Source organism: Sapientia aquatica, assembly GCF_004358105.1.
In the GTDB taxonomy this organism is placed as follows: Bacteria; Pseudomonadota; Gammaproteobacteria; order Burkholderiales; family Burkholderiaceae_D; genus Solimicrobium; species Solimicrobium aquaticum.
Genome location: NZ_SMYL01000002.1, coordinates 115344 through 173014 on the forward strand (window position 1 = coordinate 115344; position 57671 = coordinate 173014).

The 57671-nt window shown below is 48.1% G+C and carries 50 protein-coding genes (2 of these 50 cut by a window edge); 31 read left to right on the forward strand and 19 right to left on the reverse strand.

Going from position 1 to position 57671, the window contains the following annotated elements:
• The 3 genes from E2I14_RS04690 to E2I14_RS04700 all read right to left on the reverse strand — a co-directional run.
• Positions 1 to 613 carry the 5' portion of a cytochrome-c peroxidase gene (locus E2I14_RS04690; RefSeq protein WP_133325955.1) on the reverse strand. It extends 656 nt beyond the left edge of the window, so only the first 613 of its 1269 coding nucleotides appear in the window; its start codon is at positions 611 to 613; the stop codon falls past the left edge of the window.
• A gap of 118 nt (positions 614 to 731) precedes the next feature.
• Positions 732 to 2207, reverse strand: a complete 1476-nt coding sequence (locus tag E2I14_RS04695; RefSeq protein WP_133325957.1) for an alkaline phosphatase family protein — start codon at positions 2205 to 2207, stop codon at positions 732 to 734.
• Between the two features lie 316 nt (positions 2208 to 2523).
• Positions 2524 to 3144, reverse strand: coding sequence for a TetR/AcrR family transcriptional regulator (locus E2I14_RS04700; protein ID WP_133325959.1), 621 nt, complete (start codon positions 3142 to 3144; stop codon positions 2524 to 2526).
• Positions 3145 to 3222: 78 nt separating this feature from the next.
• On the opposite strand from E2I14_RS04700, the gene E2I14_RS04705 reads away from it, so the two are divergent.
• Positions 3223 to 3423, forward strand: coding sequence for a hypothetical protein (locus tag E2I14_RS04705; protein ID WP_133325961.1), 201 nt, complete (start codon positions 3223 to 3225; stop codon positions 3421 to 3423).
• A gap of 192 nt (positions 3424 to 3615) precedes the next feature.
• On the opposite strand, the gene E2I14_RS04710 is transcribed toward E2I14_RS04705, so the two are convergent.
• The 3 genes from E2I14_RS04710 to E2I14_RS04720 form a co-directional block, all read right to left on the reverse strand.
• On the reverse strand, positions 3616 to 5415 hold the full coding sequence (locus E2I14_RS04710; RefSeq protein ID WP_133325963.1) for an amidase: 1800 nt from the start codon (positions 5413 to 5415) through the stop codon (positions 3616 to 3618).
• Between the two features lie 847 nt (positions 5416 to 6262).
• A complete protein-coding gene (dnaK, locus tag E2I14_RS04715; RefSeq protein ID WP_133325965.1) occupies positions 6263 to 8188 on the reverse strand; it encodes a molecular chaperone DnaK in 1926 nt (641 codons plus the stop codon).
• A gap of 48 nt (positions 8189 to 8236) precedes the next feature.
• Complete coding sequence (locus E2I14_RS04720) at positions 8237 to 8890, reverse strand: BON domain-containing protein (protein ID WP_133325967.1); 654 nt, start codon at positions 8888 to 8890, stop codon at positions 8237 to 8239.
• Between the two features lie 200 nt (positions 8891 to 9090).
• On the opposite strand from E2I14_RS04720, the gene E2I14_RS04725 reads away from it, so the two are divergent.
• A complete protein-coding gene (locus tag E2I14_RS04725) occupies positions 9091 to 9717 on the forward strand; it encodes a nitroreductase family protein (RefSeq protein ID WP_206105581.1) in 627 nt (208 codons plus the stop codon).
• Between the two features lie 53 nt (positions 9718 to 9770).
• Here E2I14_RS04725 and E2I14_RS04730 read toward each other — a convergent pair whose 3' ends face one another.
• Positions 9771 to 10328, reverse strand: a complete 558-nt coding sequence (locus tag E2I14_RS04730) for a DsbA family protein (RefSeq protein ID WP_165967751.1) — start codon at positions 10326 to 10328, stop codon at positions 9771 to 9773.
• A gap of 243 nt (positions 10329 to 10571) precedes the next feature.
• Here E2I14_RS04730 and E2I14_RS04735 point away from each other — a divergent pair, with 243 nt between their 5' ends.
• The 12 genes from E2I14_RS04735 (at position 10572) to E2I14_RS04790 (ending at position 21463) form a co-directional block, all read left to right on the forward strand.
• Positions 10572 to 10775: a hypothetical protein gene (locus tag E2I14_RS04735; RefSeq protein WP_133325971.1), complete on the forward strand. Its 204-nt coding sequence runs from the start codon at positions 10572 to 10574 to the stop codon at positions 10773 to 10775.
• Between the two features lie 96 nt (positions 10776 to 10871).
• Positions 10872 to 12110: an SAM-dependent methyltransferase gene (locus E2I14_RS04740; RefSeq protein ID WP_133325973.1), complete on the forward strand. Its 1239-nt coding sequence runs from the start codon at positions 10872 to 10874 to the stop codon at positions 12108 to 12110.
• Between the two features lie 37 nt (positions 12111 to 12147).
• Positions 12148 to 12801 carry a BON domain-containing protein gene (locus tag E2I14_RS04745; protein ID WP_133325975.1) on the forward strand — a complete coding sequence of 218 codons (654 nt, stop codon included), beginning with the start codon at positions 12148 to 12150 and terminating at the stop codon, positions 12799 to 12801.
• Between the two features lie 41 nt (positions 12802 to 12842).
• The gene (locus E2I14_RS04750) at positions 12843 to 13352 is read left to right on the forward strand and encodes a DUF1269 domain-containing protein (RefSeq protein ID WP_165967752.1); all 510 of its coding nucleotides are present in this window, start codon (positions 12843 to 12845) and stop codon (positions 13350 to 13352) included.
• A 104-nt stretch (positions 13353 to 13456) separates the two neighbouring features.
• On the forward strand, positions 13457 to 14839 hold the full coding sequence (locus E2I14_RS04755) for an NAD-dependent succinate-semialdehyde dehydrogenase (RefSeq protein WP_133325979.1): 1383 nt from the start codon (positions 13457 to 13459) through the stop codon (positions 14837 to 14839).
• A complete protein-coding gene (locus tag E2I14_RS04760; protein ID WP_227544594.1) occupies positions 14836 to 15849 on the forward strand; it encodes an oxidoreductase in 1014 nt (337 codons plus the stop codon). Before E2I14_RS04755 ends, E2I14_RS04760 begins: the two co-directional genes overlap by 4 nt.
• 64 nt (positions 15850 to 15913) lie before the next feature.
• On the forward strand, positions 15914 to 17392 hold the full coding sequence (locus E2I14_RS04765) for an NAD(P)H-hydrate dehydratase (protein WP_133325981.1): 1479 nt from the start codon (positions 15914 to 15916) through the stop codon (positions 17390 to 17392).
• A gap of 58 nt (positions 17393 to 17450) precedes the next feature.
• Positions 17451 to 18434: a zinc-dependent alcohol dehydrogenase family protein gene (locus E2I14_RS04770; protein WP_133325983.1), complete on the forward strand. Its 984-nt coding sequence runs from the start codon at positions 17451 to 17453 to the stop codon at positions 18432 to 18434.
• 24 nt (positions 18435 to 18458) lie between these two features.
• On the forward strand, positions 18459 to 19460 hold the full coding sequence (locus tag E2I14_RS04775; RefSeq protein WP_133325985.1) for a DnaJ C-terminal domain-containing protein: 1002 nt from the start codon (positions 18459 to 18461) through the stop codon (positions 19458 to 19460).
• Positions 19457 to 19822: a chaperone modulator CbpM gene (locus E2I14_RS04780; RefSeq protein WP_133325987.1), complete on the forward strand. Its 366-nt coding sequence runs from the start codon at positions 19457 to 19459 to the stop codon at positions 19820 to 19822. The genes E2I14_RS04775 and E2I14_RS04780 overlap by 4 nt, the downstream gene beginning before the upstream one ends.
• Positions 19816 to 20733 (forward strand): ADP-polyphosphate phosphotransferase, encoded by a 918-nt coding sequence (locus E2I14_RS04785; protein ID WP_165967753.1) that lies wholly within the window; start codon positions 19816 to 19818, stop codon positions 20731 to 20733. Before E2I14_RS04780 ends, E2I14_RS04785 begins: the two co-directional genes overlap by 7 nt.
• A gap of 34 nt (positions 20734 to 20767) precedes the next feature.
• Positions 20768 to 21463 carry a hypothetical protein gene (locus E2I14_RS04790; protein ID WP_133325989.1) on the forward strand — a complete coding sequence of 232 codons (696 nt, stop codon included), beginning with the start codon at positions 20768 to 20770 and terminating at the stop codon, positions 21461 to 21463.
• Here the strand turns inward: E2I14_RS04790 and E2I14_RS04795 are convergent.
• From E2I14_RS04795 to E2I14_RS04815, 5 genes are all read right to left on the reverse strand, one after another.
• Positions 21447 to 22055: a superoxide dismutase gene (locus tag E2I14_RS04795; protein WP_133325991.1), complete on the reverse strand. Its 609-nt coding sequence runs from the start codon at positions 22053 to 22055 to the stop codon at positions 21447 to 21449. The genes E2I14_RS04790 and E2I14_RS04795 overlap by 17 nt on opposite strands.
• Positions 22056 to 22103: 48 nt before the next feature.
• Positions 22104 to 22439: a hypothetical protein gene (locus tag E2I14_RS04800; protein ID WP_133325993.1), complete on the reverse strand. Its 336-nt coding sequence runs from the start codon at positions 22437 to 22439 to the stop codon at positions 22104 to 22106.
• A 31-nt stretch (positions 22440 to 22470) separates the two neighbouring features.
• Positions 22471 to 22623 (reverse strand): DUF3309 domain-containing protein, encoded by a 153-nt coding sequence (locus E2I14_RS04805; protein WP_133325995.1) that lies wholly within the window; start codon positions 22621 to 22623, stop codon positions 22471 to 22473.
• A 141-nt stretch (positions 22624 to 22764) separates the two neighbouring features.
• Positions 22765 to 22914 carry a lmo0937 family membrane protein gene (locus E2I14_RS04810; RefSeq protein WP_133325997.1) on the reverse strand — a complete coding sequence of 50 codons (150 nt, stop codon included), beginning with the start codon at positions 22912 to 22914 and terminating at the stop codon, positions 22765 to 22767.
• Between the two features lie 76 nt (positions 22915 to 22990).
• On the reverse strand, positions 22991 to 23182 hold the full coding sequence (locus E2I14_RS04815) for a CsbD family protein (protein WP_133325999.1): 192 nt from the start codon (positions 23180 to 23182) through the stop codon (positions 22991 to 22993).
• Between the two features lie 271 nt (positions 23183 to 23453).
• Between E2I14_RS04815 and E2I14_RS04820 the strand changes: the two genes are divergently transcribed.
• Together E2I14_RS04820 and E2I14_RS04825 are read left to right on the forward strand one after the other, a co-directional pair.
• Complete coding sequence (locus E2I14_RS04820; RefSeq protein ID WP_133326001.1) at positions 23454 to 24059, forward strand: BON domain-containing protein; 606 nt, start codon at positions 23454 to 23456, stop codon at positions 24057 to 24059.
• 100 nt (positions 24060 to 24159) lie between these two features.
• The gene (locus E2I14_RS04825; RefSeq protein WP_133326003.1) at positions 24160 to 24516 is read left to right on the forward strand and encodes a hypothetical protein; all 357 of its coding nucleotides are present in this window, start codon (positions 24160 to 24162) and stop codon (positions 24514 to 24516) included.
• A gap of 97 nt (positions 24517 to 24613) precedes the next feature.
• Here the strand turns inward: E2I14_RS04825 and E2I14_RS04830 are convergent, their stop codons facing one another.
• The 3 genes from E2I14_RS04830 to E2I14_RS19255 form a co-directional block, all read right to left on the reverse strand.
• Entirely contained in the window at positions 24614 to 25420 is an 807-nt protein-coding gene (locus E2I14_RS04830) for a Crp/Fnr family transcriptional regulator (RefSeq protein ID WP_133326005.1), read from the reverse strand.
• 343 nt (positions 25421 to 25763) lie between these two features.
• Positions 25764 to 28649, reverse strand: coding sequence for an ImpA family metalloprotease (locus tag E2I14_RS04835; protein WP_133326007.1), 2886 nt, complete (start codon positions 28647 to 28649; stop codon positions 25764 to 25766).
• Positions 28650 to 28941: 292 nt separating this feature from the next.
• Positions 28942 to 29100, reverse strand: coding sequence for a hypothetical protein (locus tag E2I14_RS19255; RefSeq protein WP_165967754.1), 159 nt, complete (start codon positions 29098 to 29100; stop codon positions 28942 to 28944).
• A gap of 360 nt (positions 29101 to 29460) precedes the next feature.
• On the opposite strand from E2I14_RS19255, the gene E2I14_RS04840 reads away from it, so the two are divergent.
• The 11 genes from E2I14_RS04840 to E2I14_RS04890 all read left to right on the forward strand — a co-directional run bounded on the left by E2I14_RS04840 (position 29461) and on the right by E2I14_RS04890 (position 43921).
• The gene (locus E2I14_RS04840; RefSeq protein ID WP_133326009.1) at positions 29461 to 29643 is read left to right on the forward strand and encodes a hypothetical protein; all 183 of its coding nucleotides are present in this window, start codon (positions 29461 to 29463) and stop codon (positions 29641 to 29643) included.
• A gap of 76 nt (positions 29644 to 29719) precedes the next feature.
• A complete protein-coding gene (locus E2I14_RS04845; RefSeq protein WP_133326011.1) occupies positions 29720 to 29986 on the forward strand; it encodes a hypothetical protein in 267 nt (88 codons plus the stop codon).
• Between the two features lie 192 nt (positions 29987 to 30178).
• Positions 30179 to 31225 (forward strand): OmpA family protein, encoded by a 1047-nt coding sequence (locus tag E2I14_RS04850; protein ID WP_133326013.1) that lies wholly within the window; start codon positions 30179 to 30181, stop codon positions 31223 to 31225.
• A gap of 599 nt (positions 31226 to 31824) precedes the next feature.
• Entirely contained in the window at positions 31825 to 33162 is a 1338-nt protein-coding gene (locus E2I14_RS04855; RefSeq protein WP_227544595.1) for a hybrid sensor histidine kinase/response regulator, read from the forward strand.
• 41 nt (positions 33163 to 33203) lie between these two features.
• Positions 33204 to 33623, forward strand: a complete 420-nt coding sequence (locus E2I14_RS04860; protein WP_133326015.1) for a hypothetical protein — start codon at positions 33204 to 33206, stop codon at positions 33621 to 33623.
• A complete protein-coding gene (locus tag E2I14_RS04865) occupies positions 33620 to 35065 on the forward strand; it encodes an ATPase domain-containing protein (RefSeq protein WP_133326017.1) in 1446 nt (481 codons plus the stop codon). Before E2I14_RS04860 ends, E2I14_RS04865 begins: the two co-directional genes overlap by 4 nt.
• A gap of 399 nt (positions 35066 to 35464) precedes the next feature.
• Positions 35465 to 36184 carry a Crp/Fnr family transcriptional regulator gene (locus E2I14_RS04870; protein WP_133326019.1) on the forward strand — a complete coding sequence of 240 codons (720 nt, stop codon included), beginning with the start codon at positions 35465 to 35467 and terminating at the stop codon, positions 36182 to 36184.
• Between the two features lie 84 nt (positions 36185 to 36268).
• A complete protein-coding gene (locus E2I14_RS04875) occupies positions 36269 to 38137 on the forward strand; it encodes a PAS domain-containing hybrid sensor histidine kinase/response regulator (RefSeq protein WP_227544596.1) in 1869 nt (622 codons plus the stop codon).
• Between the two features lie 69 nt (positions 38138 to 38206).
• A complete protein-coding gene (locus E2I14_RS04880; protein WP_133326023.1) occupies positions 38207 to 39373 on the forward strand; it encodes a response regulator in 1167 nt (388 codons plus the stop codon).
• A 307-nt stretch (positions 39374 to 39680) separates the two neighbouring features.
• Positions 39681 to 41495 carry a DUF5666 domain-containing protein gene (locus E2I14_RS04885; RefSeq protein WP_133326025.1) on the forward strand — a complete coding sequence of 605 codons (1815 nt, stop codon included), beginning with the start codon at positions 39681 to 39683 and terminating at the stop codon, positions 41493 to 41495.
• Positions 41496 to 41698: 203 nt separating this feature from the next.
• Entirely contained in the window at positions 41699 to 43921 is a 2223-nt protein-coding gene (locus tag E2I14_RS04890; protein ID WP_133326027.1) for a molybdopterin-dependent oxidoreductase, read from the forward strand.
• 138 nt (positions 43922 to 44059) lie between these two features.
• Here E2I14_RS04890 and E2I14_RS04895 read toward each other — a convergent pair whose 3' ends face one another.
• The 4 genes from E2I14_RS04895 to E2I14_RS04910 all read right to left on the reverse strand — a co-directional run bounded on the left by E2I14_RS04895 (position 44060) and on the right by E2I14_RS04910 (position 54763).
• A complete protein-coding gene (locus tag E2I14_RS04895) occupies positions 44060 to 44599 on the reverse strand; it encodes a ferritin-like domain-containing protein (RefSeq protein WP_133326029.1) in 540 nt (179 codons plus the stop codon).
• Positions 44600 to 44657: 58 nt separating this feature from the next.
• On the reverse strand, positions 44658 to 45521 hold the full coding sequence (locus tag E2I14_RS04900; protein WP_133326031.1) for an OmpA family protein: 864 nt from the start codon (positions 45519 to 45521) through the stop codon (positions 44658 to 44660).
• A gap of 26 nt (positions 45522 to 45547) precedes the next feature.
• Complete coding sequence (locus E2I14_RS04905; RefSeq protein WP_133326033.1) at positions 45548 to 45925, reverse strand: DUF4398 domain-containing protein; 378 nt, start codon at positions 45923 to 45925, stop codon at positions 45548 to 45550.
• Between the two features lie 90 nt (positions 45926 to 46015).
• Positions 46016 to 54763, reverse strand: a complete 8748-nt coding sequence (locus E2I14_RS04910) for a GH36-type glycosyl hydrolase domain-containing protein (protein ID WP_227544597.1) — start codon at positions 54761 to 54763, stop codon at positions 46016 to 46018.
• 274 nt (positions 54764 to 55037) lie between these two features.
• On the opposite strand from E2I14_RS04910, the gene E2I14_RS04915 reads away from it, so the two are divergent.
• The 4 genes from E2I14_RS04915 to E2I14_RS04925 form a co-directional block, all read left to right on the forward strand.
• Positions 55038 to 55946, forward strand: a complete 909-nt coding sequence (locus E2I14_RS04915) for a diguanylate cyclase domain-containing protein (protein ID WP_133326035.1) — start codon at positions 55038 to 55040, stop codon at positions 55944 to 55946.
• Positions 55947 to 56091: 145 nt separating this feature from the next.
• Positions 56092 to 56253: a hypothetical protein gene (locus tag E2I14_RS19260; RefSeq protein WP_165967755.1), complete on the forward strand. Its 162-nt coding sequence runs from the start codon at positions 56092 to 56094 to the stop codon at positions 56251 to 56253.
• A gap of 66 nt (positions 56254 to 56319) precedes the next feature.
• Positions 56320 to 56592, forward strand: a complete 273-nt coding sequence (locus tag E2I14_RS04920; protein WP_133326037.1) for a hypothetical protein — start codon at positions 56320 to 56322, stop codon at positions 56590 to 56592.
• A 22-nt stretch (positions 56593 to 56614) separates the two neighbouring features.
• Positions 56615 to 57671: the 5' portion of an ABC transporter permease gene (locus E2I14_RS04925; RefSeq protein ID WP_206105582.1), read on the forward strand. The gene runs 80 nt beyond the window's last position; 1057 of the gene's 1137 nt are visible here — the first part of the coding sequence; it begins with the start codon at positions 56615 to 56617; its stop codon lies off the right edge, out of view.

The window sequence follows — 57671 nt, forward strand, 5'->3', positions numbered from 1 at the left end:
TTTGATAAGCCTGCTCGGGCGTATCGAAAATACGGTCGCCAAACAATTGACGGAATTGCTCGGCGTAATTTGCCTTTGCTAGTTTTTGGCTGATTTCCGCTATCGACTCATTTGCCATTTCGTTTGGTGCCAAGAGCGGGAATCCTGCTTGTTGGTGCAAGCTGTTAAAGCGACCATCCCAAGCAAATCCGCCCGAGGGTGATTCTATCCCTTCACGAATCCGCTCTCCCAAACTGGCGACAAAAGGCAGGTGCCAGGTCGGCGTGCGATTGAGTACATAACGCAGTGAAGGCACAGCGCGAGCACCTTGTTGGTCCATGTGTTCACCACCCAACTGCACCGCTAAATCATTGGCGGGCGCGTAGGCGTGCGCTGGGTCGTGGCAAGTCGCGCAGGATTGTTGGCCTGAGCGCGATAAATTTTTATCGAAAAAAAGTTGGCGACCGAGTTCGGCTAATTGCTGCTTAGATTGGGTTGCCAACTGGGGTGCGGCGGTGGATGTGCTGCCGGTTTTGTTTGCTTCGGTTTGGTTGCAGCCGCTGATCGTGCTGATTAACGCACTTATTAAAACGAGCGCAGGCGGAATGCAGGGTATTTGCTGGAACAATTTCATGGAATTCTGAGGACTGGTTTGGTCAACTTGACCAGAAGATAGGGTAGGCACAGACGGCAAGTTGTCTGTGCCTAGGAGCTGCTTTTCACTACTTTATACAAGAGCCTTGGAAACGGTATTAGTTAAAAATAGCCGAGTCGTCGCCAATACGCGATAAGTTGGAATCGTTGGCGTAGCCTAAATACGCTGGCAAACCAAAGATCTGTTCCAAGCTACGCAGCATCGAATAGTGATTGTATTGCGTGGTTGAGATCGAGCCCGCTTTGACGAACGGTGACAGAATCAACGCGCCGACTTTATCACCACCGTAGTTGCTAAAGCCAAAGGTCAAATTCACACCAGTTGGTGCCACCGCTGCCGTTGGCAAACCAAACGCCGATGCATAAGCCTGAGGCAAGGCAACGCTGTAGCTAGTCGGGCGCGAGGCAGTGATGTTAGGGCCAGGTTGTTGGTTGCAGCACAGCGCGCCAGGGTAAGTTACGGTCAAGCCAGTGATTAAATTCGAGGCGTTAAACGTAAAGCTGGATGTAGATTCGCCTTCGTCAAAGGTGATGACGATCATGCCGTCTTTTTGATAAGCAGGCGACGCTTGGATAATAGGAATCCAGTATTTGAGGAAAGCATCTGGGGATGCTAGGCCGCCCGGTTGACCGTTAGCGCAAGGCGATGTGCCAGTGCCGTTACCGTCGTGACCGTCATTACACAAGTTAGGTGTAATAAATACCAAATTCGGTGTAGTCGCATAGCTGCTTAAATCTTGCCCTAATTGCGAAGTTGGGCCCGGTGTTGTAGCTGCTACTGCCGGGCTGGTTGTGGCCGTTGGAATATAGGTTGGCAGACCGACGACGTTGCATTGCGCATCCAAAGAATGGAAGTATGCAAATGGATTGTGGCGTGTTGCGTAAGCGTCGCCATATGGCACGGCAGCGCTTGGTGCTGTTCCGCTGCTGGACGGATCATACACAACGGTGGTTGAACCGACTGGAGCCGAGACTGGATGACCGCAGGAACCGGCTGGTTCGCGTGTTGGGTCATTGCCCATGTCTTCCATATAACCTTTCCAAGTTAAGCCCGCTGCCGCTAATTGATCCGGCAATGTTTTAACCGTTGCTGGATAAACGCAACCGCCAGTTGCGATAACTTGACCGTCAGGTGTTGTGCCGGTTTGTTGCACATCTAAAAACTGCTGTTTGGCACCCGCAAATAATTTCCCTAGGCCGCCCGGTACGCAATCGTTAATTGTGTCTTGGGTTGCTGCCTGACCGCTAATGAGAGAAATATAGTTGTCTAAACTAACGTGACCAGTACCGAAATATTCGGATAACAAAGCACCTTTAGGAACCAAGGTTTTTTGCATGTAAGGATTTTGTGTGCTGGAACCGAACGTATCGTTGTAGCCATGATTTTCCAACATGATGACGAACACATGTTTAATTTGGCTTGCGCTCGTCGTTGGAACGCCTAATGGTGGTACTACGATAGGCGCAGGGATCGCGCCGCTTGTGGTACCGCTACCAGAACATCCTGCTAAAAACAGCGCCGCTGCACTGAGCAGACCTGCTAAGGCATAGGTGCATTTATCTTTATGTTTCATATTTTCTCCGCAATTGGTGTGCTCGAACATTTCTTCAAATGCCGTGTTGAACTTGGGTGGTGATGATTTTTGTTCAGATAACAAACTGAACCGCTTACCGTTTGGCCGTACTTTGGAAACCAGCGAAGGATTGAAACATACAAATATGTCTTTTTAATGACAGGCAGGCATTAATATCATTTAGAAATACTTAATTAGCAATTTTAAAGACGGGCGTGAGATCACCTCCGCAGAACAAACGGCGAGGCGGAGCGAATTTTAAAAGTGGTGGGTTTGCAGAAACGAACAGGGTGGAGCGGTGGGAAACCAGCCGAAGTTAAGCGACTTCCTGACGTGCGCGCACCATATGTGCGGCGCGTTCTACGATGGCGGGTGGAACCGGTAAAAAGTTAAGTATCCAACCTATCATTTGATTCAGACCTTCAGGCGAATAGTCTTTTTGGAAGCGATACATACTGGCGCCGTGCAACAAACAGCGCAAAGCCAGCATTTCTGGATTGGTTTGACCGCTGGTAATACCGAGAACGCGCGCGTTGGCGCTTTCCATGATCGGTTCGATCGCAGCCAATAATTTGGTATCACCGCGCGCCGCCATAGAAACTTCTAACATGGCAATCGTGTCGGCAGAAGGAGGGCGCACGCGCATTGACATTAAGAACAAATACATCCGTTCCACCGGCGTGAGCGCACCGAGTGACTCCACCATGCGGGTATCTTGGGCAATCACCGATTCGATAAAAGCAGGGAATAAATCGTAGCGCCCGTTAGGGAACTGATACCGAAACGCACCGCGTGAGCATTCGCACAGTTCGCATAAATGCTCTTCGTTCCACGCAGCATAGCCCTCCAGACTCAAAATTTGAGCCGTAATGGCAAACATTTTCTGCCGAGTTAGTTGCGCTCTCGGGGTGGAAATATGGTTTTTGGGACTAGTCATAAGTTGCGTTCGAGTAACCCTGAATTATGACATGAAAGTTGCCTATTCCTAATAGTTGGTGTTGTATAAGCAAAGGTTATGGCAGCCCAATTTATCGGACGTTTCTTATTCCAATTCAGAGAAAAAATTGTCGAATTAAATAGGAATTCAATTATTTTTACCCAATGTACTGAGCCCATTAGTAAGAAACTAGCTCAACAAGCTTGTGAATTTGCCCAGTTATTATGGCGCTTCGCTGCTCAGACTTTCCGTTCGCTACGCCGCTTAAAAATTGGTTAAACGTTTACTAAAAACACCGAAGTACAAATGCGCGAATTTACTTCACAATTTGAGGATCAACATCGGTCGAGCCCGCGAAACAAGACAGAGTAGGGACCAGCCCCAGCAACACGACAACACTACTCTGCCTCATTTCATTCTCTTTAAAACGAACCAATCGATTCGTTCAACCAAGCTCTGTGCTTACCCGTATTAAAATCCAGGAGGACGCTCGCGGGCTACATCGAAATGGCGCTCCAAAGCGATGCCGACTTGGGCAATTGTACCTTCATCAAATAAGCGCCCGATCAAGGTTACGCCATAAGGCACGCGCCGAGGTGTGGCAAACTTTGGCACTGGATTGGCCGGATCAGGCGCCCAATCGCTGCGCGCTTCCGACACGCTAACCCAGCCAGTGCGCAAGGTCAGCGAAGGGTGGCCAGTATTATTGGAAATTACCAGCATCTCATCGCGCAACGAAGGCACTAACAGCAAATCGACTTCAGAATAAATCCGCGCCATCTCGACAGCCACTTTGCGCCGCATTCGATCACCTTGTACAAAATCCACCGCCGACAAGAAACGCGAACTGCGGAACACATTTGGCCACGCATCCGGCACCTGTGCTTTGAGTTGATCCACTTTGTGATCTAAGGTGATTTCTTCAAACGCGGCTGCCGCTTCGGCAAATAAAATCACGTTTAAGGAATCGTACGACCAATCAGGCAACGTGACAGGAGTCGGAATCAAGCCTAATTTTTCCAACGCTTGCAAAGCAGCGCGATCGACGTCGGTGGCGGGGTCTTCTTTCATCCAACCGGGGAAATAACCGACCTTTAAACCACGTACCGAAGCATTGGCATCAAATTCTAATTTGGCTGGCTTGCTCGCTAAGTCACCTGCATCCGGCCCAGATATCGCGTGCAACACCAGCATCGCATCTTCAACGGTACGTGTCATTGGACCTAATTTATCCAGCGACCAGCACAAGGTCATCGCACCAGTGCGCGGCACCCGACCAAAAGTGGGGCGCAAGCCTGTTACACCGCAACGCATACTCGGGCTAACAATACTGCCGCCGGTCTCGCTACCAATCGAAAAGCCCACCAAGCCAGCGGCGGTAGCCGAACCCGGTCCAGCGCTGGAACCCGAAGCACCTTCTTCTAACAACCACGGATTCATGGTCTGTCCACCAAACCAAATATCGTTTAACGCCAACGCACCCAAACTCAATTTACCCACCAACACCGCGCCCGCTTCGCTCAGACGATGCACCACCGCAGAATCTTTAGTCGGTACGCGATCTTTAAACGGTTCCGCGCCATAAGTCGTGGCAATGCCAGCGGTATCGAGCAAATCTTTCACGCCATACGGAATCCCGTGCAACGGCCCACGGTATTTACCCGCCGCGATATCTTTATCTGCCTGCCGCGCCTGCGCCAGTGCATGTTCTTCGGTCACGGTAATGACACAGCGCAGCGTCGGATTAAAACGCCGAATCCGCTCTAAATAAATTTTAGTTAAGCGTTCAGAGCTGATTTGTTTAGTCTGAATCCAGTGGGATAAATGTGTGACGGGTGAAAATGCAATGTCGGCATCCGACTTAGGCAACGGCAGCGCACTCACTTTACTGCGCACAAATTGCTCCTTGTTTGGCCCAACTTTAATCCCTGGCAAAGCCGGATTCCACAGCGTAGCCGGCACATCTGCCGCAGTCAGTTCGGTTTTGCGCGGTCCAGTGCGGCGCTCCAGCAGCCCCGCCATTAAAGTGCGCCAACTCCCACTAGCCATTTGCCGATCGGCCGCGGTCATCTCAATTTGCATCAGCTTTTCAGCCTCGGCAAAGGTCGTCACCGACACTTCAGGCCCGACTGCAGGCGCATTGCCAAACACCGGCGGCGCCCCCGCAGTCGAGGCCGCCTCCTGCGTAGTCTGCCCAACAACCCGACCCGCTCCCGCGACAGCCAACAAGCCCAACGGAGCCTTAATCAAAAACTGACGGCGTTTATTCATTTTTATCTACCTCATTGATTGGTGATGACGGATGACCAGTGGTACTACCTTTGTATTAAGTTGCTGATAGTAAATGATTGGGGGAATTTTTGTAAATTGGGATTCGGGGGAATTGTGGGACAGGGGGGCTTTGATGGAAGTGACATCTGCTTCGGAATGAATAAATAGCTTTTTAGCTACAGTGAACATGCTCAACGACCTAGCAGTGCATCGTTGTTACTAGCTCTGCTGCTTGTCGGTAGTTGAATTCCAACTTAGTTTTGAGAGTGCTTCTTCTCTACGTAGTTAATGGTCATTTTTTTCCGGTTTCATCGATAGTACGTAGCCTGAGGTGTAATCCCAACATCAACGGATAGTCTTCTGGAGCGGCATCCCAGACTACGGCAACATATCCATCAACCTTTTGCGATTTAGGATGTAATGTTGCTTTTTTTGGGTCGCCATATTCCCGATAACTTGTCCTTCCCGCGCAGGCGGGAATCAAGTCGCGATAGCGCTTTGGGTTGAAATTGCAACCTGATGGATGGCATAGAGTTTGAGGCGCGTAGATCTCAGCTCAGCTCAGTTTGTTTGCTTGATTCCCGCTTGCGCGGTAATGACGAATTTGCTAGGTGGGCCAAATTAACAAATGAAGCTCAAACTTCGGCAGCTAATTTAGCTGGGTTGGGCGATTCGACTGATTTCTCGTACACGGAGGAGTTAGCTGAATCGGTTGATCTAGCTAAATTAGCTGGTGAGGAATCGCATAAAAAATCCCAAAGATAAAAACAAGCACATTCCAACAACGCAGGTCGATCGAATAAACCACCAAACCAACCCGCGTCGTCCTCAAGCCAAGATTAAAACCCTACTTCGCTTCAGGCACCTTCTCAAACTCCGCATCCACGCTATCGGCCTGCTTGGCTTCAGCTTGGCCGCCTTGCTGTTGTCCAGCATGGTCTTTTGGCGTTTGCTCTTTGGCTTCCATTTTGTGCGCAACCACTTCCATTGAACTGGTCAGATTGGTGTGAGCTTCTTCGATGTGCTCTTTGTTATCAGCGCTCATCACTTTTTCCAATTGCGTGATGCCGGACTTAATCGTTTCCATATCGCCGGTTTCTAGTTTGGCACCGGATTCGGAGATGAATTTGTTGGCGTTGTGGATTAAGGTGTCGGCGCCGTTACGCACCTCGGCTAGCTCCTTGAGTTTGGCGTCGTCCACCGCGTGCAAGGCAGCGTCATCGACCATTTTTTGGATCTCTGTTTCGCTTAAGCCCGAGCTGGCTTTGATCGTGATGGATTTCTCTTTACCTGAGGCTTTGTCTTTGGCACTGACATGCAGGATGCCGTTGGCGTCGATATTGAAGCTCACTTCGATTTGTGGCGTGCCGCGGGTGGCGGGTTGGATGCCTTCTAGGTTGAATTCGCCCAAGGTTTTGTTGCCCGCGGCGATCTCACGTTCACCTTGAAAAACTTTGATGGTGACCACCGATTGATTATCGTCGGCAGTCGAAAAGGTTTGGCTGTGTTTGGTTGGGATGGTGGTGTTTTTCGGGATCATTTTGGTCATGATGCCGCCCATGGTCTCAATTCCTAGTGACAACGGGGTAATGTCTAGTAGCAGCAAATCTTTTTGGTCGCCCGACAAGACTGCGCCTTGGATCGCTGCGCCAACGGCTACGGCTTCATCGGGGTTGACGTCTTTGCGCGCTTCTTTGCCGAAATATTTTTTAACTTCTTCCTGTACTTTTGGCATGCGGGTCATGCCGCCAACCAAAATAATATCGTCGATGTCAGTGACTTTTAATCCAGCATCTTTCATCGCGGTGCGACATGGTTCAATTGTAGCGATGATTAAATCTTCCACTAACGATTCCAATTTAGCGCGCGTGATTTTTTGGGTTAAATGGACTGGCGCGCCATTGCTCATTGCGATGTACGGTTCATTAATTTCGGTTTGCTGCGCGGACGATAATTCGATCTTGGCGCGTTCTGCGGCGGCTTTAATGCGTTGCAATGCGATGGGGTCTTTCTTCAAATCGATACCGTGCAGTTTGTTAAATTCTGCGATGATGAAATCAATAATGCGTTGATCAAAATCTTCGCCGCCTAAAAAGGTGTCGCCATTGGTGGCTAAGACTTCAAACTGTTTTTCTGATTCGATGTGTGCGATTTCGATGATGGAAATATCAAACGTGCCGCCGCCCAAATCATAGACCGCAATTTTTCGGTCGCCTTTTTGATTTTTTTCCATCCCGAACGCGAGCGCCGCGGCAGTTGGTTCATTAATGATGCGCTTCACATCTAAGCCAGCAATCCGACCGGCATCTTTGGTTGCCTGGCGTTGCGAATCGTTGAAGTAGGCTGGCACGGTAATGACTGCTTCGGTCACTTCTTCGCCTAAATAATCCTCGGCGGTTTTTTTCATCTTACGGAGAATTTCAGCCGAGATTTGTTGCGCTGCCAATTTTTTGTCGCGCACTTCTATCCATGCGTCACCGTTCGGTGCGGCGATGATTTTGAAGGGCATGAGTTGGATATCTTTTTGGACTTCTTTCTCGCTAAATTTGCGCCCGATCAGGCGCTTAACGGCATACAGAGTATTTTTAGGATTGGTCACAGCTTGGCGTTTGGCGGTGGCGCCGACCAAGATTTCACCGTTTTCTTGATAGGCCACGATGGATGGCGTAGTACGAGCGCCTTCGGCGTTTTCAATGACTTTGGGCTTGCCGTTTTCCATCACTGCGACGCAAGAATTGGTGGTACCTAGATCAATGCCGATGATTTTACCCATGATGATTCCTTAGTTGATTATTGTGTGTTTAGTGCCTTGCAGATGTGCTTAATACGCCATCACCATGTTGTCGATCACTTTGCTCACTCCCGGCGCGGCCCAGGCTGATTTGCGAATGGCGGAGCGTTCATCCCAGTTATTAACTTTGCCGGACAGCGTTACATCGGTGCCATCAACTTGGACGGTAATATTTTTAACGTCGTTGGAAGTGTTACGTTGCAGGGCCTGTTCGATATCAGCCTTGAGCGATTTGGGAGTGAGTTTTGGGATAATTTGAATTTGGTCAAATACGCCCTTGACGCCCATCAAATAACGCACCGCGACCACGGCGGCGACTTGTTGGTATTTCCATTCCACGTCACCGGTTAAGGTGATCCAACCGTTTTCAACCATGACCTTGACAGCATCGCTTGGGATAATGGATAGCCATTGAATGACATTTTTTGCAGTCAAGGCAATGTCGGCATCCGTTCGCTCGCTGGAGTTGGCGAGCTTGACGTCCAATTGCACCGCCAACGCTTTAACGCCGCTAACGCGCTGGGTGACATGTTCAGCTTCTAGTTTTTCCGAATAGCTGGCGACACTGCCTGCCAAGGTCACGATGCCATTTTTAACTTCAACACCGATTTGCGATGCGTTGATCGAGGGCGACCAGCGTAATTCAGCAGCAACATCGTCTTTTAATTGTTCGTCGGTTTTCATAATCATTTCTTTGGTAATGAATCGGAACTTTAGCTTGCGCGGGTCGGCTGACTTGCTCTGTACGCTAGCCAGCATTATTTAGTCGTAGCGAATAAATAAGGTTTGCAAATTGACTCAGCCATAAGCGGTACAGCGCACTGAGGAACGCGGCGGGCAAGCTAACAATCGTTTGTTCGATACACTTTTTAATGGAATTGGATATGAACGATATTGCACAAGCAGAACGACTGAATCGAAAAACTCCAATAGCGCCCAGCGATATGAAAGCGATTGATGCGATCTACGAGCGCCAGTCGGTGCGCGACTACACCGCCGAAAAGCTTGATGAATCAACCGTGTTTGATTTAGTAAACGCGGCGATCCACGCGCCCACGGCGATGGATGAGGAACCTTGGGCGTTTGTCATTATTCAGGACAAAACACTGCTAAATCGGATGTCGGACAACGCCAAAAAATTGATGCAAAGCGGCTTTGAAGCCAATCTGACCCAAGGCAATAAATTGCAGCAGGAGCATTTCCTCGTGCCAGAATTTAACGTGTTTTATAACGCCACCACCTTGATTGTTATTTGCGCTAAACCGGTGAGCGATTTTGTCAGCGCCGATTGTTGGCTAGCCACGCAAAATATTCTGTTGGCCGCAACCGCCAGAAAAATCGGTAGCTGCGTGATAGGTTTGGCGGTGCAAATTTTAAACACCCCAAAATGGAAGCAAGAGCTAGGCATTGCGGAAGATATGTCGGTCTTTGTGCCGATTATCTTGGGCTTTCCTAGTAAAGAAACATCCATCAAACCGCGCAAACCAGCCAATATCTTGACGTGGAAATAAGCGCGCTATTTGGGACGAATTGGACGACTGGGGCGACTTGGACGAATGGAAGATTACCAATCGCTTTGCTGCATCAGAGCGATGACGCTGTTCTCTAAATTTTCTAATCCAAACGTGACATCAATTGGCGTGCCGTTGAGGAAGAAGCTGGGTGATGTTCTGATATTGAGTGCTTCGCCCGATTGACGCTCTTCTTTTATGCGTTGTAAATAGATGCGCTCCTTCATCTCGGCAGCGAAGCGGATCATGTCGAGTTCCAATTGCTCGGCATAATTCATCAAGGATGCCATTTTTAAATGCTCTTGATGCGTGAACAATAAATCATGCATGCCCCAAAAATGCCCTTGCGCGCCGGCTGCCTCAGCGGCTTCGGCGGCCAATTCAGCGTGCGGATGGATTTCGGTCAGCGGAAAATGCCGGTAAATCAAGCGCATCTCGTCGCCAAACACATCAATCAAATGCTTGGTCAAGAGTTCAGCCGATGCGGCGCCGGGGCATTCGTAATCGCCGTATTCCAGCAGGATAATGTCGGCAGTGGGTGAGCCTATGCTGTGATCGGTTTGGCTAAATTTATTGATTGAGCGTTTGATTTGCAGGCTGATGCTGTCCATAAGATTCCTAGGTAATGAGTGAAGGGCGGGCGGCATTAAATTGCCAAGCAGACTTTGCAGTATGGTTACTCCAGCCATCAATACAGTTCGATAGCGAACACGTCAGATTAAATTCTTTTCAGCCCAACTTTCTAACTTACGTGTGCAATCGCACAGTGCAGCCAATCATTAGCGTCTAACTTGGCATCACACCCCGTTCGAACGCTGTGTCAACCCTCTTAATCACATTAGTTAGGAATCATCATGTTAAAAGCCAGCGAAACCAGCGGTCTGCATAAAAAAGCCGCCAGTGACCACACAGAAGCCGCCAAAAACCATTTGGCTGCCGCCGATTCTCTCGATAAAAACAGCATGTTAGACGCTAAGGAAAAATCCAAAAGCGCCATGAGTTGCTGCAACGCCGCGCAAAAAAGTTCGGCCACTGCCTGTAAAAGCTCCGCGCAATAATTAAGTCATTGGCTTTGATTTGTCGTGAATTAGAGCCAATTAATCGGCGCCACAAATTCAACATTCGCTAACTGGTATGACTAAGGAGACAACAGCATGTTTTGGGAAAAAAGACTGGAAAACTGGGCGCAAGACGTTAAGGCTAAATTAGATTTACCGCTCCGCGTCGATTTGTGGAACGGGCAACAACTCAGCTTTAGCCACGCTCTACCAGAAGTGATAGTCCGAGTTCCCCATGTTTCCGCTTTGTCTTGTTTGCTCACGCCGTCACTCTCGAATCTTGGTTCGGCTTATGTCGAGGGAAAGATCGACATCGAAGGTAAACCTTCCGCGATTATTAAAATCGGCAATGCCTTAGCTTCAGGCACGTTAAAAATGGAAGGTAAGTTTGCGCGCTTGGTGCGCAAGGTTAAACGCAGTAAAGAAAAAGACAAAAAAGATATTCAGTATCACTACGATGTGTCGAATGATTTTTACAAATTGTGGTTGGACGAAAACTTAGTCTATTCCTGCGCCTACTTTGAAAATGGTAATGAAGACTTAGCGACAGCGCAGATCAAAAAAATCGATCACATTCTAAATAAAATAAATATCCAACCGGGCAACACACTGTTGGATATTGGTTGCGGTTGGGGGGCGTTGGTTATCCGCGCCGCGCAGCAATACGGTATCAAATGCGTTGGCATTACGCTCTCAGAAAACCAAGTAAAGCACGCGAAAGAACAAGTCGCCAAAGCGGGTTTGAGTCATTTGATTGAGATCCGCCTGCAAGATTACCGTGACGTGGTCGGTCCATTTGATCGAATCACCAGCGTTGGCATGTTTGAGCATGTCGGGCTTAAAAATCTACCCACTTACTTTGCCACCATTAATGACTTATTGGCCCAAGGCGGCATGGCCATGAATCACGGCATTACCTCGACTGACGCACACAGCGGTGAAACGCCGTATGGCAATGGTGAGTTTATTGAGAAATACGTATTTCCGAATGGCGAATTGCCGCATCTGAGCTTGGCCTTGAAGTCCATGCAACAGGGTGGCTTGGAAGTGGTGGATATCGAAAACCTACGCCGCCATTACGCCAAAACCTGCGAGCTGTGGGGACACAAATTTGAAGAAAATTCCGATCAGATTAAGCAATTAGTCGGTGATAGACGGCACCGTATTTGGCGGGTTTATTTGGCTGGGTGTGTGCATGCATTCAATCAGGACTGGATTTCGCTGTACCAAGTGGTGTGCGTCAAATCGGGCGCGCATCCATCGCAACTCGCTTGGGCACGCAACGCAAATACTAACTCTAACGCCAATCCCAAGGCCAACTCCACGAGACATTAAACAGTATCAATTCAATTCAACCCGCAAGGAGCAAAGAATGAAAACGGACGCAGAATTACAGCAAGATATTTTGGATGAATTACGGTGGGAACAATCCATCAACGCCACCCGACTTGGCGTTGAAGTTAAAGATGGGGTGGTGACGTTAACTGGGCATGTGGACAAATTTACCGATAAATGGAATGCCGAAGAGGTTGTGCAACGTGTGTCCGGCATTAAAGCCTTAGCAATCGAAATTGAGGTGTCCTTACCCGGAACCAGTCAGCGCACCGATGGTGATATCGCCAGCGCAGCGCAAAATATTTTGGACTGGAATACCTACCTGCCCAAAGACCGCGTGCATGTCATGGTCGAAGACGGTTGGATCACGTTAACTGGCACGGTCGATTGGGAATACCAAAAGCTAGCACTCAAAAACAGTCTTAGCCCCTTGTTAGGCGTGACTGGGGTGAGCGACCAAATCAGCATTAGCCCCACCGTGTCGTCGGTCACAGTCAAAGACGACATTGAATCCGCTCTGCGCAGACGCGCGCGATTTAACGAACACAGCATTTCTGTGCACGTCGATCATGCCGATGTCACGCTATCTGGCTCGGTCGATAGCTGGTCAGAACGTGAACTCGCTAATCATGCTGCATGGGGTACTCCCGGTGTGCATAGCGTAATTAATAACATCAAAGTCGCGCTGTAACTGGTGTGCGCTAGCCCTTAATCAAACATTTAGGAATCATCATGGAAAAACAATCACCGGTATTTGTGTACGACACGCATCAACAAGCAGAACAAGCAATTCGACTATTAAGCGCAGATGGTTTTGATGTTAAGAAGCTGTCCGTGATCGGCAAGGGCTATCACAGCGAAGAGCATCCGATTGGATTTTATACCTTAGGTGATCGGATCAAAACTTGGGGCGGCATTGGCGCATTTTGGGGCGGGATTTGGGGCTTGCTGGTCGCGCCTGCGGTGTTTTTTATTCCGGGTTTGGGTCTGATGGCGATGGCCGGGCCGTTGGTGTCGCTTTTGGTTGGTGCATTAGAAGGCGCGGTAGTCGTCGGCGGTGTATCAGCATTAGGGGCGGCTTTGATGAATATCGGCGTATCGAAAGAAGACGTCATTAAGTATCAAACCGATTTATCCGCCGATAAATATATTTTGATGGTGCATGGCAACTCGACTGATATTGAGAGCGCACGCTCAATTTTGGGTAATGTGCACTCATTAGAAGAATCGATTGCATCTTAATTTAATTCGTTTCACAACCTAGGCGCAATCCGAGTGGACGCCCCCCTTAGCCAATCAACGCCAATAGCACAGCAACACGACCTTCAAACCGGTCAGGAGAAACCATGAAATACGAAAGCATTAACCCCAACACAGAACAATCGATCGTCAAATTTGAATCCATTGGCGACGGTGAGTTAGAAAGTGTCATCGATGTAGCCCACGGTTGTTACGGAATTTGGCGCAGCAAAACATTTGCTGAACGTGCCGAAGTTGTCATGCGTGCCTCGCATTTGTTGGAGGAGCGAGCCTATGAATTAGCGCATTTAGCTAGCTTAGAAATGGGTAAGCGCATTAATGAAGCGTTAGCGGAAGTGACTTTTAGTGCGCGCATTTTGGCCTATTACGCCAAGAATGCCGAACACTTTTTGCGCGACGTTAAACTCAATCCCGAAGCCGGGCTGGCGCATATTGAGAGCAGTCCGATAGGGATTATTTTTTGTGTCGAACCGTGGAATTTCCCTTACTACCAACTAGCCCGTGTGTCTGGTCCGCAACTCATGGCAGGTAATGTGATTATGGTGAAGCACGCCAGCATTATTCCGCAATGTGCGTTGGCGTTTGAAAAAATTTGGATTGATGCAGGAGCGCCTTTGGGTACTTACACCAATTTGTTTATCTCGCATTCCCAAGCCGATCAAGTGCTCGATGATGCGCGTATCAAAGGCTTAGCCGTGACCGGCAGCGTCGAGGCAGGTCAAAAATTGGCCGCCCGAGCGGGTAAGAATATTAAAACCTCTACCATGGAGTTAGGCGGCAGCGATGCCTTTATCGTTCTCGACGATGCCGATATTGACGCGGCGGTGAAATGGGCGGTTTGGGGACGCATGTATAACGCGGGGCAAACCTGTTGCGCAGCCAAACGCTTTATTGTGCAAGAAGCGGTTGCCGAAGAATTTTTAACTAAATTTAAATTAGCTTTGTCCGCTCTACGCGCAGGCGACCCAAGTATTGCCGCAACAACGCAAGGCCCGTTATCGAGCGAGGCGGCCTTGTTGCAATTGATCGAGAGCGTAAACGCAGCGGTGCAGCATGGCGCGAAAATCGAATTAGGTGGCAAGCGGATTGATTGCCCTGGGTGGTTTATGGAGCCAACTATTTTGACCAATGTGGAACCGGATAATCCTGCTTTCCGCCATGAGTTTTTTGGACCAGTGGCCATGTTCTTTGTGGTGAATGATGACGACAGCGCGATTGCCTTAGCGAACGATTCCGACTTTGGTTTAGGTGGTTCGGTCTATAGCAAAAATGCCGAACGCGCCCAGAGCATCGCGAGTCGGGTCGACACTGGCATGATGTTTATCAATAACATCGATTGGTCGGATGCCGAATTACCATTTGGCGGCATCAAGGATTCTGGCTATGGCCGCGAGCTTGGCTACCTCGGAATTCAGCATTTTGTGAATAAAAAGCTGGTTCGCACCCACAGCATAGAGGCACCGCAATGAACGCCGATACTAAACAACCCATTGATGGAACGATCACCATGAAAACCAAAGAATCCAACGCCACCAAATTAGCCCATTCTGCCAATGCAGCCAGCGCCACCTCGGCCGCCAAGCAACCGCTTGATAACGCGGCCAAAGCAGTCAATCAAATTAGCCCTGCCAAGAACGACAAAGGCGACAAGCCGATTTGGTTTATTACCGGCTGCTCGACTGGTTTCGGTCGCTCGCTGGCTTTAACGCTGTTAGAGCGCGGCTATAAAACGGTGGTGACTTCACGCAATACCGATGATATTCAAGACATGGCCTCAAACGAAAACGCCTTGGTGCTAAAACTCGACGTCACCGATGCGGGCGAAGTGGCTGAAGCGATGAAGCAAGCATTAAAGCGTTTCGGCCATGTGGATGTATTGGTCAACAATGCAGGGATTGGTTATTTTGCGGCGATTGAGGAAAGCGAAACCGATAAGGTGCGCAAGATGTTTGACATTAACTTCTTTGGCGCGAGCAGCATGATTGATGCGGTTCTACCTAGCATGCGTGAGCGGCGTAAAGGCTTTATCGTTAATTTGTCATCGATTGGTGGCTTGTGTTCTTTCCCGTCGGTCGGCTTTTATAGCGCAACCAAGTTTGCCTTAGAAGGCATGTCCGAAGCGTTGCGCCAAGAAGTTGCCCCCTTGGGAATTAAAGTCATGGTGGTCGAACCCAGCGGTTTTAGAACCGATTGGGCGGGTCGCTCTGCCAGTGAGAGCAAGTTGCAGATCGCTGATTACGCGGGCACGGCCGGCGCTGGTCGCAAACAAGTGCGTGCTGCGTCGGGCAAACAACGCGGCGACCCAGAACGGGCAGCGCAAGCGATTATTGATGTGGTGGAATCAGTCAATCCGCCCAATCATTTATTGCTCGGCAACGATGCCGTGGATGCGGCTTTGGCTAAGCTCGATACGCTGAAAAAAGAATTCTTCCTGTGGGAGAAAGTCTCGCGTGGCGCCGATTTCCCCGTCGGTAAATAAATCGCGCCATTGGTGCAGCCCGCTTCAACTTTTTTCTCCTAACCGAAATGATGCTTAACTAAAGATGATTAATCTAACCACCGCATTACTCAGTGTGAATCAGATGCAGTGTGCTGATCGCTTAACCACAGCGTCGGATTTACCGGTAGCGGAATTAATGTCCAACGCCGGCTTAGCGGTTGCGCAAGCGATTATCGAGCGCTGGTCTATGCGTCCGGTTGTTGTGTTGTGCGGGCCGGGTAACAATGGCGGCGATGGTTTTTCGACAGCGCGGCACTTATTTGATCTGGGTTGGAGCGTCAAAATTGCTTTGCTGGGAGCAGCCGACCATTTGAACGGCGCGCCGCTATTGCATTTTCAACGCTGGCACGGCGCGGTGATTCCCTTCGCTGAAGTCGAGTTTTCGGGCGATGAATTGGTGGTTGATGCGATTTTTGGTGCGGGTCTTAATCGTCCATTGGATGCCGACGTCATTAGTATTTTAGAAGCCGCGCTATTTAAAAAGCTCCCTATGGTTGCCATCGATGTGCCGACTGGCGTCATGGGCGATACGGGGCAATCATTTGGTGCGGTGGCGGTGGTGTTAACCGTGACCTTTTTACGCAAAAAGCCGGGGCATGTGATTTTGCCAGGGCGATTGTTATGCGGTGAAGTGGTCGTTGCTGACATCGGCTACGGTCAGCAAATCGCGTCGCATTTGGGATTGAATACCTTTGAAAATGACCCGTTGGTGTGGTTGCCTGATTTCCCTGTGCCCCATCCGTTTAACAATAAATACAGTCGAGGTCATGCGCTCATAGCGGGTGGTTATCCGGTTACTGGTGCGGCGCGGCTGGCGGCGCTGAGCGCGGCGCGGGTTGGTTCTGGTTTAACGACGATCGCTATTCCCGAAATCGCATTGCCGATTTATGGCGCTTCGCTGCTGTCGATCATGTTAGAGATTATCAATAGTTCAGCCGATATTGAGCGTCTGTTGAACGATAAGCGTTACACCGCGTTCTTGATTGGCCCAGGATGTGGTGTGACACCAGACGACTTCGACCTCATTCGCATCCGTGTATTGGCCATGCTAGCTACCAAGCGTGCCACGGTGATTGATGCCGATGCGATCTCATGTTTCCGCGATGATCCGAAAATACTGTTTAAAGCGATCGAAGGCCCGTGCGTCATTACACCGCACGAAGGCGAGTTCTCGCGCATCTTTGATTTGAAGGGCGACAAACTCATGCGTACCCGTTTTGCGGCACGAATTAGCGGTGCTGTGATAGTCCTAAAAGGTAGCGACACCATCATTGCCGCGCCCGATGGTCGCGCCATCATTAATACCAACGCGCCCGCCAGTTTAGCGACTGCCGGAGCAGGCGATGTATTAAGCGGCTTAATCTTGGGTTTATTGGCGCAGGGTATGGATGCATTTTTAGCCAGTGCCGCGGCGGTCTGGCTGCATGGTGAGGCGGCTAACGATATCGGCTTGGGTTTAATAGCCGACGATTTGCCCGAAGCGATCCCTGCGATTTTAGATGAGTTACTGCACCCTCATTAACTAAACCGATTGTTGGCGCAAACCTAGCAACGATGTATTCACTCCGAACGGACTAGCTATGTATGCCATGGTGCTGCATCAATTGCACACTCCCTTGGAGTGGACATATTTCGAGGATAGAGAACCCGGCGTTGGTCAGATTCGCGTGATCGTCAAAGCCTGCGGCGTGTGTCGCACCGATTTGCATGTGGTCGATGGTGAATTACCGCATCCTACGGTACCGATTATCCCCGGTCATGAAATCGTTGGACGGGTCGATAAGATTGGTCCCGGTGTAACTGGCTTCAAATTGGGTGAACGAGTGGGAATTCCTTGGCTGGGCCACACCTGCGGCGTGTGTCCGTTCTGTATTGCCCAGCGTGAGAATCTTTGCGATCACCCAATATTTACGGGTTACACCCGCGACGGTGGCTATGCGACCGCTGTTGTGGCGGATGCCGAATTTTGCTTTCCCTTAGGCGAAATGGGCTCAGACGTTGAGATGGCACCCTTGCTTTGTGCGGGTCTAATTGGTTGGCGCTCGTTGGCCATTGCCGGTGCGGGCAACACGATAGGTTTATATGGCTTTGGCGCTTCGGCCCACATCGTGGCGCAAATCGCCGTGTGGCAGGGGCGCACCGTGTATGCCGCGACGCGATCGGGTGACAGCAAGACCCAACAATTCGCCCAAAGCTTGGGCGCAACGTGGGCGGGTGACTCGGATAGTGTGCCGGATCAGGTCTTGGATGCGGCCATTATTTTCGCTCCAGTCGGTGCGTTGGTGCCATTAGCGCTGCAAGCCGTTAAAAAAGGCGGGCGAGTTGTTTGCGCTGGAATTCACATGAGCGATATTCCGCAATTTCCGTATAGCTTGTTGTGGGAAGAACGTCAGTTGCAGTCGGTGGCGAACTTGACGCGGCAAGACGGACAGGATTTTTTTCGAGCTGTTCCAAAAATGAATTTGGTGGTCAACACGACGACTTATGCGCTGAAAGATGCCAATCAAGCTTTGGACGACTTGCGTGCTGGACGTTTTGAAGGCGCGGCTGTTCTGGTTCCATAAAAGTGATCAATTGAAAGGCATAGCATGAAGTACAAGGATTTCTACGAGACTCTGGGTGTAGAGCGTGACGCTAAGGCCGACGAGATTAAAAAATCGTACCGCAAGCTGGCGCACAAATATCATCCTGACGTGAGCAAAGATCCCAAGGGCGAAGAAAAATTTAAAGAAGTCGCAGAAGCCTACGCCACCTTAAAAGATCCCGATAAGCGTAAAGAATACGACGCACTAGGTCGGCGCACGGCGGGCGAAGATTTTCGTCCACCGCCGGAATGGCAAAATCAATATGGTGCGAGCGATTCGGATTTTGATGACGTGGATTTATCCGATTTATTTCGCTCTTTTCGAACAGGCGGTAATTTTAATGCACGCCATCAGAGCAACAATTATCCAGAGAATGGGCAAGATTATTCGGTCAATACATCCGTTCCCTTAGAAACCATTTTTAGCGGCGGTAAGGCCGATGTGACGGTTGAGTTACCCGAACTCGATGACAAAGGTTTGCCGCATCGCCAACGCCAAACCTTGCGCGTCACAATTCCGATTGGCGCTAAAGAAGGTCAACGCCTGCGCTTGGTCGGTAAGGGCGGGGCGGGGATTCATGGTGGAAGAGCGGGCGACCTTTATGTAGTGATTTCTATCCAGCCGCATCCGATTTATACGGTCAGAGGATTGGATTTGTATTTCGATTTATTGCTATCACCTTGGGAAGCGGTCTTGGGAACGTCGATACTTATCTCCACCATGAGCGGTAGTTTTAACTTAACAATCAAGCCCGGCACGTCGTCCGGCATCAAGTTGCGTTTGGCTAAGCAAGGCTTACATAACAGCGCTGGCGCAGTCGGTAGTTTGTATGCCGTGGTGCAAATCGTGGTGCCGAAACAAGTCAGTGAGCCAGAGCAAAAACTCTACCAACAATTGGCCGATATTTCGCACTTTACTGCGCGTACTGAGGACGCAACCCAAAGCGCCCACCAAAGCTCCAACCAAAGCGCCCACCAACGCACGTCTAAGGAAACCACGCCATGACGCTTTATTCTGATATTGCCCTCAACGCTGATTCGGTCTATTTAAACGAAGCTGGCACGTTAAGCATCAGCAGTCTGATTGAATTATCTGGGCTCACTCAATTAGAACTCGATGGATTGATTGATATTGGCGTCATCACACCGATCATGCCAAGCATTGCCGCCGCGCCCTATTTTCAATTGCGCTACATCGTCACAACCCAAACGGCGCGCCGTTTAATAGACGATTTTGAGTTGGATTTAAATGGCATGTTATTAGCGATGACCTTGATCGAACAAATTAAGCTCTTGGAGCAGCAACTCGGTACCGCACCGATCAAGCGCTCCGCGCCAGCGCAGTTAGAGATGGATTTAGCGTGTTAAAAATAAACCCTGCTGAGTTCTTCGTTCAACCTAATAAGGCACTCGATTTATCGACTATTCCCACTAAGGTCACGCCAGTTTTTAAATCAGCATCCCAGTATTCCAAGATACTCAGCGAGCACATTAGTCAACTCAGCGAGATTCAAGAATTATTGTATGCATCGAATAGTTTTTCGGTCTTAATTATTCTTCAAGCGATGGATGCGGCGGGTAAAGATGGCGCGATAAAACACATTATGTCGGGCGTGAATCCGCAGGGTTGTCAGGTCTTTAGCTTTAAACATCCGAGTCCGATTGAATTGCAGCATGACTTTTTATGGCGCACCACGCGAAATTTGCCGGAGCGCGGGCAGATTGGGATTTTTAATCGCTCGTATTACGAAGAAGTACTCATCGTGCGGGTGCATCCACAAATTTTAATCAGCGAAGGATTGCCTAACGTAGTCGATATTGGTAAAACTATTTGGCAAGAGCGATTTAACTCCATTTGTGATTTAGAAGATCACCTGTATTTAAATGGCGTGCGCATTATTAAGTTCTATTTACATTTATCGCAAGAAGAGCAGCGTAAGCGATTCATCGAGCGTTTGGATGCGCCGTCCAAGAATTGGAAATTTAGCCAAGCCGATATCGATGAAAGCCATTTCTGGCCGCAATACCGAGTCGCTTATGAAGAATGCATGGCCGCCACCAGCACATCGGAAGCGCCGTGGTATGTGATTCCCGCTGACGATAAGCGCAACGCTAGGTTAATTATCTCGCGCATTATTTTGGATAATCTTAGCCAATTAAAAATGGCATATCCCAAAGCGAGCCCAGCCAGAAAAAAAGAACTCAATCAAATCCGCAAACAGCTAAAAGCGCAGACCTTTCCCAAAGCATCGCCGTCAACCACGCACGCAGGTGGATAAGCAAAACGGTAAATTTATCCAGATCGGAAATCCTATGTTTGACCTTAAGCAACTTGAACCCAATGCCAATAATTCAGCGTACTACTTAATCGTGTTCGCGCTGCTGATGTTATTCGCCTCGATTTGGGTTGGCCTGAATGATCCTAGCAATGCCATCGCGTTATATATTTGTCTGACCGGCTGCCTGTTAGGTTTTTCTTTGGTACTTTGGCAGCTCTATCAGCAGAAGAAATCGCGTGTGGCGACTCAGGCGGGCGCATCAAGTGCAGCACCAGACGCACCGCTTGTTATTCACGGTGGACCAATGTCTGAAACAACCGCTAACTCAACCGCTAACTCAACCGCTAACGTAACCGCTAATTCAGAATTTAAAGAACCAGTGCCGATGAAGTCTAAGCCGTTGGGTATCGAACCAAAAGACACCTTACCATTAGTCGAACAAGAGTCGCCAAATGCTAAAACGATGGCAATCGTTGAGCCGCCTGTTGATCTCGTTGCGTTAAAAAAAGTAGTGGGCCAAACGCAGCGTCCGTCAGAACCATTGACTACGCCAACGGACGTGGCGCTTGCGGAAATAAACATGCCTTCGTCGCTAGCAGGTGAATCGAAAATGCGCTCATTAATGCAATCGAGTTTGGGCGATATTTTGGTGACTGGCTTACTAAACAATCCGGATAATGTCGCCCGGATTATTAGTAAAGCTATTGAAGACGCTAAAGTGGCGGGGTGATTAGTAGTGAGGCCGCTATAAAGTTAGTGCTGGCGAACTCCCAGTTCGCTAAATGCCAAAATCCTTCCAAATATTTGGCGCGCAGATTACGGTGATCGAGGTAATAAGCATGTTCCCAAACATCGCAAGTTAGCAGCGGTGTGCTGTGGGTGGTGAATGGCGTTTGGGCATTGGGCGTGTTGATAATTTCAAGTAGGCCAGTTTCCGTCAACACCAACCAAGTCCAGCCAGAACCAAAGTTAGCCAAGGCCAGTTGGGTGAAGTTGTCTTTGAATAGATCAAAGGTTTCCCATTTAGATAAGATCGCATCTAGCAAAATACCTTTAGGTTGTCCCTGGCCGCTGGGCGTTAAGCTGTCCCAATAAAATGAATGGTTCCACACCTGCGCCGCGTTATTGAAAATACTATCGGCAGAATTGAGGATGATGTGTTCGAGTGAACCGTTTTCAAACGGTGTGTCTTTGACTAAATTATATAAATTACTTAGGTACGCTTGATGATGTTTGCCATGATGGTATTCCAGCGTTTCTTTGGAAATATACGGTTCAAGCGCATCTAGCGGGTAGGGTAGAGCAGATAGAGTGAAATCCATTGGGATTCCTTATAAATTGCAGTGTTGGATGGGATGGTTGACGAGTACTTAGTTGTGCTGTTCCATCGCTTGCTTTTTGGCGGTGGCTAGGTCGGAAGCCAATTGTTTATCCGCGTCTTTATTGCAATCGCCGCGCTCGTTCGCGGGTAGTAAATGGCATTTGGATTTAGATTCTTGATACACCGATTGCGCCTCTTTTTTCAGTGTTTCAAGGTAATCGCGTTGGGTTGAATCAGCCTCGTACCAACGTGCTGGGTCGCCTTTCTTCTCCACAGATTTTGCCGCTTCTTGTGCAAATCCGATCGAGCAAAGTAAAAGTAACAGTAGGCCATAGCTACCCTTATTCAAAGCTGACTTCAAGACCGAACTACCGAGTGGGTTCATGATATTTCCTTGTAAATAAATATTGACTACGTTAGATGCGACCTGTGAGCAGCAGCACTAATACTAGGAATAGCAGCAATCCAGCGGCACCACTTGGGTAGTAGCCCCAACTGCGGCTATGCGGCCAAGTAGGAAATACACCGATAAGTAATAGAAAAAGAAAAATAAGAAGAATGGTCACGATGAACCTTTCATAAGAGAGTTGTTAAGGCGTGCCCGATTAGTGGTTCGTCGCATCAGTGGTAGATGCGGTGGTGTCCGACCCTTAGTCAATCGGACAGCCAACGGCAATAGCGAAAGGATAGGATGCGATAGCAAAAAATACTCAGGGCGCTCTGCGACCAGTGACAACCTGCAACAAGATCATGACAATCGCGATCAATAACAAAATATGGATAAAGCCGCCCAAGGTATACGAGGTAATTAACCCCAACATCCAAAGCAGCAAAAGAAAAAACGCCAAACTGTAAATCATGAAATTCCCCTTAACGGATGAAAGCTGCCGCCGTGTTAGACCAACGCGGCCTAACACAAACAGGCGATAAAGTTCATCAAGGCTTGTAATGTTTGGCGGCTTTTTCAACCGCTTGTTCTACGTCACCGATTTTCTTCTCGATGATTCCGCTAGTCTCTTTTTCTATTCCTTTGATTTCCTGACTTTTATTGCCGACCAGCTTGCCTGCGTTCTTTTGGATTTTTCCAACGATTTCTTTGCTAACGCCTTTGACTTGTTCTTTATTCATTTCTAGCTCCTAAAAATTAAACCAACAAACGGGTGAAAACAGCACCGCATCGCCACCCAACTAGTACTTGCATAGTATTGATGGATCGCCAATCCGATTCCGTTCGTTGCCGAACGTAGTACCGCTGTTGTTCGATTGCGATTTGGAATAAGGAAATGCTGAGCCTGAGTGCAATGTGATCTAACGAACAGAGTAAAACCAAGTTAATCAGCACAGTGGCTGTCTGAGCTTGGTCTTCACCTTATTTTGTTCACTTCCACAGGGATTCTTTATGAAAAAAAATTTCAACCAATTGGCAGCCCTCTATCTGCTAGGCGCTGTCTCTATCTTAGTACTGGCCGCTTGTAACAAGCCACCGCAAACCGAAGAAGCGACTACTAACGCCACCGCATCTAGCTCGGCGGCATCCAGCACAACCATAGGCGGCGACGTGGATGATTCGATCATCACCACCAAAGTCAAATCCGCTTTGATGGGCGACGAAAATATCAAAAGCATAGACTTCAAAATCACGACTGAAAAAGGTAACGTGATGTTGAGTGGCTTTGTTAACAACCAGATGCAAATCGACCGCAGTATTGAATTGGCTAAAGCGGTAACCGGCGTCAAAAATGTCACCAATCAATTGACGATTAAAGACGGCGCGCAAAGCATGGGTAATAAAATCGACGACAGCGTCATCACGACCAAAGTGAAATCAGCGTTGCTGACCGATTCGCAAATCAAGAGCTTTGATATTCAAGTGGTAACCCGCAATGGTGAAGTGCAATTAAGCGGCTTTGTGAAAAACGACGCGCAGCTAAAACACGCAGTTGACGTCGCGCAAACCATCGAAGGTGTGAAGTCAGTGTTAAATCATATGACTTTGCAACCCTAAGAACTCTCTCGCGGCGCTGGTTGTACATCACGGTTAATCAGAGTGTGTTGAAGCGCCGCAGAGTTCTGTTTGGTTGACATTATTGGATAAGGAAACAGCGATGAGTATCGATCAACATTGTGAGACGAGAAGCAAGACGGTAGAGCGAAGTTCGAGCGAAAGTGTTAATGGAGCAAGCGGCGAAGTGCTTGATGCTCCGCTGGATGCATTGCATTGTTTGTCTTTCCGGGAAGCCGAAATTTTAAAAACGGTGTTCGAGGTCGTCACGATTCGAGAATTCGTCAATCTCAAATTTATGAAGTGCATCAGTGCCTTGAATGCTTTGTCCGCTGAAATTGAGGTTGAAAAAAATAAAGAAGAAAACGCGATCTTAGATGATGCCTTGATGATGACTTTCCCAGCCAGCGATCCCACTTCGGTCAGCTCAACGATTAAGCGGGTTGAAGCGAGTTTGTAGTCTACGAACCAATTTACAGCCCGTCATCTTAGTGGCATCTCAGTGGATGCCCAAACTAAATTAACAACCGGATGTAATCAATTTCCGCATGCCACCGCTACACTTTCACCATACAACGTTGAATATCTCTATGCGTCAACGTTAACTCTTTCAACCCCTCTGCATCCAAGATCACAATCCGCCGCAATTGCACACTAATAATCCCCGCATCGTTTAATAGCGATAAGGTGCGGCTGACCGTTTCCAACGTTAATCCCAAATAGCTACCCATTTCATGCCGTGTCATCCGTAAATTGAACGATGTTTGGGAATAACCCAGCAGATGAAAACGCTGCGCCAGCGATTGCAAAAATATGGACACGCGCGCTTCAGCATTTTTTGACGCCAGAATATTTAATCGATTTTGTTGCGCGACCAACTGCCTACTAAAAATATGCAAAATCGCTCGCTCAAAATGCTCAAACGTGCAGCTACACACTTTTAACTTAAGTAGCGGAATCACAATCACATCGCAATCCGATAAAGCCACCGCTTCCGACATATGTCGCCCGGTATGCATCCCGTCTATGCCTAATAAATCGCCCTTCATTTGAAAATGGCACACCTGCTCATTGCCGAATTCATCTAAAAATATTGATTTAATAAAGCCAGAGTTGACCAAGTAAATATTAACGAATTCTTGATTTAAGCTATGAATCCGCTGCCCCGATTTGAAATGCACATGTTGAAAAACGACTTGATCAGTTTGGCGCTGAATCGCAATGGGAAGATTGAGTAGTTCGCTAATTTCGGACGCGGTGGACCATAATTTGGCATGGCTTTTTAGCGCGTTATAGCTAGTTCGCAGCGCAGGCGGCGGGATTGTTTTGGCGCGGTTTTGAGGCTGGGCAAATGCAGTCGTCATGCTGTCCTCGTTGGAGTGAAGATTAGATTGGTGGAGAGATAAATAGGCGGGCGTGAGGTAATTAACAACAATATCGAACGTTCGTGGCTGTTATTTGGATGATGTTATGTATCGCACTGGTGATCTGTGTGCTAGCGAACATGTTGCGTGAAATCAGGTTTGCGGGTGCGTGCTGAAGGCGCTAAATGGCTCACTGTCCTTTGAGGGGGGACAGGGAATTTTGGGTGGGATTGTGCAAATGGCGGAGCTGGGCTGGATAGCCGATGAAAAATGGCGAGCTATAGCCCGCCATTTTTCACTTCATTTGCTATCTACCTGTTGGAGGTGACAGCATTTATAAAACTCAGAACGGATACGCTGGCGCTATTCCGGAAAGATCCAGCCATTGTCCGGTTGATACTTGATTGAATTTATTTTGAGCTAACGCATAAAACTGCTCAGGCAACACAGGTAGATTTAAATCTGCGACCGAATCCAATGCTGTTTGCGACAAGGTAATGCCATACATGGCAAAAATAGTGCGCAAATCTTGGCCAATGATTTTAGAACTTAGTACGAAAATCAAGTCAGGATTGGAGATGGTGCTGTTGTCAGTAAATCGACTCATACCATATTTACTCTTGTTCGTCGCATCCCATGCCCCAGAGACTAAACGATCACCCTTATTGAGTAAGGTTAAAAAGTCCAAGGTGGTTTCCATGCTGGGAACGGTCTCGGTAGTACGATAGCGGCTAAACAAGAACGCTAACTGAAAATGCACTGCGCGCATTGGATCTTGATTAGCCATGGTCCACAATTTGGCTTGCATATCGAGTACTTTGGCATTGCCAGTGAGACCGGTTGCTCTGTTGGCGACGATATCCTTATATAACGTTGCATGATCAGTCGTGTGTCCACTATCAACGCCCAGAATTTTGAATTGTCGAATCATTTCAGCACTGGCGAGAATATTGTTGTCGCATTCGACGACACAGCCTTGACCATTAAAGGCAATATGTAATACGCGCTGTACCGTGTTATGCCCAAGCTCATGCGCCCAACCCCAGCCTGCATCAATCCCTGCAAAGCCATCGACGGGGTTTCCACTACAAAGAAAACCACAAGATGCAATCCAACCGACAAAATGCTGCACGTGCGGGGCACGGTGCAAGGGACCATCGCATGTCCAACCGAGTTGACCACAGATGGATGAAACATTATTGGTCATCGGTATATCGTTATAACCGTTGGCAATGTGATTGGAGTTAAACAACATATCTCTGATTTGGCTTTGAATATAGGTATTCGGATCCATAGTCGGATTTGCATAGCCAATCATCTGTTGAATTTCTCCACCAACCAATTTAATTGTTTGCCAGCCAAAGTCCTTACGCTTAGTGGCGGCAATTGCGTCGGCATAATCTTGGGCAGATTGTGCTTGAGTTGTATCAAAATGCGAATACTTAGCCGCACCACGAATTTTTAACGTGACGGTTTGGCCAGGTGTCGCACCGGAATACGAGAGCATCAAAGGTCCACCAAACGGCGAATTAAATAATGTCGGTCCCGCTGTATTTAACGGTATCGAGAATGAATTAGGACGACGTGGTCGTTTGTAGTTACTGCTTAGACTATCCGTCAACGGATCGCCCCAGACGCGCAGGTAATTGGTTTGAACTGCTAATGATTTAGCATTTCCGCTATCGACGATCTGAATCGTGACAGGCTTGGCGGGAATAGCACCGCGACCGATTAATGTTATTCCAGAGCTTTGTGCAATTGTCACTGTGATTGTTTCATCGCTGCTACTTACCGGAATAGTTTGCGCTGCGGCCGGCATGTAATCGCCTTGACCCGCAGTGGCTGTGGTCGTGGTTGCGCGATTAAATGTGACCCAGGAATCTGAAGCATAGGTACGCAGATAATCTCCACCATTAGTATCTCTGTTGATTGTTCCGTATTTAATCGTTGGACGATATAAATCGGCCCAAAGTACAAGCAAACGATACAAATCAGTGGTGGGGCTAGTAAATATATCAATGCCATTGCTCTGCATCGTGCCTAAATCATTGTGAAACTGCGTGATAGGCGTTGCCGGTGATGCATCGGTACTTAATTTCAAAGTTGGTTGAGCTTGAGCCAACAGACCAAGAGTATTAATTAGTGGGGTCAATTGATCGTTGCGTTGCAAGATTGCCGCTACAGAAGTACCAGCAGCAACCGATACTGCCGATGCACCTGCAAAATAATTGCCAGGGTAGCCGCCCAAATCCATGCCCATGCCATTAAGTACTTGGCGGCCACCGGATGAATCGATCCAGCTTGCGTGCATATAGATAATTGCTTTACCTGCCTGCAAATATTTTAAAATTTGGCTCGATAACGCTGGGTCGCTTCGCGTGCCCGCACCAAAAACCAATAAATCCAAATTTTGCCAACATGTATTGGTGCTATCCACCAAATCGCAAGTAATAACTTGGGAAGTCGAACCGAGATTTTTAATGAGTTTACTGACCGTTGGCGCATCATAACCAGCCGTAGCAAATTTCAACGTTGCTGGAAGAGCGCCAGAGGCCTTGCCGGTAACAACCCAAGTAAACGCGCGGTTAAAAACCGTGGTGTGCTGAGTTTCGTTCGATTGATTGGCAATCCAGCTCAACACATTCGCGCCATAAGCCAGCGCGCGCCCTTGACCAAATTGGGCAATAGCAGCGAGGGTACTGTTATCGTCAGCGCTAACCAGTGCGCTTGCCATGGTGTGACTTCTGATATTGATATCACTGCTGTTGCTAGTGAGATTGAGTGCAGTATTTGTCGAACTATTACCATAAATATCGGCGACAGCAGCACTCTGTTGTTGTTGATATTTAACCGCAAGACTTGTGGCTAATTGAAGTAAAGTGGGTTCGTCAGCCGTGCTTAATTGACTTGAATCCCCAGTCGTTGCAGCTTGCACAATCGGATTGACTGGCGTGCTGCCGGATTGTCCAGACGATGAAGTTCCAGTTGTCGTTCCTCCGGCTTGACCTGAAGAAGTGCCGGTTCCGGCGCTTCCGGTTTGACTTGTATTCGTTCCTGTTTGCGCAGACCCAGAATTTCCAGTATTGCCATTTAATCCGCTGTTGCTAACTTGATCTACCGTTGGCGCAGGACTGCCTCCTCCACCACAACCCGCAACGCAGGCTATCATTAATGCCGCCAATAATCTCATTCCATTAATGCGGCGGGGAAGTGATTTGAATCTACTCATGAAAATTACTTTCATTGCTATGTTGGGCTACGTGCTGCCTTCTTTTGGAAGCACGACGAAATTGAAAAGAATTGTGAAAATCGACGTTAACTACGCTTTAGGTGGTTTAAGCAAACAATTTTGACTATACCATATTGTAGAGATTAAGTTGCCTAGCGGAAATTTGTAGAATTACGGATTAATTTGCGGGAACTACGGAGTGGCTGTGATTTCAGCGATCACATTTGATAGTGAATCTTTTTTGAAAATGCCAAGGCGTAGGAACGTCAACGTTGTGTCGCAGGTCATCGTTTCAAAGTTTATCGTTGTCAGCCAGGCTCAGATTGCTCACCACTGGCATCGTTTCAATAAACTTACGCAAGTCACGAATTGCATCAGTAATCTGGACTTCAACAAATCCCAAAAAATGTTCGCCTACGTTCCGTACAATCTCAACTGAAATACCAGTCATCGGCATATCCCAAAACTTTAGAACTAGTTCTTGACTGACTGCTTTGTGCTGCTAGCACACATCCCAAAAACCTCTCGACCGCTAGATAGTGCCTCTGCCACCAGATCAAAAAAATGAGAATCCATACATTGCTTAACCTCGATGTAAATTGGGTTCAGTATTAGGATTGATCCGCAAACTCAATCTAAGCCACGCACTGTGTTGTGTGCAATTCGCTCGCATTCGCGATGGCAAGTCATCGTTCGATAACGAACAGAATCGCACTAACTATTTAGTCACGATGAAGCTAGCCTTAAAAATTGAAGCGATTAATTTTGGCGATTTTCGATGACGTAAAAATTTAATTAGGACGTGCCAATAATGGAATACAGCGATAGCAGTTTATTTGAGCCGAAAACGGTAATGAGGGTGGAAAAGGTTAAAACTTCGCGCCAGAGTGGGGATGTTGAACATAGAGAATTGAGCAGAAAAATTGCGCTCAATGATCAGCGCAAATCGGACGAGGCTAGTCAGGAAATTAAACGTGCCTTTACCCGCTATTAGACCATTGGTAGTGCTCGCTGATGTTACTCAATCACGGCGGAGCAACATTCCATTTGATGATCAAGAGCCTTCGGCTATGCATGCTGAGATCGGCTTTAATCATTGTTGGCAGCCATCTCAGATCATTCCTCATAGTCAGATGAAGGCGCCGCGTCGCCTTGGTGCGATCGTTTTTTTTCAGTCGATCGACGGCTACTTTGTACGCACTTGGATGCTTGATGTGGTGATTCGGCGGCTTAATTCGATTGAACCTTTTCATGGTTTGTATTGTGGCTTTGCGCCTAGTTCTGCGCTTAGCTCAACAAAACAACACTACTCGAATGTGTTGGATAGCGAACAGTGATTTTGCGTTTGCTGACCTAGCATCAATGTGTACCTGAAACACATTATTTACCTGATGGGGTAGTTTCATTTCGATGGAAATTAGGTAAGTTGAGATCAATAAAAATTGCGCCCGCCGATGGCTATGCTGAAAGTGGAGCGCGAATGTTGGTCTTATTCTCAATAAAATAATTACATCCTTTTGGGGTCTTTTATGCGTAATCTAAAAAAAATTTCTCTCGCGGTATTGGTCGTGTGTAGCGCAACTTCTTCCTTGGTGTTGGCACAATCGGCTGACTACAATCCATCGTGGTATATCACGCCGAGTTTAAGCATGCTTCGCCCTGATTCGGGCTTTAATGTTTCTGATCGCGGAGAAGCGGCGGGCATTTCTGTGGGTAAGCCTTTGTCGGAATACTGGGATATTCAGATCGGTACGAAGTACGGACGCGAAAATCATGACGGACTTAAATATCAGCAAAACTTGTTGGGCGTGGATGGTTTGTTGATGCTCTCACGCGAAGAAATCCGTCCTTTTTTGCTCATGGGAGCAGGTTATCAACAAGATCGTTTAAGCTCAGCTTTGGGTGAGAGATCCGGTTACGCGCCCTATGTTAATGCGGGTGTTGGTGTGCAAATTGCGCTCAATGATCAATGGTCCTTGCAAGCTGATTTCCGGCGCGAACACGGCTATTTGCGTAACAATAATTTTGATATTTCACGTAACAACAATAATTATCTGACGGTTGGAATTAGCTACGCCTTTGATAAATCACCGGTCGTCGCTGTTGCCAAGGTAACTCCGCCGCCACCTCCGCCGCCAGCCCAGACTATCGTTCAAGTAGTGCAAACTCCCGCTCCACCGCCGCCACCACGATTCGAGAAAATAGTGTTGTCTTCGACGGAATTATTTGGCTTTGATCAGTACGCTTTGCAATTGCCGCAACCCAAACTTGATGAAATCGCCAATGCGTTAGTCGCTAATCCTACCGTGAACAATGTTGTCATTACCGGCTATACGGATCGCATCGGGACGGCGAAATACAACCAAAAATTATCCGAACGGAGGGCTAATTCAGTCAAAGAATATTTGGTCGGTAAAAACGTCGGCGCAGAGCGTTTAGTCACCGAAGGGAAAGGCGAAGCCAATCCGCTAGTGACTTGCACTGAAAAAAAGCTGAAAGCATTGATTGTCTGTCTTGAACCAAACCGTCGGGTAGAAGTTGAGCAGATCACCATTAATCAGCGTGTGACGAAATAGAACTGGAGTAGCAACCAAGTAGCACAGCGCCGAAAGAGTTTATCCATTTTTGGAGTGATTCATTCGGTGCATTGTTTCAGTTCACGATTAGGTGCAGTAAAAAAGCCAATCTCATCAGATTGGCTTTGGCATAAGTAAAACGAGTTGGTAACGCGTTAGAACTTGGAAATTGGTGCTGGTATGTTTCCCGACCGCCAGCTCCGGTAGTCTGTGCTTAAGACTCACTAATAGAATGCAATGCCTGTGATAGAAACTGCATTTTTTTAAATCTAAGACAGGCAATGTCATTAGGATTCAGACCATATCTAGCCGGGTCAGAAGGCCGGTTCGAGACGATGGAGGGAGAATAGCGAACCCGGCATTGCTGCTCTGTACGTTAGCTAACGCTGCACGAAACCGAATCACCAGCAGAAGCAACAACTAACTAAAAGTCGCGCGTCACAAACCAATCGCGCCAATTGTTCCAATTTACGTCACATCGTGAATAAATGAGCAATAAGCACTAAATCAGAGTATTGTTCGGCTAATCGCTTTTAAGAGCCAATGTTCTGTGTTGGGATGGAGTCGGGACTAACAACACAATAAAGAAGGTGACGAACATGGTTCCGATCAGTTCTGAAGATAGCAAAGCGCTTGTGCCGACTACGCCAACAGAGTTGTACCTGAAGCGCATCAACGACGATTTGCTGAGCCAAATCGCGACGCTACGCAAAGAATTAGCCGACAAAGAATTTCATCACACCATGCTTAGCCAATTGCGCGAAGCCAATCAACATTTGGTAATCGCCACGGTGGATGCGCAAGACATGCAAGCCAATGCCGAAGCCTATAACAAGCGTCAGGAAGAATTTTTATCGATGTTGGCACATGAGTTACGCAATCCTTTAGCACCAATTGCTTTAGCTGCTGATTTGATTGGCAAGCTCGTTTCATCGCATCCTGATCTGCCCGAATTACAAGCCATCATCGTACGTCAGATTAATCAGATGTCGCGCTTGATTGATGATTTGCTGGATGCTTCGCGTTTAAGCAGTGGCAAAATTACGTTAAAGCGCAATGTTGTTTCCTTATCGTGCATCCTACAGTTAGCGCTGGAATCGAGTCAGCATTCATTCGATACGCGCCATCAAAAGCTGATCTTTGATCGTAATATGGAAGACATCCCTATCGACGGCGATGTGGCACGATTGGCGCAAGTGTTTTCTAATATCTTAATTAATGGCGCAAAATTTACGCCAGAATTCGGCACCGTTTCTATTACCGTTGAGCGCGAAGGTGGTTTTGCTTGTGTCTCGATTAAAGACAACGGCATCGGTATTCCACTTGATTTGCAAGCGCATATTTTCCAATTATTTAAACAGGGCTTTCACTCGCTGAATCGCTCGCAAGGTGGCTTGGGTATTGGGCTATCGTTAGCGCGCGTGATCGTGGAAATGCATAAAGGCAGTATTTTGGTGCATAGCGACGGAACAGGATTTGGTAGCGAATTTATTGTGCGTTTGCCGATTTCTGGTAAAGCCACTTTTCCAGTAGTGACCGTTGCAGCGCCTAAAATCAATCGCAAGTTTTGCCAAATTCTGCTGATTGAAGATAACGCTGATACCAATTTCACGTTAGAGAAACTATTGAAACAAGAAGGTCATAGCGTGAGTTCCTGTAGCGATGGCATGGGCGGTTTGTTATTGGCGATGAAGAATTCGTATGACGTCATCATTTGCGATATCGGTTTGCCCGATATGGATGGCTTTGAAATTGTGAAAAAACTGCGAGCAGAAACCTCGCTCACGATTCCAACCTTGATTGCCTTAACCGGCTACAACCAATTCGGCATGCAGCAACGGGCTAAGGAAATCGGCTTCGATTATTACTTGGTCAAACCAGTCAATGTGCCGGTGTTGCTTGATATTGTTTCCTCGATCACTTTGTACAGAAAGTGATACTCCATGATTTTCTCTGATTGCCGCACATATGGTGATGTATGACTAAGGCCGAAAGCGAGTTACATCGCGTTATTCGGGCCAAGCTGTCGCAGCGACCAGATGTCTGTGCGGAGGTGACGCAACAACTGTGGCAAAGCTTGGCTGCACAACTTGTGCTCATCATTGGTGACGCCGGTTTTAAATCGCTGTTGCATCGCAGTCTGCATCTATGTGGCGAGCAATTTCCCTGGCTGTTACCGGTGAACACTTCCCTCCAGCGCGACGCCGTATTTCTTGAATTAAGTACGCGCTTAGCTGCGCAAGATGTTCTGCAATCTATGGAAGCGTCGATTCGCTTATTGCAATTATTTCTCGATATTTTGACTGTCTTGATTGGTGACTCCTTAACTACCGGCATTGTTCGTTCGGCCTGGGGTGATGATGCATTTGATTTAGCCGCAACGGAGTTTAAAAAATGAATGAAAAAGTGACCATCAATCGCTTATCTACAGGTGTATGTGGTTTAGATAATTTACTCGGCGGCGGCTTGCCAGAATTCTCGTTTAACCTTATTGCGGGTACGCCTGGCAGCGGTAAGACCACGTTAGCGCATCAAATGATGTTCTCCTTGGCGAGTCCGGAACGACGCGCAATTTTCTTTACGGTGTTGGGTGAACCACCGTTAAAAATGCTGCGCTACCAACAGCAATTTCCATTTTTTGATCTTGCTAAGGTCAATACTTGTATTAAGTTTGTCAATCTGGCGGCGGATTTGTTGGAAGGTGATTTTGACGGCGTGTTGGCGCGGATTGAGGACGAGGTACAAAAATTTTCACCGAGCTTGTTATTTGTCGATTCATTCCGCTCGGTAGTCGATTCGGCTAAGACCAAAGAAATTGGTTTGTCGGGCTTGCCACGTTTTGTGCAGCAGCTTGGGATGCAAATGACCAGTTGGCAGGCGACCACGTTTTTGATTGGTGAATATCTCGAACCGGATGAAGAATCTAGCCCGATTTTTACCGTTGCCGATGGCATTCTTTGGCTCTCGCAAATGGTGCATCGCGACGCGATGATACGCAAAATTCAAGTCGTCAAAATGCGTGGCCAAGCGCAGAGCGCGGGGGTACATACTTTTCGGATTAATAATGATGGTGTAGAGATTTTTCCGCGCGCGGTGATTGCTAATAATGGTGACAGCATTTCGATTTCCGGCGATCAGCGTCTTTCGATGGGAATTGCCCACTTAGATGACATGTTGGGCGGCGGTTTGCCGGTTGGTTATTCATTGCTGGTGGTCGGGCCGTCTGGATCGGGTAAGTCGATTTTGGCGACCCAGTTTTTGGCTGAAGGTGTGCGGGTCGGAGAGCCAGGCGTAATTGCCGCTTTTGAGAAAAGCCCGAACCAGCTATTAAGTTATCAGCTAAATGAAATGGTCAAAAGCGGCAATGTCGGCTTGATCAATACCCGTTCGCTTGATTTATCGATTGATCAAATTCTGCACGACATGGTGAGCATGATTACGCGCTTACAAGCTAAGCGGGTTGTGATCGATTCCCTATCCGGTTTTGAGTTGGCCTTGGCCTCAGTGTTTCGGGAAGATTTCCGAGAGGCGTTATATCGCATGGTGGCGGTGTTGACCGGCATGGGCGTAACCGTATTGATGACCGCTGAGCTAGAGGATCAATACACTTTTTTGCGTTTTAGTTCTTACGGTAATGCGTTTTTGGCCGATGCGATTTTGATGCAACGTTATGTAGAATTAGGCGGTGAATTAAAACGCGTGCTGTCCGTGGTTAAGGTTCGTGCGAGTAATCACAGCAAGCAAATTCGCTTTTTTGAAGTGGGCCCTAACCAAATTATCATCGGCGAGCCATTAAGCAATTACCAAGGCATCTTGACCGGCAATTTAACAACCTGTTGATAGCCGCATTATTGTTTCAGCACAAGCGCGCTTGGCCTATTGAATGAAATAATCGATCAGTCATCATTACTACTCCTATTATTGCTGCTCGATGTAGTCCCACCAGCACTTAGCTCCCCATTAAGACATTCTTTTAAATGTCAGTCCTATATTACGCGGCAACATGGCGTAGTTCTTCCTTTTCATCTCCTTCCTCGGAGAAGCGCCTAGCTTGCACCAGCGTTTATTTCCGTACCATTGAGTCAATACAACTATTGTCTTTTTAGTTCTAATGTGCGCTAGCTAACAGAGAAGTGCGACGACAATAATTACATTTTCTTATGTTTTTACTCTCATCATGTTGTCACGACATGGATGTACCGCACTTCAATGTAAGACCAAGAGGAACGAGCTTTACTCATGCTAATTAAGCACAATCCTAATCAGAATCATCTTTTAGCGGCGTTACCGGAAGCGGTTTTTGGGCGGCTTGAAATGTATCTAGAATTAGTACCGATGTTGTTGGGCGACGTGTTATGCGAGTCGGGCGGTAAATTAAATTACGTCTACTTTCCCACCACGTCGATTATTTCGCTGCACTATATTTTGGAAAACGGCGGTTCATCTGAATTCGCTGGCGTTGGTAATGAGGGCGTATTCGGCATCGCACTGCTCATGGGTGGCAATACCACGCCTAGTCGCGCAATCGTGCAAACCGGCGGACACGGTTATCGGCTCAAAGCGTCTGTCTTGCTGGAAGAATTCCAACTCGGTGGTTTGCTGCAAAAATTAATGCTGCGCTACACCCAAGCACTAATTACCCAAATGTCGCAAACCGCAGTCTGCAATCGGCATCATTCGGTTGAACAGCAATTGTGTCGTTGGCTGTTATTGACGCTAGATCGCTTGCCGACGAATGAACTCACCATGACCCAAGAATTAATCGCCAGCATGTTGGGTGTGCGGCGTGAAGGAGTGACCGAGGCGGCGGGCAAGTTGCAGCAGATCGGCTATATCAGTTATCGGCGTGGACATATCACCGTGCTAAATCGGGTCGGTTTAGAGCAGCAATCGTGTGAATGCTATTTGGTAGTGAAAAAAGAATTTGCCCGACTGTTATCCGATGTACATCAACGTTAAGCCCGCACCAGCCAGCGACGTTAGCTTGGACGAAGTAGCGCGTGATTATGTAGTTGAATCCAATCAGGATCAATCCAGATGCCAATGAATAACTCAATCAACCATATGCCTTACGAACGGGTCGTGATCGTCTGTGTGGCATTAATGCTTAATCTGGTGATTTGGAATTACGCGATGCCAGCGAGTGCATTGGCTTCCCCGCTAACGACCGCCACCAGCATTTTCTATTTTGTGTTTGTAACGGTCTTAATTGGCTTTTACGTTTGGATAAGACATTTGCGCTTTCGCTGTGAAACACTCGAGCAGGCGTTAAATCAGCGCGGAATCGACAATGTCATTGCAGTGCATGAGTTGAACGCTCTGCATGATTTGCAGTTTTATACTCGCTCCTTAGTTGAAGCGAATTTGGATGCGATCATGGCCATCAGCACCGCCGGCATTATTTTTGATGTGAACCATCCGGCTGAATTACTGACCGGTTTTACCCGCAAAGAATTAATCGGCTCCAAGTTTGAGAGCTATGCAACCGATAGCCTGTCCGCGCGTTTTGCTATCAATCGTGCTTTAACTGAAGGGCCGGTCGCTAATTACGATTTGGTGGTGAGAGCCAAAAACGGTCAACAAGTATCGGTCTCGTATAATTTTTCTGTTTTGCACGATGCGCATGAACAATCGGTCGGGTTGATTGCCAGCGCGCGCGATGTGACCAACAACAAGAAATTCGAATATCTCCTAGAAGAAAACAACTTGGCGCTGCAAAACGCCAAAGCGGTGGCTGAAAAAGCAAACTTAGCCAAGTCGGAATTTTTATCCAGCATGAGCCATGAACTACGCACGCCGTTGAACGCGATTCTGGGTTTTGCCCAGTTAATGGATGCCGATCAAGTACTGCCGAAGGCAACCGAAAAGCTCGCCATTAAACAGATTTTGCAAGGCGGGTGGTATTTATTGGAGCTGATTAATGAAATTCTTGATTTGGCTTCGATTGAAGCCGGTAAAGCGGTTTTGCTCAATGAAATAGTGTCACTATTTGATGTACTGACCGACTGCAAAGCAATGATAGAGCAGCAGGCGAGTAAAAAAAATGTGCGCTTGATTTTCCCGTTATTTGATAATGCCGCCATGTACGTTAATGCCGATCAAACACGGGTTAAGCAAGTGATGATTAATTTGTTGTCGAATGCGATCAAGTACAACAAAAAAGGCGGTGAAATCCAAGTGCAGTGCCGAACTAGCGGTTCATCCTTTGTGCACATTAGTGTGCGCGATACGGGCGCGGGTTTAAGTTCGGAACAACTGCTGCATTTATTTGAGCCGTTTAATCGTTTAGGGCGCGAGGGCGGTTCGGAAGATGGCACCGGTATCGGCTTGGTGGTGACCAAACAATTGGTTGAATTGATGGGCGGGCGCATAGGCGTGCAGAGCACGGTCGGCAGCGGCAGTGTGTTTTGGATTGAATTGCCGGTTGAGCAAAACTTAGGTCCTAGCCAAGCGCTCAAGGACGATTCTAGCCAGATCTATGCCAATCTTGTACCTGCTAACACGAGTAAAAAAACGGTGTTGTGCATCGAGGATAATCCAGCCAATTTAGTCTTGATTGAACAGTTGATGCATAGCCGACCGGAGATCGAATTGTTAACTGCCAATACCGGAAAGCTTGGCATTGAAATAGCCCAAAACCGTTTGCCCGATGTGATTTTAATGGATATCAATTTGCCCGATATTCATGGATTTGAGATTTTAAAAGCCTTAAAAGAATTTGGCGCAACGGCTTCAATTCCGGTGATCGGTTTGTCAGCCAATGCCATGCAAGTCGATATTGAAAACGGTCTTGCTGCTGGCTGTTTGTACTACCTAACCAAGCCGGTCAAAGTGCGCGAACTGATGACGACATTAGACGCAACCTTGTACGACCCGCAGCGCATTGCCGAATTACAGAATGCTGTGCTTTAAGCGTTACGGCAAGCGTGAGCAATCCACTATTTATTATTAGTCGCACTGATGGTTTTATCGAAAGAAATCATGATTAAGTTATCGGAAGTACTCTCTGCCAGCATTTTGATTGTGGACGACCAAGAGTCCAACGTTATTTTGTTAGAGAAGCTATTGGCTTCAGCTGGCTACACCAATATTAGTTCCACCAAAAATCCCCGCGCGGTGTGCGCCATGCACATGGAACACAGCTACGATTTGATTTTGTTGGATTTGCAAATGCCAGAGATGGATGGTTTTCAAGTCATGGAGGGGATTAAAGAAATCGAGAAAAATAGTTATTCGCCGGTCTTGGTCGTGACCGCGCAGCCGGAACATAAATTGCGTGCCTTAAAAGCCGGCGCGAAAGATTTTATCAGTAAGCCAATTGAAGCCTTAGAACTGAAAACCCGCATCCACAATATGTTGGAAGTGCGCTTGCTATACAAAAAATTAGAAAGCTACAACGAGCTATTAGAAAAGAAGGTTATCGAGCGCACGGCGCAATTGCATGCTAGCGAAGCGCGCTTTAAAAATTTTACTGAACTCACCTCCGATTGGTATTGGGAACAAGACGCGGTAGGAAAATTTACCACCGTCTCTGGCCCGGTATTTGAAATGCTAGGAATTGAGACTGACGACAATAATGAATTCTTGCCGGAAGAATGGAATCAAGAAGAATTAGCTACGCTCAAATACAACATCGCTACCCGGCGTCCATTTCTGGATTTTATTTATTCGCTCAAAAAGCCCAGCGGTAAAACCCAACGTTTGCAAGTGAGTGGCGAACCGATGTTCGATACCAGCAGCCGCTTTATCGGCTATCGCGGCGTGGGCGTGGAAATCACCGATCAACATTATGCCTATCGCAAGGAATCCAATTTCCGCAAAGCGATAGATGTGATTAATCTGGGAATCTGTCTCATTAATCCCATTACCTTTGAACTGATGGACACCAACGAGACCATGTGCCAAATGTCGGGATTTAATCGCGCTGAATTGTTGACGCTGACTTTGCCCGCACTGATGGTAGCGTTAGCGCAAGATTTGGCTAAGGTGTTTGCCACAGTTATCGCGCACGAACCCCACCCAGCTAGCGCCGCACAATTGCGCTGCAAAGACGAGACTTTATTACCTGTGCAGGCTGATTACCGCTGTATGAATGATGATGGCAATGCCATCATCGTTGCGACGTTTGGCTTGAAGACCGCCAGTTAACGTTGGGGCTTATTAGCGATCTACTAAGGATGGTTGGTTGGGTTCTGATTTTGGCGACCTTGATTATTTTAGGTATAAAAAGTTCAGATATTTGCGCCACACATTTGTAAGCAATTTAGCTTGTTTGTTGTGCCACATGTTCACTGTGGGCGTTACTCGATTTGTACAATTTGAACGAACATCTTGAAACACATTTTTACTATAAATTACCGGTAAATTCTTTTGCTTTAGATTGTGAGTTGTATTATTCAACGGCAAGTTTTGGTTTTTATAGTGCCGTATTTACAGAACTACAAGGAATAATACGATGAAAAATTATCTAAATTACCTCCGATTTATCGTCTCCCTGATCTTAGTTTCTTTGATGTTAAGTGCTTGTAGCGGCGGCGGCTCGGGCAGCGCGGGCAGTGCTGTTAGCAGCGGTGGTTCGGGTGGCGGCGCTACCGGCTCAGGTGGCTCTGGTGGAACAGGCTCAAAGGCAGCAGTGAGCAATACCGTTTCCGGCACCATCACCGGTTTTGGCAGTATCGTCGTTGATGGTCAGGAATATGCGGAGAGTGCCTCAACGAGCTATGCCTCCGAATTCAAAGGCACGCAGCACGCGTTGGCGGCGGCAGAATTAAATCTCGGACAACACGTTAATCTGACCTTGGATAGTAGCGGCAAAGTTGTACAGGCCGTGGTTATTCCTGATCTAGAAGGTCCCGTTTCATCGATCACTTCAACCGTGACAGTGGGAACTGGCAGCACGGCCGCGACCTTACCCGCGATTACGGTCTCGGGCGTTTTGGTTGTGACTAATTCCGACCCAACTCAAGGACCGGTGACAGCTTTCGGTGGCGGTTACACTGCGTTGACCAGCGTTGCGTTGGCCGATAACGTCGAAGTGCACGGCCTATTGAAATCAGCCAACGGTGTCGATTATGTGCAAGCGACTCATATTGCTAAGGAACCGACCTTTATTGGTACGCGCGTCATCGGAACCATCGCAAACTACAATGCCAGCGCCAATACCTTTACGCTAGGTTCGGGCAGCAGCGCGATTACCATTAATGCTACCGGTGCAACCGTTGAGCCAGCGAGTACAACATTAGCCAATGGCTTGGTGGTTAGCGTATGGAGCAGCGCCGCCATTAGCAATAGCAGTCTGACTGTGACGACTGTGCGGGTAGCAAATCCAGCATTTGGCGCGACCAGTTTTGTTGGCGTTAGCGGCCCAATCAGTGCCTATGTATCGCAATCAAGTTTTGTGGTGAATGGCTTGACTGTGGACGCCAGCGGCGTGACCTTGCCTGGCGACGTTACCGCATTGAGTAATGGCTTAGTCGTGGGCGTGGCTGGCACGATTAATAGTTCCGGTACATTGGTGGCAAGCAAGTTGCATATTTTCGAATCGGATTCGGTCAAGGCGGAACCGGTATTTTTACAAGGTTCGATCAGCAATTTTGTCAGCGCAGCAAATTTCACCGTACGTGGCGTGCAGGTTGATGGTAGCCAGAGTCCGACTTTTAGTACTGGTTCAACTGCGGCCAACTTAGTCAATGGTGCGTTTGTTCGGATTAAAGGCACCTTAACCAACAACACGGTTGTGGCAACCAAGATTGACTTTATTACGCCGCCAGCCAGTGCCGTCGTTAATTTGATTGGTCAAATTCAAAGCTATGATGCGACCACCAATACCGTCACAATTACCGCTAAGGATTTCGACAAAAATCAAGTTGTCACCGCGGTGCTTTCTTCTTCTGTGATGTATTTGAATGGAACAGCGGCCAATTTAACAGTCGGCCAATTGGTGGACATGATTGGCATCGAAAGCACGACAGCCGCCAATACCTTTAATGTCAACACGGTGACTTTCCTGCCAACTCCACCTTCCACGTGGCAGGGAGGATCGAATGGCCCATCAATTTTATTAAACGGCACCATTAGCGCCGTAACGCCTGCGACCGGAACCGTGACGTCTTTCGTGCTACATGGACTAACGATTAACGTCGGCAGCGCATCGATTTTGTCGGTGACTGGCGCAACCAGCACAACGCTGGCGGTTGGTGAAAAAGTCTCTGCTTTTGTGACCGTGGCAAACGGCAATGTGTTGACGGCATCGGTAATTCAAATTTATTAATTTGTATTGTTGGATGTTGAATTAGTAGGTGGCTATCGTTGGATAGCCGCCTTTTTTTTCACCTAATTTTTAGGCGGTGCATCAAGCACGCGACAAAAACCACTAAATCTTCATCGCCCCAACCGACTTGGCAAAGACTGAGGTACTATTTATCGCCTAAATTTAGACGAAAAAATCAATTAAAACTCTAGGGAGACAGCCCAATGTCCAACGATGTTGAGAGCAACACAGTGCACCGTATTTGCCCATTATGTGAAGCCGCCTGTGGCTTGGAAATCAAAGTCAGCAAACACGACATCATCAGTATTCGAGGCCATGAAGAAGATGTGTTCAGTCATGGCTATATCTGTCCTAAAGGTGTTTCGCTCAAAGACTTGCATAACGACCCTGATCGCCTGCGTACACCGCTATTAAAACGCGATGGTCGGTTTGTCCCAATTAGTTGGGACGAAGCCTTTGCCGAGATAGAACGCCGCTTGGTGCCGATCGTGGCGCAGCATGGACGTAATGCGGTGGCGACTGTTATCGGCAATCCAGCCGCGCATAAGATTGGACTGCTGATGTATTTTCCGCGACTAGCGCGAGCGCTGGGTTCGCACAATGTTTTTTCTGCCTCCACCTTAGACCAAATGCCTAAGCAATTAGCCTCGGGGCTGATGTTTGGCACATGGACTTCTGTGGCAGTGCCGGATATTGAGCGCGCTGACTTTATGCTCATTATTGGCGCCAACCCTATGGTGTCCAATGGCAGTCTTTGGACGGTACCAGATTTCCGTGGCAAAGCGCGCGACATGCGGGCGCGTGGTGGCAAGATTGTGGTGATTGACCCGCGCCGTAGCGAAACCGCATCGGTGGCCGACGCGCATCATTTCATCCGCCCAGGGGCTGATGTATTTCTGTTGTTGGGCTTGGTGCATACGCTGTTTGATGAAGGCTTAATTCGCCTTGGTCGGCTGGAAGAATTTACCAATGGCGTTGAACAAGTTCGCCTAGCGGTGCAAGAATTTAGCCCTGAAAAAATGGCTGCGCGTTGTGCCATTCCAGCCGCGACGATTCGTGAACTGGCCCAACAATTAGCCACGGCTAAACACGCAGCGGTCTATGCGCGCATTGGAACGTGTACCCAAGAATATGGCACCTTGTGCAGTTGGTTGGTCGATGTGCTCAATGTATTGACTGGAAATCTGGATGCCGAAGGCGGCGCGATGTTCCCCAAAGCGGCAGCCTTTGCGCCTAATACGATAGGCAAGCCCGGCATAGGTCGCGGCATAGTCACCGCAAGGCACCACAGCCGCGTATCGAATGCGCCTGAAGTCATGGGCGAGTTGCCAATTACCTGTCTGGCCGAAGAAATTGAAACGCCGGGATCTGGTCAGATTAAGGCGCTTATTTCGATTGCCGGTAATCCGGTGTTGTCCGCGCCTAACGGTCAACGTTTATCGGCCGCGCTCGACGATCTCGATTTCATGGTCAGTATTGATATTTATCTCAACGAGACCACGCGCCACGCCGACTTGATTCTGCCCGGCTCATCGCCGTTGGAGGACCTGCATTACGACATCGTTTTTCAACAATTCTCCTACCGCAATCATGCACGCTACAGCGAGCCAGTCATGCCAAGGGCGGCAGATCATCCGCCCGAATGGCAAATCCTATTGCGCTTAGCGGGCATTGCGATGGGACGCGGAGCGCAAGTCGATGTGCATCAATTGGATACCGAATTATTCGGCGCAGAATTGCAACGTGCTATCCCAGCGCAGGCCGATGCAGTGCTGGCAGCCTTGGCACATCTAACAGGCCCAGAGCGACAAATTGAATTCGCCCTGCGCACCGGCCCCTATGGCGATATGTTCGGACAAAAACCTAACGGACTGAACCTAGCGAAGGTCAAAGCAGCTACTGGCGGAATTGACCTAGGCGCGATGCAAGCGCGCATCCCAGAAATGCTGCGCACGCCTTCGGGCAAGATCGAGCTCGCACCATCGATGTTGATAGATGATTTAAAGCGCGTGACTTCTGCCTTAGATCAGGCAGCGCCGGACATGGTTATCATCGGTCGGCGTCACGTCCGCTCTGGCAATAGCTGGATGCACAATCTCCCAATCCTTGCAAAAGGCCCTTACCGCTGCACGGCCTTAGTTCACCCAAGCGATGCCGAGCGATTGGGGCTCAGTGATGGCGGCATGGCTAAAGTAATCAATGGTCAACGCGAGTTGGAAGTACAAATCGAAACCAGTGATGAAATGATGCGCGGGGTAGTTAGTTTGCCGCATGGTTGGGGACACGATTTGGCGGGGATTCAAATGGCGGTGGCGAGCGAACGTGCGGGCGTTAATTTGAATGCGTTGCTGGACGATAGCTTACGTGATCCGCTGTCAGGCAATGCCGTGTTGAGTGGCGTCGCAGTCGAATTACGCGCTTGTTGATTCATTCGACTAATCTTAAAAACAAAAAAAGGCACAGCAAAACGGAAAATTGTTTTGCTGTGCCAAGCATGTTCTCACTATTCCGATGTAGCCAATCTCGCGTCCAGTTCCTTGGGCCGAAATTGCACCCAATTAACCCTACACCAATAAGTCGCGCAAATCATCGGCGTGCTCTTCTTCCTTGGCCATAATCGTAATTAATAAGTGGCGCGTAGTCGGGTCCGTGTGACCAATGACTTCGATCATTTGACGATACGATTCGATGGCGACACGTTCAGCGATTAAGTTAGCTTTGATCATGTCTTGCAACGTTTTTGAATCATCGTATTCGGCGTGACTGCGCTCCAACAATGTTGCTGGATTAAAGTCGGGTTGACCGTTTAATTGAATAATGCGCTCAGCCAACGCATCAGCGTGTTCCTGCTCTTCTTTAGCATGCTGTAAGAATTCCGCTTTGATCGGTCGATTCTGAATTCCAGTAGCGGTGTAATAGTGGCGCTTGTAACGCAGTACGCACACTAATTCGGTCGCCAACGCCATGTTTAACATACCGATTACTTTAGTTAGGTCAGCCTGATAACCTTGGGTAATTGCGCCATCAATTAAATGTTTTTTTGCGGCTTGGACGGCTTGATGATCGACGCCATCGCTTGATGCTTTTTGTTTCGATTCATGCATGATGTACTTTCAAAGGTGATACTGATTGAGAGGGAAGGCGTCGCCAAAATCCGCTGGCTTAGTGAACGGTATTGCCACCCGCGCTGGATAAAGTAATTTCAACGCGACGATTCAATTGACGATTTTGCGCTGTGCTATTGTCGGCTACCGGTTGATCTTCTCCATAACCATGAACGGTGACGCGATTGCGTGTTACGCCCATGTCGGACAAAACTGCAGCGACCGAATTGGCGCGACGGTTAGAGAGTTCTAAGTTATGCGCCGCCGAACCAGTGCTGTCGGTGAAGCCTGCAACATAGACGTTTTGATCAGGATGATCTAATAAGATTTGTCCCACTTTTTGTATCGTCATCGTACCTTCCGCTTTCAACTCAGCACGATCGATATTGAACAACACATCGCCGATGGTGATGACAAAACCGGCGGCTGTTTTTTTAGCCGCCAAATCATTTAATTGCGCTTGTAACTTTGCTGTTTCAGCTTGGGCAATTTGGGTCTGGTCTTGCGCGATTTGGGCTGCGGCGTTGGCTTGTAAGGCGTTGGCATTGGCCAGATTGGCTTCGTTGGTGCGCTCATTCAAGCGGATTTGATTACGCTGTTGATCGGCGGTTTTTACGACAGCTTCAGCAGATTTTTGCTTGGCTACTTCATTGGCGGTAGCGACTTTTTGTTTCGCTAAATAGGCTAGCTTATCGACATCTTCTGGGCTTTCGCGTTTGCTCGCGGCTAAGTTAGCTTTATCCAATAGTACCGCCGCTTGGTCGATTTCAACCGAAGCGTAGCTGGTCACTGCCGGATTGTGGCGCGCGGTTTGATAGTCGCTACGAGTTTGATCTAACAACGTAGTGGATGTTGGTGTCGTTGAACAGGCTGTTAACACTCCCGCAAGTGAGAGCAGGGTAATGCTGAAAAGGTGTTTCATTTTTATCCTTGGTGAGTTTATTGGTGTTATTGATTATTTTTACGATTCAATTCGTCTTGCAGCACTTGAATATCGTTATTGAGTTCTTTGGCAGCGGCTTGCGCTTTAGCCGAGGTCGCTTTGCTCTGCGCTAATTTGGCATCTGCTTGCGCTTGAATAGCCAAATCGTTAGCGAGTTTATAATCGCCATCCGCCATCGCTTTATTCGCTAATCCCATTTTGTCGCGCGCTGATTTCATCTCGGCTGGCGCAAATTCTGCTGCACCGGCATCGCTGGCGTTGTCCACCGCGTTTTTGGTCACGGCCACATTGGCGGTGGCAGGGGTTTTCATGCTGGAACAACCGGCGCACAGCAAGACTAAAGCGAGCGCAGATAACGTAGTGATGATAGATGGGCGATTCATTATTTCTCCATAGAGAGGTTTTCTTGAGAAATACAATTTTAAAAGTATCGCCGCAGTTAATCTGTTCGCTAGCACACTCAAACCTGTACCCTAGTTCTTCATCAGCAGCACCTCGACTTGATGTCGCGCATGATCGTCAATCATCAAAATTATTCCATCTGCTTGCAGCACACCATCGACGCTAACCCTAATTGAGCTTGTTGTACTAGCAGGGCGGGATATTTGGATGTGATAACTGGCGCTGTGAAATTGGTAATCCAACTCAAAGCCTGTCCACTCATCCGGAATCAACGGTTGGATCGTTAATCGATTGCCCGCCAACTTAATTCCTAGCAGCGATTCGAGTAGTAAGCGATACATCCAACCAGCAGAACCGGTGTACCAAGTCCAACCGCCGCGCCCGACATGCGGCGCGACTGCATAGACATCGGCAGCAACGACATATGGTTCCACCTTGTAGATTGTCAGGGCGTCTTTGGTTTTTGCGTGATTGATGGGATTGATAATCTGGGTAATTCCCCACGCGTTTTTGCTATCGCCCATTTGCGCGTAAGCCATTGCTGCCCAAATAGCGGCATGGGTATATTGCCCGCCGTTTTCGCGCACTCCGGGTACGTAACCGCGGATATAGCCAGGATTTTGCGGGCCGTGATCAAACGGTGGGTCGAGTAGTTTAACGATGCCTTCTTTTGCGTTGACTAGCCGCTCATGCAGCGCTTGCATAGCTCGTTTTGATTTCTTAGGATCGCCAGCACCAGACAACACTGACCAACTTTGGGAAATCGAATCAATCTGGCATTCACTATTTTGTGCTGAACCTAAGGGTGAGCCATCGTCAAAATAAGCTCGCCGATACCAAGCGCCATCCCATGCATGCTGATCAATATGGGCCCGCAGTAGATCGCCTTCAGTTTGGCAACGTAAGGCAAATTCGCCATCGTTGTGCTGTTCGGAGATGAGCTTAAAGTTGACCAAAATATCGTATAAGAAAAAGCTTAGCCAAACACTTTCACCTTTGCCTTGATTGCCAACTTTATCCATACCATCATTCCAGTCGCATGAACCCATTAATGATAAGGAATGACTACCAAAGCGCAAACCGTGTTCAATCGCCAGTTTGCAATGCTCGTACAGCGTGGCAGATTTACCGGAAACGGTCGGCGTGTCGTAATACGAATCTTCTTCTGGGCTGACTTTGCGACCTTCCAAAAATGGCACGATTTCATCCAGCACGCCGTAATCATGGCTGCTCATCACATAGCGTTGCACTGCCAGCGGCAACCATAAGAAATCATCCGAACAATTAGTCCGTACACCACGATTACTAGGCGGATGCCACCAATGTTGCACATCACCTTCGACAAATTGATGCGCCGCGTGCAGCAGCACTTGTTGGCGCACCAACGCCGGTTGGCAATGAATCAGCGCCATACAATCTTGCAATTGATCGCGAAAGCCAAATGCGCCACCAGATTGGTAATAGCCGCTGCGCGCCCACAACCGGCAAGCAATAGTCTGATAGAGCAACCAACCGTTGGTTAAGAAATTAATAGATTGGTCTGGAGTCGTTACCGTGACTTTGCCTAGGGTGTTATTCCAATAGTGCTTAACTTGTTCTAAGGCTGTACTGGAATTGGTTTCACCGCCATAGCGCTCGACCAAGTTACTGATGTTGACCTGGTCCGTGTTAGCCATGCCGAGTATGAATGTGAATTGCCGTTCTTCCCCGGGGGCTAAATCACAAGCGACTTGAATGACGGCGCAGGGGTCGAAGTTGGAGCCGATTTTGCCCGATAGTTTGGCGTTTTCCATTGCCGCTGGGCGTTGTAATGATTGATTACGCCCGATGAATTCGTCCCGATCACAGGTGATTTTCTTCAAGGTGCTATTGACGTCAAAGAAGGCGACGCGATTGCAAAAGTCGGTGTTATACGGATTACGCGCCAGAATTGCGCCAGAAATCGGGTCGAATTCGGTGATGATGTGCATGGCTGATTTAGATCGTAAATCGCCCAAGACCCATTCGACATATCCGGTTGCAGTCAGCTTGCGCGCCACGCTGGAAGTATTTTGTAGTTGTAAAACCGAATACTTAATGGACGCATCCAGCGCGACATAAACGGTTAGCGTTGAAACGATGCCTGCTTCTTCATGTTCAAACACGCTGTAGCCAAAACCGTGGCGCGTTTTATATTCGCCGGTGCCGCGGCAAGGTAGGGGAGTTGGCGACCAAAACGCGCCGGTTTCTTCGTCGCGCAAATAAAACGCTTCGCCACTCGGATCACAAATCGGGTCATTATCCCAAGGCGTTAAGCGGAACTCATGCGCGTTTTCGCCCCAAGTATAGGCTTGCCCGCTCTCGGAAATCACCGTACCGAATTGAGGATTTGCGATCACATTGGCCCACGGCGCTGGCGTGACTTGGTCGGAGCTGGTGACGATCACATATTCTTTGCCATCTTGACTAAAACCACCGAACTCCGAAGCTAGCGCCAAGCTGCTTTTGCTTAATTCGGAATAAGGTAGTTTGGCGGCAACGGGCGGCATTGATCGTTTAGTTGGTTGCAGTTTAGTCGGCGCGATTTTTAACGCTTCACGCCGATTCATTTGTGCTGCCAACGTACCGCCGCTGTCGGTCAAAATAATCCGCGCCACCGATTGAAATAAAATGCGATCTTCAAGGGTAATTTGATCCGCTATCCGCACAAAAATAGTACCCGCACGGTCGCCAGATTGGTGGCCCGATACCGAATTAATTAGTCCCAAGATTTGATCTTGCAGCACTTGCCGATAGCTGGCGTGGTCTTCATTCCAGATAACTAAATCGACCGCTAAACCACGCAAGCTCCAATAGGTATGCGCTTGAATTAATTGATGGACTAATCCGATGTTTTCACGGTTCTTAATCTGCACCAAGACGATCGGCAAATCGCCAGAAATGGTGTAACTCCATAAACCCGATTGCCCGCGTCGGTTGCGAATCAACACGCTATTCTCTGCGCGTAGCAGCGGATTGATATAGATCACACTGCTGGCCAATCGGTTATATAACTGGGCATCTTCTTCGCTAGCATTTAATTGGCGCAGGGCGACTTGGCTGTGAGTCCAGGCCAATTCGATCACACGGTAGGCCAAATGGCGATCTTGGAATTTGTCGATCAAGGCCAAACAAGTTACGCGCGAATCGGTAATGCCGGTCACGATATCGACGGTAGCGGTTTCGTCTGGCTCCAAGGCGATTTGGTACCGGATCGCAACAATCGGATCAAGCACCGAGCCTTGGGTATTGGTGAGTGGATTACTGTGCATCATCGCCTGAGGTTGCGCGATCGTGTTACCGCGACCAATAAATTGCAGCCTATCGGTTTCGTACGACACATCCATTACGGTTGCGCCATGCACGGTCACTAGGTGAAACATCCAAGGTACAGTTTCTGCCGCCGAACGTGCCCGACGATGGCAGATGATGGCGTGACGTGCATGGATAATTTCGGTTTGGACAAATAAATTGCTAAAGCTGGGATGGCTTAAATCATCCATAGACGGCGCTAATACGACTTCTGCGTAGCTGGTGATATCAATGATTTTGCGCACCCGCGAACGATTGATGATGCTGGTGCGGCGCAGTTCTACATCGTCTTCGGGCGAGACCACGATCTCGGTATACATCTCAAATTGCTGATTATTGCGCCGAATCTCAACCCGCCCTTCAGAAAACTTGACTTCGTAATTGCTGGCTGCGGTGGTAGTAGGTTGAAAACCGGTGGACCAATAATGACCATCTTCCAAATCTCGCACAAAACAGAAGGTACCCCAATTATCGCGAGTCGTATCTTCATGCCAGCGCGTAACCGATAAATTATTCCACTGACTATAGCCGGCGCCAGAATTTGTGACCATGACGTGATAGCGCCCGTTTGACAATAACTGCAACTCGGGGATAGTCGAGTTAGGCGTCAAGATAGTGCGCGTTTGCATGGCCGGATTGGCGGGGATGGTGCGAATATCGGCGAGTTCAGTGGTATTGGAATAGGTTGCCGTTTCCTTGGGAATGCGCTCTAACAACAAGGGCATGGTGGCTTGGAATAAGGGATCGGATTCAAAACGGCGCTGCATAGGTCGCTGCAATAACACATAAGCTGCTGATAAAAAACTCATCGCCTGATGATGAGTCATGAAGGAATAAATAATCGCGTAAGTTTGACCGCGCATTAAACGTGATTTGGTGTAATCAATCGCTTCAAAAAAACCAAACTTGCCTTCATAACCGCAGGCCGACAGGGTTTCCAAATTAGCACATGCTTTTTCTGGGTAAACCATTAAAGCCATCATCGACGAATACGGAGCAATTACTAAGTCGTCGCCCAAGCCACGCTTGAAGCCCAATCCCGGCACGCCAAAAGCGCGGTATTGATAATTTAAATTGGTGTCAAAACTGTTGTAGCCCGATTCAGAAATGCCCCAAGGCACAGAGCGCTGTTGTCCATATTGAATCTGACGCGCCACCGCTGAATGGAGCGTTTGATCGAGTAAGGTGCGGTCAAAGGTCGGCATAATTAACAGCGGCATCAGATACTCAAACATTGAGCCGCTCCACGATAATAAAATCGGCTCGCCATCAGCGATGGTCAATTGCCGACCCAGCGCAAACCAACTCTCTTGCGGTAGCTGACTTTGTGCAATCGCCACAAAAGTTGTTAGGCGGGCTTCGGAAGCCAGCAAATCATAACAACCGCTATCGCGCCGACGTTCGGTGACATTAAAGCCGATATAGAGCAAATGGGTAATTGAGTTGTACAAAAAGCTGTAATCGCTTTGTGCAAAGTCTGTCGCCAGTTGAATCATATTTTTAATCGACTCAATCCGCAGCTTGGCACGCTCGGCGGCGCTGATGATGGAGCTACTCAGTGCATTGAAGTCGATGTCGCTGAGTTGATAGACTTTTTTAAGCTCTAAAAATAGCGGCGATGTCGGGTCGAACTTGGCGAGCTGAACTAGATTGCTGACTTCGTACAAACTAGCAATGTCAGCCGTCCATTTTTGTGGCTCTAGGTCCTTAATCCAGGGCGTTAAATAAAGCAAATCGGTATAGGCACTCAAACATTGTCCAGCCAAGCTGTGCACAATATTGCTTAGTTCAGAATCAAGCGGTAGCAAATTCGCTTGGATTAATTCATCAATAAATCCTTGAGAATAGTCTCGTAGCTTGGTGAGTTGCGCCTCCAGTGGAATTAATTCATACGAGCTTAGGGCACAGGCCAGTTTCAGTTCGTCTTCAAACAGTGCTTTGCTGGTGAGCGGAGTTTGATTGAGGACTTCCAACAGCATCAGGTAGCTATCTTTAATCCCCGCGAAGATCGCCAAATTAAAAGTTGGCGCACTCAGTAGTTCGTTTACTCCTGCGCGAAAGGTCAATAAATGCCCAGTCAGATTACCGCTATCCACTGCCGAGACATACCTTGGCTCCAGCGGCACCAGCTCTTGCGTGTCGTACCAGTTGAAGAAATGGCCGCGATAGCGTTCCAGCTTAAACATGGTGAGCAAGGTCGCCCTTGAGCGTTCGATCAAAGTGCTGGCATTGATAAAACCAAAATCGTACGCGGCTAAATTGGTCGTCAACAATAAGCCAATATTGGTTGGCGACGTGCGGTGGGCGATGGCAAAGAGCGGTTTTTCTTGCACATTGTCGGGTGGTAGCCAATTATCATTCGGGCCGACATAGGTTTCAAAAAAGAGCCAAATTTTGCGGGAGATTTTGCGTAAAAATACTACTTGTTGCTGCGTTAAATCCGAGCTGCGATGTTCAATTGGGCGACTAATTAAAAAGGCCAGCAGCGGCGAACCAAGCCAGAGTAGCAAAATCGGCGCAGCGCAGAGCAGCGAATAGGGATTGCTAAACCACAAATAGCTCGCGCTCAGCAATGCTAAGGTGGGCGAAAACCACATCAATCTGAAGTAGTACAGAAGACTATTTTTAGACAAGGAACTGGATTCGCTCGATGGATTCCATTCCAACAGTTTTTTGTGCGTGACGAATAAGCGCCAATTGGTCAAGATGATTGCCGCCGAATTGATCCATGCTTCAAACGGCAAAAAGGCAAACAATAATCCGGTATGTAAAAACTGGCTGGTTGTTGCTTTTAACAGCGCGCTGAGATGTTGCATGATGGATGTGTCACTCGCCTTGACCAATAACTTAAGCAAGAACGAGCAAACAATCGGGATGAAATAAATCGCCAAGACGACACAAGTCCAAAACAAGGCAAAGTCCGTTCCAGCCCAGCCAGCGATTAATAAAGCGGTCATGCCGATCGGCACAATGCTGCGACGCAGATTGTCTGCGATTTTCCACTTCGATAAGGCCGATAGTGGATTGATTAATTGACTTGCTTTGCTAACTTCGGCACTGGCTTCGCCCGGAACATGTGGCAAAATCCACGACGCAATTTGCCAATCGCCCCGAATCCAGCGATAACGGCGACTCACATCATCACGATAGGTGGAGGGATATTTCTCATACAGTTGCACATCACTGAGTAGACCGGAGCGCAGGTAACAGCCTTCTAATAAATCGTGGCTCAGAATCCGGTTGACTGGCATTCGGCCTTTTAGAATGGTTGAGAAGGCTTCCAGATCATAAATGCCTTTGCCGATAAAAGAACCTTCACCGAACACATCTTGGTATACGTCGGACGCGCTACGGGTATAAGGGTCGATGCCTATGTCGCCGCCGCACAGCAGTTCATACAGCGACGCATCGGTGCGCGGCAAACAAACTACTACCCGCGGCTGCAAAATCCCATAGCCATCAACGATTAGATTGCGGCCTGGATCGTATTGCGCTTGGTTCAAAGGATGGGCGAGTGTTCCGATAAACTTGCGGGCGGAATCACGCGGAAGTTCGGTATCCGTGTCCAAGGTAATGACATATTTGACTTTAACGGTGGCTGAAATGATCCCGACGATGACCGAGAATGGCGTTGCAATCTGATCCAGCAAAAACGCATTCAGATCAACTAATTTGCCGCGTTTGCGCTCGTAACCCATCCATAATTTATCTTGCTTATCCCAAGTGCGTGGTCGATGTAGTAGCAAGAAATTATCTTCATCCACCAGGGGATAGCGTTGATTGAGCTTTAAAATATTGGCCTTGACATGGCCGATTAAGCTGGCGTCTTCGGGCAAGGTTTCGGTATCGGCATCACAAAAATCAGTTAGCAAACAAAACCGTAAATTGGCATCGTGGTTAGCCAGATAACGCACCTCGAGCGATTCAATCAAATCGTCAATATTTTTTTTGGTGAACAGCATGCACGGGATGGTGACCATGGTGCGAAACTCTTCGGGAATGCCAAGCGAAAAATCCAGCCGTGGCAGCAATACTGGAATCACAATCAAGGTGCTGAGCCAGTTCACGATAGACACCGCAAATTGGGTCACGCAAATTAGGGTTAGCAAAATTATTCCGCCCAAGACCCAATCCTTGACGCCGAATTCGATTGTTTGTAGCACGATCAATAACGCGGAGAATAGGCTAATTAAGCCTATGCCACCCAAATACATCGCCAGCGGCCTGTGTTTACACTGCAGTGCCAATTTGCCAAACCAGCTGGGTGTATGTCCTACCGCCTGCATGAGTAGCGGAAGCCCTTTGTTCATCAAATAGTAGCCAACGTGGCTGGTTCGATCTTGGCGCGTCGCATGGGTTAAATTGCTGAGTGCTAGTTGCAAGGCCTTTTCGGCGATTTGGGTTTCAGTAGTGCCGGTGTCGCGGGCGATTTTCTCTACCGCGTGGCGATATTGGTCGCGGGTGGCAAAGTCCATTTTTTTAAAAATTTCCGCCGGATCGCGTTCTAAAATCTGGTTGACTTCGCTCATCGTTTCGACAAATTCGCACCAATCCATATTGGTTAAAAAGCGCAAACTGCTAATGCTATTGCTGATGGAAACTTGATCGATCGCTTGCTTTTGTGCTTCGGTTTGGACGATGGAATCAATGTGCTCGCCGCCCTCGGTCAAACGCTGGGCTAGCCAGGTCAAGGGTAAGGATAAGGAAGGGCTTTCGCCTTGTAAGCGCCGCACCAATTCAGCCACGAAAGAACTTTCCATTGGCGGATTAGAGCGCGCCATATCGGCGACTAATAGGATTAATTTATTCGGATCGCGCACGGCAGTCTCTATCATGCGATCAGCCCACGAACCCGCCAAATTGCGATTGACTCGATTAACTGCAAGCCGCTCGGCAATGCCACGTAAGTTCTCAATCAAGGCCAAACGTAACATGATGGGAATAGCCCATAATTCGCCCAGCTTGAGCACGGTTACCTTTTGATAGGCCGCGACAAAATAGCTCAAGCTCTCAGGATCAACCCGGCCATCGCCGTGCACAATCGTCTCAATCGCGATGTCATAAACCCGCGGTCTGCCGGTGGAATCGCCAGTGATAAGTTGCGGTAACTCTTTGCTGTAGTTCTTGGGTAAGTGGCGCTTGGCGGTACGAATTTGTTCTTCGATTAAATAGAAATTATCGAGTAACCAAATCGCTGCAGGAGTAACTTGCACGCCCGCTTTGACGGCCAGCGTCAATTCATTGCAGGCGTTGAGAATGACGCGCTCATTGTCAGCGAGTCGCGCTAGTAATTGATCGGACTTTTTTCCTAAACAGAGATCATGGGTTTTAGCCAGCATGCTGCCATGCTTTTGCATCTGGATCGCACTAAATAATTCGGATCGGATGAGTAATTCTTTTTGTAAGGGATGCGCTAGTTTGTTTTTGCCGGCGAAAATTTGTTTGACTCGTTGCAGTTGAATAGAAAAGTACGCGGTGTATTTGTTCAATTGGGCCAGTTCTTTCCTGTGAAGTATTACGCCTACTTTATGGAAGGAATAGCTTATGCAATCTCGATCAAACTTTATGTACGTTAGCGAACTGAAAAAACCGCGATGCTCCTGCTACGATCACGCTTCAAACTACGCTTAGTTTTGTGGCGCTGCCATTTATCAATTGTAGAAATTGGCAAACTAATTTCGCCATGCATTGACTACCGCTTTGTAATGTGAGGATTTTTTGTTACCTAAAAACCTGCAAATAAATCCTCCCTTCGATGACAATTTGGCTCAAATCACGCTTAACTCGATTGGGGATGCAGTGATTTGTACCGACATGGCGGGTCGCATTGATTATCTCAATGATGCAGCGGAAAAAATCACCAAATGGTCTAAGGCCGACGCGCGCGGGCAGTTGCTTAACACCGTCTTTAATATTATTAACGCCGACAATCGCGAACCAAAAATTAATACGGTCGAATTGGTGTTAAAAAATGATCACCCAATAGACCTGCCGATTAATACCATTCTCATTCGCAAAGACGGCAGCGAGATTCATATCGAAGATTCGGCGTCACCGATACACAATAATCTAGGCAGCCAATACGGCGTGGTGATCGTGTTTCGTGATGTGAGTGCGGCGCAAGATGCGGCCAGCAAGTTAATGTATCAAGCTCAGCACGACAATTTGACTAATTTACCGAATCGACTTGTGCTCAGCGATAGAATCGCGCACGCGATTGCGCTGGCCGAACGCAATAAAAGCCAGTTTTACGTGCTGTTCATCGATTTGGATAATTTTAAAAAAATTAACGACAGCCTCGGTCACAGCATAGGCGACCAATTGCTGAAAGAAGTCGCTAATCGCTTGGTCGGTTGTATTCGGCATTCCGATACGGTAAGCCGCCAAGGTGGCGATGAATTTATCGTGCTGCTCTCTGAATGCCAACTTCAAGCTGAGGCGGCGCAGATAACCAGCAAAATTCTAGCTACCTTGCTAATCCCGTATCGCTTCGCTCACACCACGTTTTCTATCTCTGCCAGCATAGGAATCAGCCGTTATCCGATCGATGGACGGGACGTGGCGATCCTGATTAATCTCGCCGACGCCGCGATGTATCAAGCTAAAAAGCGCGGGCGCAATAATTTTCAATTTTATGAAGCAGGGCTGGAACAGCTTGTGCCAGCGCGATGATGCTTTTTTGATGCGCTTACGCGATCAATTGATTTAAAAAACACAATGTTAGCTAACGCACGGAAGCAGGCGCTAAGTTAGCTTAATTTCTATGCTTATGTGACATCAAATTCAATCGGCTTCGCTTTATCGGAGAGGGAAAAGTATGGATACAAATCAGGCAGTTGTCTTGGCGTCCTACATCGGCTCAAAGATGCACGATGAGTTCATTAAAATCTTTAGCGGCGACATTGAAGAGAGCGAATTGGTGCACAACCAGCTCAAAAATCCTCCTGAGGTGATGGAGCCGGAACCCAGTAACGACTGAAGTAATTTGGTTGGTCGATTTTATTTTACTCACTTTTTTGAACGCACTTTTCGAGGATAACGTCACATGACTAATTTATTAAAGCTTAAATCGAACGAGGATTTTGACTACGATCCCAACACCTTATTGGATTGTTTACTCAATAAGCTGCATTTAAAAAATGACGCAGCATTGTCTCGCGCCTTAAAAATCGGCCCACCGGTCATTAGCAAAATCCGCAACCGTCACTTGCCGGTTGGCGCTTCCATGTTGATTCGAATGCAGGAAGTCAGCGACATGAATATCAAAGAATTGCGCGCGTTGATGGGCGATAAGCGGCCAAAATTTAACGAAAAATAAGCGGGCGCATTAATTCATCGGGTTGCCACAACAGGGGAATATTCTGATTGAATCTGCGCCAGCTCAGGTAACCGTCTCCCCTTTAGGTCATCTGTTATTAGCCGGAAGTTGGGAGTTTGCGACCTTAAAGAGCAAGTCGATTGTGCTGCCTAATGCAACGCCTGATGCTGAGTCAGTGATCGTGATTGATGCGACGAAATTAGATTTCATCGATGGCACCGGCGCTTGGATTTTGCAGAATTGTTTGCAGCGTCTGCGGCAACAAGGCAAACAGATACGTTTAGAAGGTTGGACGGCAAGCAATCTGAAATTAATGCAACAAATTGAGCAGCAGCAGAGCGTCAAGTTGCCGACCAAAGCCGCGATTCCATTGTTGAATCAAATTGGAATGAATGCCGCAGCGCAGTACAAAAGTGGTTTCGCCTTGCTGTCGTTTATCGGTCAGGTTGCTATGGCATTGGTGGCAAATCTGTCGCACCGCAGCCGCTGGCGCTGGGCGATTGTGTGCAATAACGTGCAAAGCGCTGGCGTGGATGCGTTAGCGATTATTGGCATCACATCGTGCTTGCTGGGTGTTGTTGTGGCTTATCAGGGAGTGGATCAGTTACGCCATTACGGTGCCAATATTTTTGTGGTGGACTTAATTGGTTACTCGATGCTGCGCGAATTCTCGCCCTTGATTACCGCCATTATTATTGCCGGTCGTTCGAGTTCAGCATTTGCCGCACAAATTGGAACGATGAAGATTATGGAAGAACTCGACGGCATGCGCACCATCGGTATTGATCCTATCAATATGCTAGTTCTTCCCAAACTCATCGCGCTAATGTTGGTTTTGCCCTTGTTGACGGTGTTCTCGGATATGGCGGGCGTGGTCGGCGGGATGGTGATGGCGCGTTCGCAATTGGATATCAGCTTTAATGAATTCCTCACGCGCTTTGCCTTAGTGATACATCCAACTTCGTTTTTAATCGGTGTGGGTAAGGCGCTGGTATTTTCGGTTGTGATTACGCTCATCGGTTGCTTCCAAGGGCTTGCAACTAAGGGCGATGCCGATAGCGTGGGTCAGCAAACGACGC

Bases quoted from the DNA above. Each gene is read 5' to 3' on its own strand.
- E2I14_RS04900 (WP_133326031.1), bottom strand. From the start codon at position 45,521: ATGAAACACCTTTTCAGCATTACCCTGCTCTCACTTGCGGGAGTGTTA.
- E2I14_RS04835 (WP_133326007.1), bottom strand. From the start codon at position 28,649: ATGAGTAGATTCAAATCACTTCCCCGCCGCATTAATGGAATGAGATTA.
- E2I14_RS04730 (WP_165967751.1), bottom strand. From the start codon at position 10,328: ATGGACAGCATCAGCCTGCAAATCAAACGCTCAATCAATAAATTTAGC.
- E2I14_RS04770 (WP_133325983.1), top strand. From the start codon at position 17,451: ATGTATGCCATGGTGCTGCATCAATTGCACACTCCCTTGGAGTGGACA.
- E2I14_RS04740 (WP_133325973.1), top strand. From the start codon at position 10,872: ATGTTTTGGGAAAAAAGACTGGAAAACTGGGCGCAAGACGTTAAGGCT.
- dnaK (WP_133325965.1), bottom strand. From the start codon at position 8,188: ATGGGTAAAATCATCGGCATTGATCTAGGTACCACCAATTCTTGCGTC.
- E2I14_RS04795 (WP_133325991.1), bottom strand. From the start codon at position 22,055: ATGGATTTCACTCTATCTGCTCTACCCTACCCGCTAGATGCGCTTGAA.
- E2I14_RS04745 (WP_133325975.1), top strand. From the start codon at position 12,148: ATGAAAACGGACGCAGAATTACAGCAAGATATTTTGGATGAATTACGG.
- E2I14_RS19260 (WP_165967755.1), top strand. From the start codon at position 56,092: ATGGATACAAATCAGGCAGTTGTCTTGGCGTCCTACATCGGCTCAAAG.
- E2I14_RS04700 (WP_133325959.1), bottom strand. From the start codon at position 3,144: ATGACTAGTCCCAAAAACCATATTTCCACCCCGAGAGCGCAACTAACT.
- E2I14_RS04810 (WP_133325997.1), bottom strand. From the start codon at position 22,914: ATGATTTACAGTTTGGCGTTTTTTCTTTTGCTGCTTTGGATGTTGGGG.
- E2I14_RS04750 (WP_165967752.1), top strand. From the start codon at position 12,843: ATGGAAAAACAATCACCGGTATTTGTGTACGACACGCATCAACAAGCA.
- E2I14_RS04905 (WP_133326033.1), bottom strand. From the start codon at position 45,925: ATGAATCGCCCATCTATCATCACTACGTTATCTGCGCTCGCTTTAGTC.
- E2I14_RS04880 (WP_133326023.1), top strand. From the start codon at position 38,207: ATGATTAAGTTATCGGAAGTACTCTCTGCCAGCATTTTGATTGTGGAC.
- E2I14_RS04890 (WP_133326027.1), top strand. From the start codon at position 41,699: ATGTCCAACGATGTTGAGAGCAACACAGTGCACCGTATTTGCCCATTA.
- E2I14_RS04735 (WP_133325971.1), top strand. From the start codon at position 10,572: ATGTTAAAAGCCAGCGAAACCAGCGGTCTGCATAAAAAAGCCGCCAGT.
- E2I14_RS04865 (WP_133326017.1), top strand. From the start codon at position 33,620: ATGAATGAAAAAGTGACCATCAATCGCTTATCTACAGGTGTATGTGGT.
- E2I14_RS04860 (WP_133326015.1), top strand. From the start codon at position 33,204: ATGACTAAGGCCGAAAGCGAGTTACATCGCGTTATTCGGGCCAAGCTG.
- E2I14_RS04790 (WP_133325989.1), top strand. From the start codon at position 20,768: ATGTTTGACCTTAAGCAACTTGAACCCAATGCCAATAATTCAGCGTAC.
- E2I14_RS04825 (WP_133326003.1), top strand. From the start codon at position 24,160: ATGAGTATCGATCAACATTGTGAGACGAGAAGCAAGACGGTAGAGCGA.
- E2I14_RS04895 (WP_133326029.1), bottom strand. From the start codon at position 44,599: ATGCATGAATCGAAACAAAAAGCATCAAGCGATGGCGTCGATCATCAA.
- E2I14_RS04820 (WP_133326001.1), top strand. From the start codon at position 23,454: ATGAAAAAAAATTTCAACCAATTGGCAGCCCTCTATCTGCTAGGCGCT.
- E2I14_RS04775 (WP_133325985.1), top strand. From the start codon at position 18,459: ATGAAGTACAAGGATTTCTACGAGACTCTGGGTGTAGAGCGTGACGCT.
- E2I14_RS04840 (WP_133326009.1), top strand. From the start codon at position 29,461: ATGGAATACAGCGATAGCAGTTTATTTGAGCCGAAAACGGTAATGAGG.
- E2I14_RS04725 (WP_206105581.1), top strand. From the start codon at position 9,091: ATGAACGATATTGCACAAGCAGAACGACTGAATCGAAAAACTCCAATA.
- E2I14_RS04855 (WP_227544595.1), top strand. From the start codon at position 31,825: ATGGTTCCGATCAGTTCTGAAGATAGCAAAGCGCTTGTGCCGACTACG.
- E2I14_RS04870 (WP_133326019.1), top strand. From the start codon at position 35,465: ATGCTAATTAAGCACAATCCTAATCAGAATCATCTTTTAGCGGCGTTA.
- E2I14_RS04720 (WP_133325967.1), bottom strand. From the start codon at position 8,890: ATGAAAACCGACGAACAATTAAAAGACGATGTTGCTGCTGAATTACGC.
- E2I14_RS04780 (WP_133325987.1), top strand. From the start codon at position 19,457: ATGACGCTTTATTCTGATATTGCCCTCAACGCTGATTCGGTCTATTTA.
- E2I14_RS04710 (WP_133325963.1), bottom strand. From the start codon at position 5,415: ATGAATAAACGCCGTCAGTTTTTGATTAAGGCTCCGTTGGGCTTGTTG.
- E2I14_RS04765 (WP_133325981.1), top strand. From the start codon at position 15,914: ATGATTAATCTAACCACCGCATTACTCAGTGTGAATCAGATGCAGTGT.
- E2I14_RS04885 (WP_133326025.1), top strand. From the start codon at position 39,681: ATGAAAAATTATCTAAATTACCTCCGATTTATCGTCTCCCTGATCTTA.
- E2I14_RS19255 (WP_165967754.1), bottom strand. From the start codon at position 29,100: ATGACTGGTATTTCAGTTGAGATTGTACGGAACGTAGGCGAACATTTT.
- E2I14_RS04815 (WP_133325999.1), bottom strand. From the start codon at position 23,182: ATGAATAAAGAACAAGTCAAAGGCGTTAGCAAAGAAATCGTTGGAAAA.
- E2I14_RS04845 (WP_133326011.1), top strand. From the start codon at position 29,720: ATGCATGCTGAGATCGGCTTTAATCATTGTTGGCAGCCATCTCAGATC.
- E2I14_RS04760 (WP_227544594.1), top strand. From the start codon at position 14,836: ATGAACGCCGATACTAAACAACCCATTGATGGAACGATCACCATGAAA.
- E2I14_RS04695 (WP_133325957.1), bottom strand. From the start codon at position 2,207: ATGAAACATAAAGATAAATGCACCTATGCCTTAGCAGGTCTGCTCAGT.
- E2I14_RS04875 (WP_227544596.1), top strand. From the start codon at position 36,269: ATGAATAACTCAATCAACCATATGCCTTACGAACGGGTCGTGATCGTC.
- E2I14_RS04755 (WP_133325979.1), top strand. From the start codon at position 13,457: ATGAAATACGAAAGCATTAACCCCAACACAGAACAATCGATCGTCAAA.
- E2I14_RS04850 (WP_133326013.1), top strand. From the start codon at position 30,179: ATGCGTAATCTAAAAAAAATTTCTCTCGCGGTATTGGTCGTGTGTAGC.
- E2I14_RS04920 (WP_133326037.1), top strand. From the start codon at position 56,320: ATGACTAATTTATTAAAGCTTAAATCGAACGAGGATTTTGACTACGAT.
- E2I14_RS04705 (WP_133325961.1), top strand. From the start codon at position 3,223: ATGGCAGCCCAATTTATCGGACGTTTCTTATTCCAATTCAGAGAAAAA.
- E2I14_RS04830 (WP_133326005.1), bottom strand. From the start codon at position 25,420: ATGACGACTGCATTTGCCCAGCCTCAAAACCGCGCCAAAACAATCCCG.
- E2I14_RS04800 (WP_133325993.1), bottom strand. From the start codon at position 22,439: ATGAACCCACTCGGTAGTTCGGTCTTGAAGTCAGCTTTGAATAAGGGT.